Below are 57,340 nucleotides of genomic sequence, written 5' to 3'. Positions count from 1 at the left end.
GCGCCGGTCCCCTTCCCCGGCCCGTACCAGCCCGACGATCAGGAACAGCACGGCGAAGAGCGCGGGGGTGAGCTTGACCGCGGCGGCCAGGCCGGTGCCCGCGCCCGCCCAGCGGTGTCCGTCGCGGCGGGTCAGGTCCCACATCACCGCCACCGCGAGCAGCAGATTGATCTGCCCGTAGCGCAGGGTCGTCCAGACCGGCTCGCACCAGACGGCCGCCGCGGCCACCCAGAGCGCGGTGACCCATGGCCGGGGGAGCCGGTCAGGGGGAAACGTCAGCCGCAGGGAGAGCTGCGCGAACACGACCAGGAGCAGCAGATTCCCGGCCGTGGCGAGCGTACGCAGCCCGGGGACGTCCGGCAGCGTGAGCGGGGTGAACAGCAGCGCGGCGAACGGCGGGTAGGTCGCCGGGAGTTGAACGGAGGTCGCGCGCATCGCGTACAGATCCCGGCCGTCCAGCACCGCCCGGCCCTCGGCGCGATAGACCATCAGGTCGATCATGGAGACCCCGGCCGCGCGCTGCGCCGCCCAGAAGGCGGCGAAGGACAGCAGGCAGACCGGGACGGCGAGCAGGAGGGAGCGCCGGTGGGAGGGGTTTGAGGAAGTGTTCCGCAGGAGCGTGGCGACAGTCACGAGCGCCGACAGTACCGGGCGTATCGGTCTTATCCGTTCAGACCGGAAACGATTTGGTGGTGAGCCGGAGGGACCGTGTAATGTTGGCGATGCCGCCGAGGGGAGAGCCCGGAGGGCGGCGCACAGCAAGGGGCTATAGCTCAGTTGGTAGAGCGCCTGCATGGCATGCAGGAGGTCAGGAGTTCAATTCTCCTTAGCTCCACATCTTCAGTACGAGAAGCGGGCCACCCGGATCGGGTGGCCCGCTTCTTGTGTCATGGCTTCTTGTGTCATGAGTGCCTGCGGGTCTTGTGCCATGGGTGCCCGCGGGCCGGTGGGCGCCCGCGGTGGACGCTCGCCGGCCCGGATGTCTCAACCGCGCCCGGGGCCCAGGGCCTTGCGGCCACCGCTGGGCGGCAGCGCGGCGCGTGGGGACCGTTCGGGGCGCGCCGGCGCGGGCTGCTCGATACGGAGCGCGAGCGCGGGGCAGCGGCGCACCGCGCGCTGCGCACGCCCGCGCAGATGCATCGGAACCGACGCGTCCGCGAGCGCCGGATAGCCGTCGGGCCCCATCCGGATCAGCTCGGGGACGATGTCCGCGCACAGACCGTGGCCCTGGCACAGCGTCCAGTCCACGGCGAGCTTCTCCCCGCTCGGAATGGACTCCTCCGCCTCCTGGTAGCCGGGTCCCGGCAGCGGCAGCACACCCGTCGTCTCGCGCCCGCAGCCGCCGTCCAGCACATGCGCGGCGAGGTCGTCGGTGAACGCCGACAGGGTGGAGGCGAAGAACCGCGCGGAGCCGTCGGGGTGCTTGCAGGCCCCCCGGCCCTTGACCGCCTGGGTCACCGCGCGCAGCGCCTCCAGCGCGGCCTGGCCGCCGCCGTTGATGACATCGGAGAGGCCGCCCGCCGCCGCGGGCAGCCCGAGCTTGCAGGGGCCGCACTGCCCCGCCGTCTCGGCCGCGAGCCAGTTGGCGACCCGTAGCGCCTCACCCAGCGGGCAGGTCTCGGGGCCGATCGGCAGGATCGCGCCCGCGCCCAGCGCGCCGCCGAAGGAGGCGAAGGACTCCTTGGAGATGACGGCCTCGTGCGCGGCCATCGCGTCGATCCAGTTGCCGTGGTAGCCACCGGTCAGCACACCCTGGGGCATCGGCGGGGCGCCGGCCATCTGGAGGATGTACCGCAGCGGCACCCCCGACGGCGCCTCGACCACCATGGGACGGGCGACCGCGCCGGAGATGGTGAGCAGGACCGTGCCCGGCTCGCTGTCGAGCCCGGTGTGGCCGTACCGGCGGGCGCCGATACGCGCGGCGACGGCCAGCTGGGCGAAGGTCTCGGCGTTGGACAGCAGTGTCGGGAGACCGGCCACCCCGGACTCGGCGGCGCGTTCACGGCGGCCCGGCGGCAGGGCGGGTCCGCCGCCGATGGCGCGGATCACGGACGACGCCTCGCCCGAGACCATGCGCTCGGGGGTACGGATCACCCGGGCGCGCAGCGCCTGGCCGCGCCGGTCGGACAGGCCGCGTTCGGCGAGGGCGGCGCGGATCGAGACCTCGGTGGAGTTGCGGGTGACGGCGACGACCAGGGTGCGGGCGCCGAGCGCCTCGGCGGCCAGCAGCGCGCCGTCGAGTATGAGGTGCGGGGCGCGGTTGATCAGGACGGTGTCCTTGCGGCACGGGGGCTCGCCCTCGCTGCCGTTGATCACGACGACCGGTCGTACGCCGCGGCGGATCGCGGCCTTGGCGACCGCCCGCAGCTTCTTGCCGAAGGGGAAGCCGGCGCCGCCGCGGCCGGTCAGGGAGATGTTCTCGGCGAGCTGCGCCAGCCGCTCGCCGGTCATCGGCTCCAGCGGGCCGTGCACCTTGAGATGCATGGGCAGGTCCAGGCGCTCGACCAGGTCGAATCCCTGGGTCAGCTGGGGGAGGCCGACGACGCGGACTTCGGGGACGTCGGGGAGCGGGGTGTTCACGGTCGGTCTCCTGCGGGTGCGTGCCAGGGTTCCCCGGCCGGGGGCGGATAGAGAGGGCCGGGCGGGGGATCGACGGGATCGGGCGTGGCCCGTGGCGGCGCGGCCTGCCCCGGGGATGCCGGGCCGGGCGCGGCCGTACCGGGAAAGGCCGGGCCGGAGAAGGCCGACGCCTGCGCTTCGTACGACCTGCCTTCATACGACCCGCCCTCGTAGGACCTGTTCTCGTGGGCGGGGGTGGAGCCCGTGTCGTACGGGGGGACGGCGCCCGTCCCGTACGCGGGGACGGATCCGGTGTCGTAGGCGCCGGTGCCGTACGGGGACGTTCCCGTCGGACCGTAGGCCGAGGCGGGGCCCGCGTCGTACGGGGGCGGCGTATCCGGGGCGTACCGCGGCGAGGAACCCGCGCCGCTCGCGTACGCGCCGCTCGCGTACGCGCCGCTCGCGTACGCGCCGCTCGCGTACGCGCCGCTCTCGTACGCGGGGATCGCGCCGGAGTCGTAGGGGGTCGACGTGGGCGGGGCGGAGGCCTGCCCCGGCCGGGGCGGGGACGGGGCGGGCCAGCCGCCCTGCCTGCCCGTGGGCTCTTCGGGGATGACCGGGATCTCCTCGGTCATCGGTATGCGCTCGGCGAGCGGTATCCCGCCCGGGGGCGGCCCGGGGGGCGGGGGCGGCATCGGCATCCGGGTGGTGGCCTCGGTACCGAGCGAGACCGCGCGGTAGCCGGCGGAGAGGCCCGTACCGGTGTCCGCCAGCGGGTCGGCGCCGAGGCCCTGGTACGCGTCGGCGCGGGGGGCGATGAAGGTGTCGGCCAGCGGGTCGACGGCCGGGGCGGGATCGGCCGACGGCCGGGGCGCCTCGTACAGCGGAGGGGAAGGGGCGGCGAGCCGCGGCGGCGAACGGGGCGGGTCGAGCGGCGATCCCAGCGACGGGCCGGGCATGGCGGGCTCGCGCTGGAGGCGCCCCGCGTACCGGGGCTGCGGCGGAACGCCGATGGCGCCCGGGAGCGGGTCCGAGGCGAGATCGCGCCGGGACGGCTCGCTCTCCGCCGTCTCGCGGGCGGCTCCGGCCGCGCCGTTCGTTCCGTTCGTCCCGTCAGCGCCGGTCAGCGTCACGATCTTGTCGGCGATCCGGCGCTTGAGCGGGCGGGGGAAGAGCCGTACGGACACGGCGGCGGCCACTCCGGCCAGGGTCAGGCAGTACAGCGTGGTGACGTACGTGGCCGCGGGACGGCCCGCGAAGAGGCCGTGCACGAGAGCGAAGCACCAGGCCGGATAGGCCAGCATGTGCACCGCCCGCCAGCGCCCCGCGAACCGGCCGGGGAGGGCGAAGGCGCTGCGCATCGCACCGGTCGTGGCGGCGACGATCATCAGCAGTCCGGCGAGCGAACCGAAGCCGATGAGGCCGTTGGCGCCGTCGATCCCCAGGCCGAACGGCACCAGGGCGCCGATCAGCGCCACATGGCCGAGCGAGACCTTGACGGTGACGTGCAGCAGCAGAAAGCCGAGCGAGGCCACCGCCGTCGCCCGGTGGACGCCTTGAGCCAGCAGTCGGTGCCGCGGGGACAGCAGCAACCGGTCGGTGGCTATCAGGCCCCAGACGACGGCCCCGGACAGGGACAGCAGCGACAGCACGCCCGCGCCGAAATCGAGGAAGGCACGGAAATCGTCGCCTCCCGCGACGGCGAGGAGCGGTACCAGCACCAGCGCGGCGACGGATACTCCGCCCTGTATCTGCCGGCTCTTGGCGGGATCCAGGCTGAGCGACGAACTGGTCTTGCGTTGAGGGTTCATGGGGGGCAACTCCGAATGGCTCGGGAAAGCGGTCCCGTTGCCGCATGCTAGGTGGCGCCATACCGGGCAGTACCCGGTTTGCAGGTTTAGCCGGGGCAAGGTGAGTTATCCGACTCCGCGGTTGCCCGGATAGGGGCTGATACGCGGAGTAAGGCGGGTGCGGTGCTTCCTTCGGAGCTCCCCCGGGGGCCTCCGACACGCCCAATGCCGCCTCCCTGTCAAGCTCTTCTGTCAACCTTTTCGCTCGCTCTCACCCATTCCTGTGCGTACTCTCCCCGAGGCCTCCCGGTCTCCTCCTCGCCGTCTCCCCGGACTCTCCTCTTCCGGGCGACCCTCGGGCGTGACCGAGGGTGTGGCCTCGGGGGTGGCCTCGGGTGTGATTACGGGCGGGTTCACGGGCGTGTTCACGCACGGGACGAAGGATGTGATCTCGGGCGATGCCGCACCGCGTGATACGCCGGTGCGGGCCCTCCGGGCGCTGCGGTACCCTGGCGCCATGCGTGCCGTACGCCTTCTGCTTAGCGGGCCGCGCTGATCAGTCCCGACGGAGACGGATGACAGAGATCCGGTCGGAATCGGCGCGGCGTCCCCTCCTGTGTGAGGGGCCTTTTTCGTTCACCGGCCGGCGCCGCCATTCGTCGAATGGCACGGCCGAATCCGCTGGCAGAGACGATCGATGGAGCTTCAGAGAATCATGAGCGAGACGAATTCCGCTGCTGCCGAGCCGGTGGCGCCGCACCGCTACACGGCGGCCCTGGCCGCCGACATCGAGGCACGCTGGCAGGACTTCTGGGACGCCGAGGGCACGTACGAGGCACCGAACCCCACGGGCGATCTGGCCGGCGACCCGGAGCTGGCCGCGAAGCCCAAGAAGTTCATCATGGACATGTTCCCGTACCCGTCGGGCACGGGTCTGCATGTGGGCCATCCCCTGGGCTATATCGCCACCGATGTGTTCGCCCGCCACCAGCGCATGACCGGGCACAACGTGCTGCACACGCTGGGCTTCGACGCCTTCGGCCTGCCGGCCGAGCAGCACGCGGTCGCCACCGGTACACACCCCCGGGTGTCGACCGAGGCCGCCATGGACAACATGAAGGTCCAGCTGCGCCGGCTGGGACTGGGCCACGACAAGCGCCGGTCCATCGCGACGATCGACCCGGACTACTACAAGTGGACCCAGTGGATCTTCGTACAGATCTTCAACTCCTGGTACGACAAGGACGCGGACAAGGCACGTCCGATCGAGACGCTGGTGGCGCAGTTCGAGAGCGGGGAGCGCGCGACGCCCGACGGGCGCCCGTGGAGTGCGCTGAACGCCGCCGAGCGCGCCGACGTCCTGGGTGAGTACCGGCTGGCGTACGCCTCCGACGCGCCCGTCAACTGGGCTCCCGGTCTGGGTACCGTCCTGGCCAACGAGGAAGTCACCGCGGACGGCCGCTCCGAGCGCGGCAACTTCCCCGTGTTCAAGGCGAAGCTGCGCCAGTGGAACATGCGGATCACCGCCTACGCGGACCGGCTGCTGAGCGATCTGGACGAGCTGGACTGGCCCGAGGCCATCAAGCTCCAGCAGCGCAACTGGATCGGGCGCAGCGAGGGCGCGCGCGTCGACTTCCCGGTCCATGTCGGTGACGACGGTCACGCGGACGCCATCACCGTCTTCACCACGCGTCAGGACACGCTGTTCGGCGCCACGTACATGGTGCTGGCGCCGGAGCACGACCTGGTCGAGAAGATCGTCCCGGCCGCCTGGCCCGAGGGCACGCACGACGTGTGGACGGGCGGCCACACGTCCCCCGTCGAGGCCGTCGACGCGTACCGCAAGCAGGCCGCGTCGAAGTCCGACGTCGAGCGGCAGGCCGAGGCGAAGGACAAGACCGGTGTCTTCACCGGCGCGTACGCCACCAACCCGGTCAGCGGCGACCGCGTACCCGTCTTCATCGCCGACTATGTGCTGATGGGCTACGGCACGGGCGCGATCATGGCCGTACCGGCGCACGACAGCCGTGACTTCGCGTTCGCGCGCGCCTTCGAGCTGCCGATGCGCTGTGTGGTCGAGCCCTCGGACGGCCGCTCCACCGACCCCGCGGAGTGGGACGACGCGTTCGCCTCGTACGACGCGCGTCTCGTCAACTCGGCCGGCGAGGACATCTCGCTGGACGGCCTGGGTGTCACCGAGGCCAAGGCGCGGATCACGGAGTGGCTGGCCGCGCGCGGTATCGGTGAGGGGACGGTCAACTTCCGGCTGCGGGACTGGCTGTTCAGCCGTCAGCGGTACTGGGGCGAGCCGTTCCCGATCGTCTACGACGAGGACGGCACGGCACACGCGCTGCCCGAGTCGATGCTGCCGCTGGAGCTGCCGGAGGTCGACGACTACTCGCCACGCACGTTCGACCCGGACGACGCGGACACGCAGCCGGAGACGCCCCTGTCACGGAACGCGGACTGGGTCGATGTCGAGCTGGACCTGGGCGACGGCGAGGGCGTCAAGCGCTACCGCCGGGAGACCAACACCATGCCGAACTGGGCCGGTTCGTGCTGGTACGAGCTGCGCTACCTGGACCCGCACAACAGCGAGAAGCTGGTCGACCCGGCCGTCGAGCAGTACTGGATGGGCCCCCGCGAGGGGCAGCCGCACGGCGGTGTCGATCTGTACGTCGGTGGCGCCGAGCACGCCGTACTGCACCTGCTGTACGCGCGTTTCTGGTCGAAGGTGCTGTTCGACCTGGGGCACATCTCCTCGGCCGAGCCGTTCCACAAGCTGTACAACCAGGGCATGATCCAGGCGTTCGTCTACCGGGACAGCCGCGGCATCGCGGTGCCGGCCGTCGAGGTCGAGGAGCGGGACGGCGCCTACTGGTACGAGGGCGCGAAGGTCAGCCGCGTCCTGGGCAAGATGGGCAAGTCCCTGAAGAACGCCATCACTCCGGACGAGATCTGCGCCGAGTACGGCGCGGACACGCTGCGGCTGTACGAGATGGCCATGGGCCCGCTGGACGTCTCGCGGCCGTGGGACACCCGCGCGGTCGTCGGCCAGTACCGGCTGCTGCAGCGGCTGTGGCGCAATGTGGTGGACGAGGCGACCGGTGAGGTCACCGTCGTGGACACCGAGCCCGACGTGGACACGCTGCGCGCGCTGCACAAGGCGATCGACGGGGTCACGCAGGACATGGCGGGGCTGCGGTTCAACACGGCCATCGCGAAGGTGACCGAGCTGAACAACCAGCTGACGAAGACGGGCGGCCCCGTCTCGCGGTCGGTCGCCGAGCGGCTGGTGCTGCTGGTCGCGCCGCTGGCCCCGCATATCGCCGAAGAACTGTGGCGTCGGCTGGGCCACTCCGACTCGGTCGTGCACCAGGACTTCCCGGTCGCGGACCCGGCGTATGTGGTCGACGAGGCCGTGACCTGCGTGGTGCAGATCAAGGGCAAGGTCAAGGCGCGGCTGGAGGTCTCCCCGTCGATCTCGGACGAGGAACTGGAGGCACTGGCGCTGGGTGACGCGGCGGTGGTCGCGGCGCTGGGCGGCGGGGGCATCCGGAAGGTGATCGTGCGGGCGCCGAAGCTGGTGAACATCGTTCCCGCGTAGTACCGCGTCGCGTAGTACCGCGCCGCACGGGACCGTGCTGTGTGGTACCGCGCCGTGTAGTACCGCCTGGCGTAGTACTCGCGTGGTGTCGTACCGCCGGGCTGTGGTGCGGCCCCGTGTGGTGCTCGCACGGTGTGGTGCGGACCTGTGTGGCACCCGCACGGTGTAGTAGCGCGTCGCGTGGTGCCCACCCGGTGCGGCACCGCGTCGCGAAGCACAGGGCTTTCCCCTACGGGCAGGTTGGGGGTTCCTGAGGAACCCTCGGCCTGCCTGTTCCGTTTAACGTGGAAGAAGCGGTGAGCGGGAAGCCGCTCCCGAACACGGCCGAATACGAAGGGGCGCCCATGGACGTCGTGATTGTCGTGGCGCTGCTTGTCGCCGCCTTCGTTGCCTTCGTCGCGCTGGGGGTGTTTGTGAGCGTGAAGGCGGTGCGCGCGGCCAAGCGGGGCGTCGACCGTACGATCTCGCAGGCCCGCCGGACCGTCGAGGACACCACGCTGCGCGCCAAGAGCATCGGGCAGACGGGTGCGGCGGGAGAGCTGGCACAGCTGCGGCTGAGGCTGCGGACCTCGATGCGGGCCACGCAGGACGCGCTCCAGGCCGGTGCGGCGGAGGACGCCTCGCTGGCGGAGTCGGTGCAGCTCTTCCAGCGGCTGAGCGCCCACGGCCTTGAGCTGGACGACGAACTGCGGCAGCTGGAGCGGGACCCGGACCGCACGAGAGTCGTGGAACGGCTCCAGGATGTGCGTGAGCGTACGGAACGGATCACGCACGCGGCGGACTCACTGCGCTGGGCGGCGCGGGACCGGGCGCAGAAGTTCGCGGAGGACGATCTGTCGTCGTTGAGCGCGCAGATCGACATGGAGGCCGGGGCGCTGCGCCACTGGTCGTCGGCGGAGGGACAGCCGGAGCGGGAGCCGTCCGTATGGCCGGAGCCGGAGGGTTCCGGGGCCGGGGCCGCCGGTGCGGACCACGCGGGTCCCGCGGGCGGTGACCAGGGCAGGCCCGAGGCGATCGAGCCCCCGGATCCGCGGCGGCAGCAGACGTACCCCTGGCAGAAGGCGCCGGGGAAGACCAGGCCCGAGACCACGACTTGACGGTCGTTCCCGGGCCGCGGCTTCACGGCTCCACCGCCCCGCGGCTTTACGGCTTTACGGCTTTGACGGTTCGGGACCACGATCCGACGGGGGATCGCGGCGTGCGCGAGGGCGGAAACGATCACTGACGCGGGGGCGGGCTGCCGACCGGGGGCGACGACGGGTAACCTCCCGCTCATGTCCCGCCATGTCGCGATCGTCACCGATTCCACGGCCTACCTGCCGCCGCAGACGATGGAGCGCCACGGCATCACCGCGGTGCCGCTGACCGTCGTCCTCGGTGACCGCGCGCTGGAGGAGGGGACGGAGATCTCGGCCCGTTCGCTCGCCCTGGCGCTTCAGAAGCGACGCTCCGTGACCACGTCACGGCCGAGTCCGGACGTCTTCGCCGCCGCGTACCGGAAGGCTGCCGAGGCCGGTGCGACCGGGATCGTCTCCCTGCATCTGTCGGCCGAGTTCTCCGGGACGTACGACGCCGCCGTGCTCGCGGCGAAGGACGCGGCCGTGCCGGTACGGGTGGTGGACACCGGGATGGTGGCGATGGCGCTCGGGTTCTGCGCGCTGGCGGCGGCCGAGGCGGCGGGAGGGGGCGGCACGCTCGACGAGGCGGTGGCCGCCGCCGAGAAGCGGGCCGCCGGGACCTCCGCGTACTTCTACGTGGACACGCTGGACTATCTGCGCCGGGGCGGCCGTATCGGCGCCGCACAGGCGCTGCTGGGCTCCGCGCTCGCGGTGAAGCCCCTGCTCCAGCTCGACGGCGGGCGTATCGAGCTGCTGGAGAAGGTGCGTACGGCGTCGAAGGCGATCGCGCGGCTGGAGGAGATCGTCACCGAACGGGCGGGCACGAGCGAGGTGGACATCGCCGTGCACCATCTGGCCGCGCCCGAACGGGCCGTGACGCTGGCCGAGCGCCTGCGTGAGCGGGTGCCGGGGCTGGTGGATCTGCATGTCAGCGAGGTGGGCGCGGTGATCGGGGCGCATACGGGGCCGGGGCTGCTGGGGGCTGTGATCTCACCGCGCTGACCGGCTGATCGGGTGATCGCGCTGACCGGCTGATCGGTTGACCGCGCTGACCGGCTGGGGCGGGCCACTCGTAAGGGTGACCGAGTTGTCCACAACTCGCTTGTTGTCCACGGGAATTCGGCCTGCTCAGCGGGGTCGGGCAGATGTGCCTACCGTCTTGTGGCATGGCTCTCCGAACACGCTCCGTAATCTCCGTCACCAGTGGCCCCGGCCGTGCCCCGGGCTCCGACGGCCGGGCCCGGCATGGGCGTCATGGCCGTCCCGGCCGCCCGCGAACCCGCCCGCGTACGGCGCTGTCGCGCGTGGGCGACGCGGACGGTACGACTCTGCCTCCGATCACCCCCCACCCTCCGATCACCCCCCAGCCTCCGGTCACCGACCCGTCCCCGATCAGCGCGCCGCCTTCGATCACCGCTCCGCCCACCGTCCGGACGGATGTGCGCCGCCGCGCGGAAGCGCTCTTCGGCGATGTGGTGCCGGGGATGGGCGGGAGCGGCACCGCGCCGCGCGTGGCGGACGCGGTCATGGCGCCGCACACGACTCGGGCGGGGCGCGTGCGCGCGTGGGCGGGGTCCGCTCTGCTTGAGCGGCTGCCCCTGTGGGTGCAGCTCAGATGCGGACTGGAGCCGCGGACACTCGCGGCGCTCGCGGTGGTCCTGGTGGTGGGCGTGATCCTGGCGGGACACCACTTCTGGAGTGGCCGGCCGGGGATCGTCAGGGCTCCGGAGAATGTGGGCGCGGCTGCCGTCCTCCCCGAGGCGTCGCCGGGGACCTTGTCCGCGCCCGCGTCCTCGCCGTCGCCCTCCGCCCGTGTCGTCGTCGATGTGAGCGGGAAGGTGCGGCGGCCCGGAGTCCTGCGGCTGGCGGCCGGGTCACGGGTCGCCGACGCGCTGCGCGCCGCCGGGGGAGCGAAGCCCGGTGCGGACCTGACCGGGCTCAACCGCGCGCGGGTGCTGATGGACGGCGAACAGGTGCTGGTGGGCGGCCCCGCTCCACCGGCGTCGGGCGCCGGCGCCGGTGCGGCCGCCGGCGCCGGGGCCGCTGTGGGGCCGGTGAGTCTCAACGCCGCCACGCCGGAACAGCTCGACACGCTTCCCGGGGTCGGTCCGGTGCTCGCCCAGCACATCATCGACTACCGCGGCAGGCACGGCGGTTTCCGGTCCGTCGACGAACTGCGCGAGGTCAACGGCATCGGGGAGCGCAGGTTCGCGGACCTCCAGTCCCTTGTACGGCCATGACGCGCACGGTGGTTCACGCGACGGCCGGCCACCGCCTGGGGTCCGCCAACCCCCGTCAGGAGGCCCCGGCCGACCTCCGGCTGGTCCCGCTCGCCCTCGCGGCGTGGGGCGCGGCGGCCCTGGCGCTGGGAATCCCGGGGCACTGGACCGCTGTTGGCGTGCTCGCCTGTCTGTCGGCCGCCGCTCTGCTACTGGTGTGGTCGGGTGGCGGGCCGGAGCGGCGGCCCCGACGACGGCCCAGGCAGTGGCGCGCGCGACCGCTCGGGCCGCGGATCAGGCGGCGGCTCAATGGTGTGGCCGTCGCGGGGATGCTGCTGTGCGCCGCCGCCGGGGCGGCGTCGGCCGGGCTGCACGGCGCCGATGCGCGGCGGGGTCCCGTACCGGGCCTGGCGGAGCGATATGCCCGCGTCACGGCGGAGTTGACGGTCACCTCCGACCCCCGGCCCGCACGTCCCAGGGTCCGCGGGGACCGGATCGCGGGTGGCGGGTTCGTCCTGGACGCCGACCTCGTCCGGCTGACGACACCCAGGGGCGGGACCACCACCGGCCGGACGCCCGTCCTGGTGATCGTCGCGCCCGGTGAACACTCCGGCCGGTGGCAGCGGCTGCTGCCCTCCACGGGGCTGCGGCTGACCGGGAAGCTCGCGCCTCCCCTGCGTGAGGACGACCGCTACGCCGCGGCGTTACGGGTGGAGGGGACGGGCCCGCCGCTGGTCACCGGAGCGCCGACCCGCGTCCAGCGCATGGCCGGAGAGCTGCGTGCCGGGTTGCGTGAGGCGGCCGACGGGCTGCCGCCCGATGCCCGTGCCCTGCTGCCGGGGCTGGTCGTCGGTGACACCACACGTGTTCCTCCCGAGCTGCACGACGCCTTCGCGGCGACCGATCTGCTGCATCTGATGGCGGTCTCCGGAAGCAATCTGACGATTGTGCTCGCTCTGCTGATCGGGCCGGCCGGGCTGGCCATCAGGGCCGAACGGCGCGGGCTCGCCGCGCGGCTGGGGATCTCACTGCGATGGACGGCGCTGCTCGGCGGGGCGCTCACGCTCGCCTTCGTGATCGTCTGCCGTCCGGAGCCGAGCGTGCTGCGGGCCGCCGCCTGCGGGGCGATCACTCTCCTCGCCATCGGCACGGGCCGCCGCAGAACCCTGCTTCCGGCGCTGGCCGCCGCCGTACTGCTGCTGGTGCTCTACGACCCCTGGCTGGCCCGGAGTTACGGCTTCCTCCTCTCCGTACTGGCCACCGGCGCCCTGCTCACCATCGGGCCGCGGTGGAGCGCGGCGCTGGTGCGGCGCGGGGTGCCGCCACGGTTTGCCGAGGTGCTGGCCGCGGCCGGTGCGGCGCAGGCGGTGTGCGCGCCCGTGGTGGCCGTGTTCGCGGCCAGGGTCGGGCTGGTGGCGATCCCCTGCAACCTCTTCGCCGAACTGGCGGTGGCCCCGGCCACGGTCCTCGGCTTCGCCGCGCTCGCCGTGGCGCCCGTGGCGATGCCCGTGGCCGAGGTGCTCGCCCGCTGCGCTGGTTGGCCGGCGGGGTGGATCGCGTCCGTCGCCCGCGCCGGCGCGTCCCTGCCGGGCGCGGAGGCCGCCTGGCCCGGCGGCTGGCGGGGCGGGCTGCTGCTCGTCGGCGTGACGGCCCTCGTCCTGCTCGCCCTGCGCCGTGTCCCGCGCCATCCCTGGACGGCCGCCGTCTGCGCCGTACTGCTGCTGCTCGCGGTCCTGCGGCCGCCGCCGCTCACCCGGATCGTCACCGGATGGCCGCCACCGAGATGGACGTTCGCGATGTGCGACGTCGGTCAGGGCGACGCGGCCGTGCTCGCGGCGGGCGACTCCACGGCCGTGGTCGTGGACGCGGGACCCGACCCCGTGCCCGCCGACCGCTGTCTGCGGGACCTCGGTGTCACACGCGTCCCGCTGCTGGTGCTCACCCACTTCCACGCCGATCACGTCGCGGGGCTGCCCGGTGTCCTGCGGGGCCGGGCGATCGGTGCGATCCAGACAACGGCCTCCGAAGTCCCCCCGGAGCAGGCCGCGTTCGTACGGAGAACGGCGGCAGCCGCGCGGGTGCCCGTCGTCCGCGCGCGGCCCGGCGAGCAGCGCCGGACCGGACCGCTGACATGGCGGGTGCTGTGGCCGCGGGCCGGGACGGCCACGGCGGCCGGGGAGCCGAACGACTCCAGCGTCACGCTGTTCGTACGGGTCGCCCGGGGCCCGGCGCTGCTGCTCCTCGGCGATCTCGAACCCCCCGCCCAGCGCGGCCTCCTGCGTGACCATCCGGCGCTGCCACCGGCGGATGTCCTCAAGGTGGCCCACCACGGCTCGCCTTTCCAGCACCCGGGCCTCCTGCGCGGTGTCCGCCCCCGGCTGGCCCTCATCTCGGTGGGCCGGGACAACCCGTACGGACACCCCTCGCCCCGTACCGTCGACGCGCTCCGCGCCGGTGGAGCGGCGGTGCTCCGTACGGACACGGACGGAGCGATCGCGGTGGTCGGAGCGGGGGCCGGGCTACGGGCCGTGCCCCGGGGGCGGGCCTCGCCCCTGGCACGGTGATGCGGGAGCGACGGTTTAACAGCGGATGACAATCGACTCCACGACGTCCTGTACCAGTCGGTACGTTTGCCTCGAACAACGCAAGAGTGATCGAATGCCTATTCGTCATGGGCCGCCGCCCTCGACGATGACGTCTCCCGTGTGCGGCCCCGCAGAAGCCCGAAAGCACAGGGGTACGTGTACACCATGATCAGTCGCCTTCTCGGCCGACGGTCGGCCGCTCATCAGCGAAGCAACCCGCTCGCCGGGCTCTCCGTGCCCTCCGGCGCGGGGCTGCTCACCTGCCGGGTCCTCGACCCCGTCAACGAGCCCGTCGGGCAGGCCGAGTTCACGGTGAGCGACAGCGGCGGCCGCAAGGTCGTGAGTGGTGAGACCGACCCCTTCGGGATGATCGTGACGATGGTGCCCTTCGGGGAGTACCGGCTCGCCATCTCGGCCGAGAGCTTCTCCCCGTACCGGGGCAACGTGTCGATCGCCGACGGCGCGGAGCCCAGCGGTCTCGGGGACATCACGCTCCAGGTGGCCCCGTCGCTCCCGCTGCCCGTTCCCGGCGACTGGGAGATCGAACCGGCCCATTCCCGGATCGGGTTCATCGCCCGTCATATCGGACTCGCCCGTGTCCACGGCCGCTTCGACAACTTCGCCGGGGCGATCAGGATCGGCGAGACGATGGACCGGTCGGCGATGCATGTCGTCATCGGCGCCGCGTCGATCGACACCAGTGTGCGGATGCGCGACGACCATCTGCGCTCCGCCGACTTCCTCGACGTGGAGAACTTCCCGACGCTGGAGTTCTACAGCGACCGCTTCGTCCACCGGGGTGGCAACAACTGGGGGATCACCGGAGCGCTCACGCTCCACGGCGTCACGCGCACGGTCACACTCGACGCCCAGTACCTCGGCATCGGCAACGGCATGGAGGGCGAGACCCGCGCCGCCGTCCGCGCCACCACCGAACTGCACCGCGAGGACTACACCGTCAACTGGCAGTCGATGCTGGCGCGCGGCATCGCGGTCGTCGGCTCCAGCATCAAGATCGAGATGGATATCCAGATCATCCCCAAGAGCTGACGACCGGCCCCGCCCCTCCCGGGGGCGGGCTGGAAGAATGTGGCCGTGAGCGATGTGAGACATGTGCTGGTGCTGCCCGACCGCGACGCCGCGGAGGAGGTGGCGCTGGCGCTCGGCGAACGGTTCGGCGTGGCCGAGGAGCCCCGGCTGGTACGGGACGCCCTGGCCGGCGAGGACGACGCCGAGGACGCCCAGTGGCTGGTCGTCGTGGAGGACCCCGAGGCCCGGCTGGGCGCCGAGGCCCTGGACGCGTTCGTGGCGGACTGGGACGGCTGGCGGGAAGCCCCGTAGAACGCCCCGTAGATCCTGTCCCTGTCCGGCACATGGCGTCGACCGCATGACGTCCGCGCGCTGTCACCGGCCGCCCCGGCTGTCAGTGGCCCATGCGATGCTGGACCGCGATGGCCACCAGAAAGACTTCTTCCGACGATCCGCTCGCCCCGCTCACGCTCGCCGTGGGCCAGGAGGACCTGCTGCTCGACCGCGCCGTGCAGCAGGTGGTGGCGGCGGCCCGCGCCTCCGACGCCGACACGGACGTACGCGACCTCACCTCCGACCAGCTCCAGCCCGGCACCCTCGCCGAGCTGACCAGCCCGTCGCTCTTCGCCGAGCGCAAGGTCGTCGTCGTACGGAACGCGCAGGACCTCTCCGCCGACACGATCAAGGACGTCAAGGCGTATCTCGACGCCCCGGCCGAGGAGATCACGCTCGTCCTGCTGCACGCGGGAGGCGCCAAGGGCAAGGGCCTGCTGGACGCCGCCCGCAAGGCGGGGGCCCGTGAGGTCGCCTGCCCCAGGACGACCAAGCCCGCGGAGCGGCTCACCTTCGTACGTTCGGAGTTCCGCGCGCTGGGCCGCTCGGCCACGCCCGAAGCCTGCCAGGCGCTGGTCGACTCGATCGGCAGCGATCTGCGCGAGCTGGCGTCCGCCGTCTCGCAGCTCGCGGCGGATGTCGAGGGCACGATCGATGACGCGGTCGTCGGCCGCTACTACACGGGCCGCGCCGAGGCGTCCAGCTTCAATGTCGCCGACCGCGCCGTGGAGGGCAGGACCGCCGAGGCCCTCGAAGCCCTGCGCTGGTCGCTGTCGACCGGTGTGGCGCCCGTGCTGATCACCAGCGCCCTCGCCCAGGGGGTACGGGCCATCGGCAAGCTCTCCTCCGCGCGCGGCGGCCGGCCCGCCGATCTCGCGCGGGAGCTGGGGATGCCGCCGTGGAAGATCGACCGGGTGCGCCAGCAGATGCGCGGCTGGACCCCCGACGGTGTGGCGACGGCGCTGCGGGCGGTCGCCACCGCCGACGCGGGCGTCAAGGGCGGCGGTGACGACCCGGAGTACGCGCTGGAGAAGGCGGTCGTCGCGATCGCCCGCGCCGCCCGCTCCAACCGTTAGCCGCTGCCGCTGCCGCTGCCGCTGCCGCTGCCGCTGCCGCTGCCGCGAGAGCGGGTACGGCGAAGGCCCCGGTGACCCGTCCTGGGGAGGACGGGGCCGGGGCCTCGACGTCAAACCTGGTGAACTCGCACCCGCGTGGCGAACGCAGTCGCGTGCGAGTTCGGGGACGCCGGTCAGGAGCGGTAGAGAGGGCCCGCTGAGTCCCGTCCGGCGGTCAAATCAAGAGAGCGCTCAGCCCTGGAGGGAGGCAACCTTGGCAGCCAGCGCCGACTTCTTGTTGGCGGCGGCGTTCTTGTGGATGACACCCTTCGAGGCAGCCTTGTCGAGCTTGCGGGACGCCTCACGAGCGGCCAGCGAGGCCTTCTCGACGTCGCCCGCGGCAGCGGCCTCACGGGCCTTGCGGATCGCGGTCTTGAGCGACGACTTGACAGCCTTGTTGCGCAGGCGTGCCTTCTCGTTGGTCTTGTTCCGCTTGATCTGGGACTTGATGTTCGCCACGAAAGAGCCTTTTCAGGTTCGGTGAATCTTGACTGAGCCGTCCCGCGCCGAGACGGCACGAGACACAGCTGTTCAGGCTACCAGTCACCCTCCGACCGGCCCAAACCGGGCGCAGTCCCGTACCCGTGGGACGATGGAGCCTACGTATCGATCCGAGTCGACCCGAGACGAGACGCCGCGCGTCTCAAGAATCAGGACCCTGCGTGCCCGCGACCCCTCTCCACGTGCCCGAGCCGAGCCGTACGGACCCGGCGCTGCTCCGCAACTTCTGCATCATCGCGCACATCGACCACGGCAAGTCGACGCTCGCCGACCGGATGCTCCAGCTGACCGGAGTGGTCGACCAGCGGCAGATGCGCGCTCAGTACCTCGACCGCATGGACATCGAGCGCGAGCGCGGCATCACGATCAAGTCCCAGGCGGTCCGGCTGCCCTGGGCTCCTCGTACGGGTGAGGGCGAGGGCACGACGCATGTCCTCAATATGATCGACACGCCGGGCCACGTGGACTTCACCTATGAGGTGTCCCGTTCGCTGGCGGCCTGTGAGGGCACGGTCCTCCTGGTGGACGCCGCCCAGGGCATCGAGGCGCAGACCCTCGCCAACCTCTATCTGGCGATGGAGAACGACCTCACCATCGTCCCGGTGCTCAACAAGATCGATCTGCCGGCCGCCCAGCCGGAGAAGTTCTCCGAGGAGCTGGCGAATCTCATCGGCTGCCAGCCGGAGGACGTGCTCAAGGTCTCGGCGAAGACCGGCGTCGGGGTGGACGTGCTGCTCGACCGCGTGGTCAAGGACGTCCCGCCGCCGGTCGGCGTCGCGGACGCGCCCGCCCGCGCGATGATCTTCGACTCCGTCTATGACTCCTACCGCGGTGTCGTCACGTACGTACGTGTCATCGACGGCCAGCTCAACAAGCGTGAGCGGATCCGGATGATGTCCACCGGCGCCACCCACGAGCTGCTGGAGATCGGGGTCTCCTCGCCGGAGATGACCCCGGCCGACGGCCTGGGCGTCGGTGAGGTGGGCTACATCATCACCGGCGTGAAGGACGTACGGCAGTCCAAGGTCGGTGACACGATCACCACCCTCAACAAGGGGGCGACCGAGGCGCTCGGCGGCTACAAGGACCCCAAGCCGATGGTGTTCTCCGGCCTCTATCCGCTGGACGGCTCGGACTACCCCGAGCTCCGCGACGCCCTCGACAAGCTCCAGCTCAACGACGCGGCCCTGGTCTACGAGCCGGAGACCTCCGCGGCCCTCGGCTTCGGCTTCCGCGTCGGCTTCCTGGGGCTGCTGCACCTCGATGTGATCCGGGAGCGGCTGGAGCGCGAGTTCGGCCTCGACCTGATCGCCACCGCCCCCAACGTGGTCTACCGCGTGCTGATGGAGGACGGCAAGGAGCACACGGTCACCAACCCGAGCGAGTTCCCCGAGGGCAAGATCGACTCGGTGCACGAGCCGGTCGTACGGGCCACGATCCTCGCCCCGAGCGAGTTCATCGGCTCGATCATGGAGCTGTGCCAGGCCCGTCGCGGCACCCTGCTCGGCATGGACTACCTCTCCGAGGACCGCGTCGAGATCCGCTACACGCTGCCCCTCGCCGAGATCGTCTTCGACTTCTTCGACCAGCTGAAGTCCAAGACCCGGGGCTACGCCTCACTCGACTACGAGCCCACCGGCGAGCAGACCGCCCAGCTCGTCAAGGTCGACATCCTGCTCCACGGCGACAAGGTGGACGCCTTCTCCGCCATCACCCACCGGGACCAGGCGTACGCGTACGGCGTGCGGCTGGTCGCCAAGCTGCGCGAGCTGATCCCGCGGCAGGCCTTCGAGGTGCCCATCCAGGCGGCCATCGGCTCCAGGGTCATCGCCCGCGAGACGATCCGCGCCATCCGCAAGGACGTGCTCGCCAAGTGCTACGGCGGTGACATCTCCCGGAAGCGCAAGCTGCTGGAGAAGCAGAAGGAGGGCAAGAAGCGGATGAAGATGGTCGGCAGTGTGGAGGTCCCGCAGGAGGCCTTCATCGCGGTGCTCTCCAGCGACGAGTCCGGCGGCAAGGCGAAGAAGTAGCAGAGAAGAAGTAGCAGATGCGGCAGAAGCGGCAGCGGAAGCAGTAGAAGCAAGCAGATGCGGCAGAAGTGGCCGAGCGTGATCCACGGATGAGACCGATCCGTGGACAGGACGGGCCCCCGCGCCGTGGCGCAGGGGCCCGTTCGCGTCGCCCGCGCCCCCTGGGGCGGGCTCGTTTTGAAGCGGCGCCCCGTTGCCCCTTACGTACCGGGCGGGTGGCCTCTAGTCTGATCACTGATCCTAGTTACTCGTCGGTTAGTTACTCGCCAGTCACACAATCAGGTCAGTCACGCAGCGCTGCCGCGGGCCCGGAGGATGTCGTGAGCGACACACAGAACTTGATCGAGAACCGGCCGCCCTCCGTGGCGACCCTCTTCATTGAGCGCGTGAGCGCCACGCCGGACGCGGAGGCCTACCGCTTCCCCGTACCCGCGCCGGCCGGCCAGGGCCCCGACGAGTGGCGCTCCCTGAGCTGGAGCGAGGCCGCGGAGCGGGTGTACGCCATCGCCGCCGGTCTGATCGCGCTGGGCGTACGGCCCGAGGAGCGCGTCGCGCTCGCCTCGTCCACCCGCGTCGAGTGGATCCTCGCCGACCTCGGAGTGATGTGCGCGGGCGCCGCGACCACCACGATCTACCCCTCGACCAACACCGAGGAGTCCGGGTACATCCTCGCGGACTCCGAGAGCCGGGTGCTGATCGCCGAGGACGCCGCCCAGCTCGCCAAGGCGCGCGAACGCCGCTCCGAGCTGCCGCGTCTCGCGCATGTCGTCGTGATCGACGCCGCCGACGCGCTCCCCGCCGAGGGCGATCCGGACGGCTGGGTGCTCTCCCTGGCCGATCTGGAGGCGCGCGGCACGGAGTATCTGGTCACCCGTCCGGAGGCGGTCAAGGAGCGCGTCGGTGCCATCACGGCCACCCAGCTCGCCACGCTGATCTACACCTCGGGCACCACCGGCCGGCCCAAGGGTGTCCGGCTGCCGCACGACAACTGGTCGTACATGGCCAAGGCCACCGCCGGCACCGGGCTGATCACCAAGGACGACGTCCAGTACCTGTGGCTGCCGCTCGCCCATGTCTTCGGCAAGGTGCTGACCTCCGGACAGATCGAGGTCGGGCATGTCACCGCCGTGGACGGACGCGTCGACAAGATCATCGAGAATCTGCCGGTGGTCCAGCCGACGTATATGGCGGCCGTGCCGCGGATCTTCGAGAAGGTCTACAACGGGGTGGCGGCCAAGGCACGGGCCGGCGGCGCCGCCAAGTACAAGATCTTCCAGTGGGCGGCCGGGGTCGCCCGCGAGTACGCCAAGGTCTCCCAGGACAACTTCCGGCGTACGGGCACGGCCTCCGTACCGTTCGCGCTCGGCGCCAAGCACAAGGCCGCGGACGCGCTCGTCTACGCCAAGCTGCGCGAGGCGTTCGGCGGCCGGCTGCGCGCCGCGGTCTCCGGCTCCGCCGCGCTCGCGCCCGACATCGGGTACTTCTTCTCCGGCGCCGGGATCCACATCCTGGAGGGCTACGGACTGACCGAGTCCAGCGCCGCCAGCTTCGTCAACCCGGGGGAGGCGTACCGCACCGGCACGGTCGGCAAGCCGCTGCCCGGCACCGAGGTACGGATCGCCGACGACGGCGAGATCCTGCTGCGCGGCCCGGGGATCATGGCCGGATATCACGGGCTGCCGGAGAAGACCGCGGAGGTACTGGAGCCCGACGGCTGGTTCCACACCGGCGATATCGGCGAGCTGTCCCCCGACGGCTATCTGCGGATCACCGACCGCAAGAAGGACCTCATCAAGACGTCGGGCGGCAAGTACATCGCCCCCGCCGAGGTCGAGGGCCAGTTCAAGGCGGTGTGCCCGTTCGTCTCCAACATCCTGGTGCACGGCGCGGACCGTAACTTCTGTACGGCGCTGATCGCGCTCGACGAGCCGACCATCCTCGGCTGGGCCGCCGAGAACGGCCTGGCGGGCAGGACATACGCCGAGGTGGTCGCCTCCCCGGCGGTCGAGCGGCTCATCGCCGGCTATGTGAAGCGGCTCAACGAGGGCCTCCAGCGCTGGCAGACCATCAAGAAGTTCCGGCTGCTGCCGCGCGATCTGGACATCGAGCACGGTGAGCTGACTCCGAGCCTCAAGCTCAAGAGGCCGGTGGTGGAGCGGACGTACAAGGACCTGATCGAGGAGATGTACCAGGGCTCCCGGGAATCCTGAGGACGGCCGTCCGGCCGGGGTCCACCGGGTCTACCGGCCCCGTCCGGCCGGTCCACCGGGTCTACCGGCCCCGGCCGCGCCGCAGTTCGTCCAGCGTCTCCCCGATACGGGCCAGCTGCTTCCCCACCGAGTGGAGGACGGCCGGGGCGCACCCGCGCAACTCGTCCTCGATCGAGGCCAGCCGGTCCGTGATCTCCCCCAGATGCTCCTGCTCACGGGCCAGCAGCCGTTCCAACTGGCGGTTCTTGCGGTACAGATCGAGGAACACGCTGACCTTGGCGCGGAGCATCCACGGGTCGAAGGGCTTGGTCAGGAAGTCCGCCGCCCCCGTGGCGTAGCCCCGGAAGGCATAACCGCTGTCGGACTCCGGACCGTTCAGGAAGATGATCGGGACGTCCTTGGCCCGGTCGAGCCGCTTGATCCGGTAGGCGGTCTCGAAGCCGTCCATGCCGGGCATCCGGACATCCAGCAGGATCACCGCGAACGGCTCCCGCAGCAGCGCCTGTACGGCCTCCTCGCCCGAACGGGCCCGTACGAGCGGCTCGTCCAGCGAGGCGAGGACCGCTTCCAGCGCGACGAGGTTGTCCTCCAGGTCGTCGACGAGAAGGATGCTCGCGCGGTCCGTGGTGGCTGTTGCCCTGCTCATCCCGCTCCCCTTGTCCGGCCCCCCGTGTTCCGGCCAGGGAGGCAAGAATGCTCTGCGCGAAGCGTTTTGGCACGTCGTTTCGGCGGTTTGGCCTCGTGTCGCCCCACAGCCGGCCGTGTTCCCGCCGTACCACCGCACATATGGCGGGCGCGCTTCCGGTTCATGGTCAAATCTTGTCCACTTCCATGACTCGGCGCGTATGACCGGGCTCCGTCTGTCACTCTGTCGGGATCGTAAGCGGCACAACGCCAGAACCGGATCAGGAGCCGCAGTGGGGCGCATTCCGATCCCGCGCGAGACCCTTCATCTCCCGGCACCCCAGGTGCCGTTACGGAGGGACACGCGGTCGACATCACGTACCAGCCTGCCGGGCAACCCGCTCGCCCCGTCCGCCGCACGCCGCTTCACCCGCGCGGCGCTCGCGGACTGGACCAGCCTCGGGCTGCTCACCACCTGTACCTTCTGCCAGGGGGACGAGGGCTGTTCCCCGGGGGAACACAGCACCGATCTGCTCGCGGACGACGCGGTGCTGATCGTCGACGAACTCGTCACCAACGCGGTGGTGCACGCGGGCACCACCGTCGAGCTGCTCTGCCGGCTGGAGGACCCCGGCGAAGACGTCTCGGGGACCCCGGCGGGAGAGGGCGAGGAACCCGCGGCGCTGGTCCTCGAAATCTCCGACCACCACCCCGCGCGCGCCATACAGAGCGAACCGGCGGGGCAGGGACCGGCCGGCACCCCCGAATACGGACGCGGGCTCCAGCTGGTCGCCTCGCTCGCCGAACGCTGGGGCATCACCTATCGCTCCGGGCTCAAGACCGTCTGGGCCCGCCTCCCGCTCGCGGGCCGGGACCCGGAACAGGACCAGGGGACCGAGCCCGCCCTGCGGCGCGGGCTGCGCGCCGCCGAGATCCTCGCGCCGGCGACCCGTCGCACGGCGCGCGACGACCCCGAGTGGACCGGCCGGGGCGCCCTCTCGTTCCTCGCCGAGGCGTCCGAACTGCTCGCCGGGCAGCTGGACGAGGATCTCGTCGCGGCGCTCGCCGGACAGCTGCTCGTGCCACGGCTCGCGGAGTGGTGCGCGGTCTGGCTGGACGGCGAGGGCGGGCAGCAGGGCGCGGCGCCCCGGCTCGCGCGGGTCTGGCACGCGGACGAGGCCGGGATCGAGCCGCTGCGCCGGATCCTGGAGAAGGAGCCGCCACGGCTGCCGGTCTCGCCGAGGGGCGGCCCGGTGCGGATGCCCTGGCCGGGCGAGGGTTCCGGGGCGGGGACCGGTTCCGGTTCCGGCGCCGGTTCCGGCGCGGTGCTCGCCTGCCGGCTGGTCGCGAACGGGCGCGCGCTCGGCACGCTGGTGCTCGGCAGGCCGGGACAGGACGCGGTCCCCGACGAAGTGACCGCGCTCATCGAGGACTTCGCGCGCCGCGTCGGCCTCGCGATCGGCGCGGCCCGCCGCTACACCCGTCAGGTCACCATCAGCCGGGTCCTGCAACGCGGTCTGCTGCCCACCCAGGTGGCGCGCATCCCGGGCATCGCCAGCTCGCTGGTGTACGAGCCGAGCGACGACGGTCTGGCGGGCGGCGACTTCTACGACGTCTTCCCATGCCCGCCGGGCGACCGCTGGTGCTTCATGCTCGGCGACGTCCAGGGCAGCGGTCCCGAAGCCGCCGTCGTCACCGGCCTGGCGCGCCCCTGGCTGCGGCTGCTCGCCCGCGAGGGCTACCGCGTCGGCGCGGTCCTCGACCGGCTGAACCGGCTGCTCCTGGACGACGCGACGGAGGCGGCCGAGTCCGCGTCCCTGAGGGTCGCCGCGTCCTCTCCGTCCTCGCCGCCTGCGGTGTCCCCGGCGTCCGCGGCGTCCTCCCCGTCCGCGACGCCGTCGTCACCGTCCGAGGGCGGTCAGGCCCGCTTCCTGTCCCTGCTGTACGGCGAACTGATGCCGCTCCCGGGCGCGGGCGGCGCCGTACGGTGCACCCTCGCCAGCGCCGGGCATCCACTGCCGCTGCTCCTGCGGCCGGACGGGACGGTACGCGCGGCGGCGGAACCGCAGCTGCTGCTCGGGGTCGTGGAGAAGGTCGCGTACGAGAGCAGCACCTTCGACCTGGAGCCGGGCGACACCCTGCTCTGCGTCACCGACGGCGTCACGGAGCGCCGCTCCGGCCGGCGGATGCTCGACGACGGCGACGGCCTCGCGCGGGCCCTCGCGGGGTGCGTGGGGCTGACGGCGCAGGGCGTCGCGGAGCGGATACGGCAGACCGTGCACGACTTCGACGAGACACCGCCGGAGGACGACGTGGCGCTGCTGGTGCTCCAGGCGACCTGAGCCGGACGCGTCCCGTACGCGTCCCGACGCGACCTGGCCGTACGCGACCGGGACCCGGGTGGACCGGCGCCGGCCGGTCCACCCGTCGCGTACGGGACACTGGGGGTATGCCTTCCGCACTGCCCGACGGTGACCCCATGCCCGAGACCGGCGCGCTGCCCCCGCACGCCCTCGCGGGCGCGGCGGACCGGCCCCTCGGCTTCTACCTGCACGTTCCGTACTGCGCGACCCGCTGCGGCTACTGCGACTTCAACACGTACACGGCGACCGAGCTGCGCGGCTCGGGCGGTGTCCTGGCCTCCCGCGACAACTACGCGGAGACGCTCGCCGACGAGGTCCGGCTGGCCAGGAAGGTGCTGGGCGACGATCCGAGGCAGGTCCGTACGGTGTTCGTCGGCGGCGGTACGCCGACCCTGCTCGCGGCGGCCGATCTCGTACGGATGCTGGGGGTGATCCGCGACGAGTTCGGGCTCGCGGACGACGCCGAGATCACCACCGAGGCGAATCCGGAATCCGTGGATCCGGCGTATCTGGCGGCCCTGCGGGAGGGCGGCTTCAACCGTGTCTCCTTCGGGATGCAGAGCGCGAAGCAGCACGTACTGAAGGTCCTGGACCGTACGCACACCCCCGGACGGCCCGAGGCGTGCGTCGCGGAGGCGCGCGCGGCGGGCTTCGAGCATGTGAACCTCGATCTGATCTACGGCACGCCGGGGGAGACCGACGACGACTGGCGCGCGTCGCTCGCGGCGGCGGTGGGGGCCGGGCCCGACCACGTCTCCGCGTACGCGCTGATCGTGGAGGAGGGCACCCAGCTGGCCCGGCGCATCCGGCGCGGCGAGGTCCCGATGACGGACGACGACGAGCACGCGGACCGGTATCTGATCGCGGACGAGACGCTGGCGGAGGCGGGCTTCTCCTGGTACGAGGTGTCCAACTGGGCGACCTCGGAAGCGGCCCGCTGTCTGCACAACGAGCTGTACTGGCGCGGCGCGGACTGGTGGGGCGCGGGTCCGGGCGCCCACAGCCACGTCGGGGGCGTGCGCTGGTGGAACGTGAAGCACCCGGGCGCGTACGCGGCGGCGCTGGCGTCGGGACGGTCGCCGGGCGCGGGGCGGGAGATCCTGGCGGCGGAGGACCGCAGGGTGGAGCGCATCCTCCTGGAGCTGCGGCTGTCCGACGGCTGCGATCTGTCTCTGCTGGCGCCGGCGGGACTGGCGGCGGCGGAGCGTGCGGTGGGGGACGGGCTGCTGCGGCGGGGGCCGTACGAGGAGGGGCGGGCGGTGCTGACGCTGCGGGGGCGGTTGCTGGCGGACGCGGTGGTCAGGGACCTGGTGGACTGACGGCGGCGCGCGCGGCGCGGGGTCCGGTCCACGGCACCGGACCCCGCTCCCTGATCCGCCCTGATCCCTACGAAAGACCCCAGGACGAGCACGCCCCCGTCACACGTCACCGCCGGCGGTGACGAAGTCGATCAGTTCCTCCACCCGGCCCAGCAGCGCCGGCTCCAGGTCTCTGTACGTCCGTACCCGCGAGAGGATGTGCTGCCACGCCGCCCCCGTGTTCTCCGGCCAGCCCAGCGCGCGGCACACGCCCGTCTTCCAGTCCTCCCCCCGCGGCACCGTCGGCCACGCCGCGATCCCCACGGACGAGGGCTTCACCGCCTCCCAGACGTCGATATAGGGGTGTCCCACCACCAGGACGTCCGCGCCGGTCACCGCGGACGCGATACGGGACTCCTTCGAGCCCGGTACCAGATGGTCGACCAGGACGCCGAGCCGCGCGTCCGGGGCCGGGGCGAACTCGGTGACGATGGCGGGCAGATCGTCGATGCCGCCCAGGTACTCGACGACCACGCCCTCGACGCGCAGATCGTCGCCCCACACCTTCTCGACCAGCTCGGCGTCATGCCTGCCCTCCACGTAGATGCGGCCCGCCCTGGCCACGCGTGCGCGGACCCCGGGGACGGCCACCGAGCCGGAGGCGGTGCGGGCCGGGCGGGACGGGGCCGCCGTCGCCGGGCGGACCAGGGTGACCGGCCGGCCCTCCAGGAGGAAGCCGGCGGGCAGCAGCGGGAAGACCCGGTGCTTGCCGAAGCGGTCCTCCAGGGTGACCGTCGGCCCCTCGGCGGTCTTCTCGCAGCGGATCACCGCGCCGCAGAAGCCCGTCGACACCTCCTCGACCACCAGATCCGGCTCGGCGGGCACCTCGGGGGCGGGTGCGGACTTCTTCCACGGGGGCGTCAGATCAGGGCTGTAGCTGCGCATTCGCAAGACGATAGGCCGGGCGCGGCACGGGCGCTACGACTCCTTGGCGCGCACGGCCAGCGCGTTCCGCTGCGCCCGGACGAACGCCGCGTCCACCACCGCTCCGTGCCCCGGCACATACAGCGCGTCCTCGCCGCCCAGTGCCAGCAGCCGGTCCAGGGCCGCCGGCCAGCGCGCGGGGAGCGCGTCGGGGCCCGCCTGCGGCTCGCCGGACTCCTCCACCAGGTCGCCGCAGAACACCACCGGAGGGGAGCCCGGCACCAGCATCGCGAGATCGTGGGCGGTGTGACCGGGCCCGGCGTTCACGAGAAGGACCCTGAGGCCGCCCAGGTCCAGCGTCACTTCCCCGGAGACCGCGTGCCGGGGCGCCACCAGGAGACCGACCGCCTCGGCGGCTTCCCCGGCGGCGACCCCGTGGCGCACGGCGTCCTCGTACAGGCCCGTCGTGCCGCCGGTCAGCAGCTCCGCCACGCCCGCGGCCCCGTACACCTCGGTCCCGGCGAACGCGGCCGTCCCGAGCACATGGTCGAAGTGCGGGTGGCTCAGCGCGATATGGGTCACACGCCGGCCGCCCAGTGGCATCCGGGCCCGGATCCCGGCGCCCTCGCGGAGCGTGGAGCCCGTGTCGTACAGCAGTGCCGCGTCGGTGCCGACGGCCAGTCCGGCCGTCGCGTCCCACCCCGGCAGCCGCAGCCGCCCCACCCCCGGGGCGAGACGTTCCCATCCGGACTCTTCCCAGGGGATGTTCGTGGGCACGTTCATACCGGGACGCTACGGGACGCTATCGGCAACGACCAGCGCGATGCCGGGGTAGCGTGGTCGGCTGCTCTTGCTAGCGGTGTACCCCACGGCCGTACACTGGCTGGGGGAGTGCTGGCACTCCTCCAGAGCGAGTGCCAAAGCCGGAACGACGGACGAGAGCTGGAGGTGTGCGCGATGCTCAGCGAACGCAGGCTGGAGGTGCTGCGCGCCATCGTCCAGGACTATGTCGGGACGGAGGAGCCGGTCGGCTCCAAGGCGCTCACCGAGCGGCACAGGCTCGGTGTCTCCCCGGCGACCGTCCGCAACGACATGGCGGTGCTGGAGGACGAGGGCTTCATCGCCCAGCCGCACACCAGCGCGGGCCGTATCCCGACGGACAAGGGATACCGGCTCTTCGTCGACAAGCTGGCGGGGGTCAAGCCCCTTTCCTCGCCGGAGCGCCGCGCCATCCAGAACTTCCTGGACGGAGCCGTCGACCTCGACGATGTCGTGGGCCGTACGGTACGGCTGCTGGCGCAGCTCACCCGGCAGGTCGCCGTCGTCCAGTACCCCTCGCTGACCCGTTCGACGGTGCGGCATGTGGAGCTGCTGGCGCTGGCGCCCGCCCGGCTGATGCTCGTCCTGATCACGGACACCGGACGGGTCGAGCAGCGCATGATCGACTGTCCCGCGCCCTTCGGCGAGACCTCGCTCGCGGACCTGAGGGCCCGGCTCAACAGCCGGGTCGTCGGGCGTCGCTTCGCGGATGTCCCGCAGCTGGTGCAGGACCTGCCCGATTCCTTCGAGCAGGAGGACCGGGGGACCGTCACCACGGTGCTCGCGACCCTGCTCGAAACCCTGGTCGAGGAGACCGAGGAGCGGCTGATGATCGGCGGTACCGCCAACATCACCCGCTTCGGACACGATTTCCCTTTGACCATCCGGCCGGTGCTGGAGGCGCTGGAGGAGCATGTGGTGCTCCTCAAGCTGCTCGGCGAGGCCAAGGACCCGGGCATGACCGTACGTATCGGGCACGAGAACGCCCATGAGGGACTCAACTCCACGTCCGTCGTCGCGGTCGGCTACGGTTCGGGCGACGAGGCAGTCGCCAAACTCGGCGTGGTCGGACCGACCCGCATGGACTACCCCGGAACGATGGGAGCGGTACGCGCAGTGGCACGTTACGTCGGACAGATCCTGGCGGAGTCGTAAGTGGCCACGGACTATTACGCCGTACTCGGCGTGCGCCGCGACGCATCTCAGGACGAGATCAAGAAGGCATTCCGCAGACTCGCCCGCGAGCTGCATCCGGATGTCAATCCCGATCCCAAGACGCAAGAGCGCTTCAAGGAGATCAACGCCGCCTACGAGGTGTTGTCGGACCCGCAGAAGAAGCAGGTCTACGACCTCGGCGGCGACCCCCTCTCGCAGAGCGGAGGCGGGGGCGCGGGCGGGTTCGGAGCCGGTGGCTTCGGCAACTTCTCCGACATCATGGACGCGTTCTTCGGTACGGCGTCGCAGCGCGGCCCGCGGTCGCGGACGCGGCGCGGCCAGGACGCGATGATCCGGCTGGAGATCGACCTCAACGAGTCGGCCTTCGGTACGACCAAGGACATCCAGGTCGACACGGCCGTGGTCTGTACGACCTGTTCGGGCGAGGGCGCGGCGCCGGGCACCTCGGCGCAGACCTGTGACATGTGCCGCGGCCGCGGTGAGGTCTCGCAGGTCACCCGGTCCTTCCTGGGCCAGGTCATGACCTCGCGGCCGTGCCCGCAGTGCCAGGGCTTCGGTACGGTCGTGCCGACGCCGTGCCCCGAGTGCGCGGGCGACGGCCGGATCCGGTCCCGCCGTACGCTCACCGTCAAGATCCCGGCCGGGGTCGACAACGGCACGCGTATCCAGCTCGCGGGCGAGGGCGAGGTCGGGCCCGGCGGCGGTCCCGCCGGTGATCTGTACGTCGAGATCCATGAGCTGCCGCACGCGGTGTTCCAGCGGCGCGGCGACGATCTGCACTGCACGGTCACGATCCCGATGACCGCGGCGTCGCTGGGCACGAAGTGCCCGCTGGAGACGCTGGACGGCCTGGAGGAGATCGACGTACGTCCTGGCACGCAGTCGGGCCAGTCGATCCCGCTCCACGGCCGGGGCATCACGCACCTGCGGGGCGGCGGCCGGGGCGATCTGATCGTGCACGTCGAGGTGATGACCCCGTCGAAGCTGGATCCGGAGCAGGAGCGCCTGCTGCGGGAGCTGGCGAAGCTGCGCGGCGAGGAGCGGCCCACCGGCCAGTTCCAGCCCGGACAGCAGGGACTGTTCTCGCGGCTGAAGGACGCCTTCAACGGCCGTTGACGGTACGGGTTTCGGTGAATGGCCCGGGGACCGCTCCCCGGGCCATTCGCGTTGTCCCCCGGCGTGACACCCGTGATCCGCCGCGCATTCCTCTGTCACATGCCCGACGCGGCACCGATTCGTAGCTGTCATACAAGGCATGGCACGATGCCTGCATGTCCTCCGCACTGACCGATCTCTGCCGGTATCCGATCGTGCAGGCCCCCATGGCGGGCGGCGCCTCCTGTCCGCAGCTGGCCGCGGCCGTCTCCGAGGCCGGCGGTCTCGGGTTCCTCGCCGCCGGGTACAAAACGGCGGACGGCATGTACGAAGAGGTCAAACAGCTGCGTGGGCTGACCGCCCGGCCCTTCGGCATCAATCTCTTCATGCCGCAGCCCCGCTACGCCGACCACGCGGCCGTCGAGGTGTACCGCAACCAGCTCGCCGGTGAGGCGACCTGGTACGAGACACCGCTCGGCGACCCCGACGCCGGACGGGACGACGGCTACGAGGCGAAGCTGGCGATACTGCTCGACGACCCGGTACCCGTCGTGTCGTTCACCTTCGGCTGCCCGACCAGGACGACACTCGACGCCCTCGCCCAGGCCGGGACGTACACCGTGGTCACGGTGACCACCCCCGAGGAGGCCCAGACCGCGCAGTGGTCCGGCGCCGACGCCGTCTGCGTCCAGGGTGTCGAGGCCGGCGGCCACCAGGGCACGCACCGCGACGATCCGGCCACCGACGCCGCGGGCATCGGGCTGCTCTCGCTGGTGACCCAGGTCAGGGAGGCCGTACAGCTGCCGGTCATCGCCGCCGGCGGGCTGATGCGCGGGGGCCAGATCGCGGGGGTGCTCGCGGCGGGCGCGGACGCGGCGCAGCTCGGCACGGCGTTCCTGGTGTGCCCGGAGTCCGGCGCGCACGCGCTGCACAAGCAGGCCATGACCAATCCGCTGTTCGTACGGACCGAGCTGACCCGGGCGTTCTCCGGGCGCCCCGCGCGCGGCCTCGTGAACCGCTTCATGCGCGAGCACGGCCCCTACGCCCCGCCCGCCTATCCCGAGGTCCACCACCTCACCTCCGGGCTGCGCAAGGCCGCCGCCAAGGTGGGCGACCCGCAGGGCATGGCGCTCTGGGCGGGACAGGGCCACCGCATGGCCCGCGAGCTGCCCGCAGGACAGCTGGTCGAGGTGCTGAAGGGTGAACTCGAAGCGACCCGCGCCTCGTTGATGCCGGGTCTGGGCAACGTCTCGTGACCGCCCCTGTGTTCGTCACCGAGAGCGGCGGACTGCGGGTCGGTACGGTCACCCTGGACGGCCCGGAAGGGCGGCACGCCGTCTCCGTACGGCGGCTGCGCGTCGGCGAGGAGATCGTGCTGACGGACGGCGAGGGCACCGGCGCGTACGGGACGGTCGCGGCGGTCGAGGGCAAGGACCGGCTGGACGTCGCCGTCACCGGGGTACGGACCGAGCCGGAGCCCACGCCCCGCATCACCGTCGTCCAGGCGCTGCCCAAGGGCGACCGCGGGGAACTGGCCGTCGAGACGATGACCGAGACCGGCGTCGACGCGATCGTGCCGTGGCAGGCGGCGCGCTGCATCACGCAGTGGAAGGGCGACCGGGGCGCCAAGGCGCTCGCCAAGTGGCGGGCCACGGCGCGCGAGGCGGGCAAGCAGTCGCGCAGGCTCCGCTTCCCCGAGGTCACGGACGCGCTGTCGGCCAGGCAGGTCGCGGCGCTGCTCGCGGACGCGGACTTCGCCGCCGTACTGCACGAGGAGGGCAGTGAGCCGCTGGCCACCGCGCCGCTGCCCGCCGAGGGCCGGATCGTGCTGGTCGTGGGGCCCGAAGGGGGCGTGTCCCCACAGGAGTTGACGGCTTTCGCGGAGGCGGGCGCGCGGCCGTACCGGCTCGGCCGCAGCGTGCTGCGCACCTCCACCGCGGGGACGGCGGCCGCGGCGCTCCTGCTCGGCCGGACCGGCCGCTGGTCCTGACGGGCAGCCGGTCCCGGCGGGCCGCCGGGCCATCGTCCGGGACGGCGCCGGGACTGCCTCCGTACGTCTACAGGCGGCCACGCGCCCCTACCGCAGCGGATACCATGCCGACGTACTCAACTGATCACCAGTGGTGCCGAGGAGGCCCGGACCATGGCGGGAGAACCGCAGGCGGACTGCCTGTTCTGCAAGATCGTCGCGGGGGAGGTGCCGGCCACCGTCGTCCGCGAGACGGAGACCACCCTCGCCTTCCGTGACATAAACCCGCAGGCCCCGACCCATGTCCTGGTCATCCCGCGGGCGCACTACCCGGACGCGGGCACCCTCGCCGCGGCCGAACCCGCCATCGCCGCCGATGTGCTGCGCGAGGCCGCCGCGGTCGCCGCCGACGACAAGACCGATGGCAGCGGCTACCGGATCGTCTTCAACACGGGCGCGGGCGCGGGCCAGACCGTCTTCCACGCGCACGCCCATGTCCTGGGCGGACGCGGCTTCAACTGGCCCCCCGGGTAGGCGTCTTGTCCGTACGGGAACTGGTCGTGCTGGGCACCGCGAGCCAGGTGCCCACCCGCCATCGCAACCACAACGGCTATCTGCTGCGCTGGGACGGCGAGGGCCTGCTCTTCGACCCGGGCGAGGGCACCCAGCGCCAGATGCTGCGCGCCGGGGTCGCCGCGCACGACATCAACCGCATCTGTGTCACGCACTTCCACGGCGATCACTCGCTCGGACTGGCCGGGGTCATCCAGCGGATCAACCTCGACCAGGTGCCGCACGAGATCACCGCGCACTATCCGGCGAGCGGGCAGCGCTTCTTCGAGCGGCTGCGGTACGCCACGGCCTACCGCGAGTCCGTCGAGCTGACCGAAGCGCCGGTCACCGCCGACGGCGTGCTCGCGCGTACCCCCGCGTACACCCTGGAGGCGCGGAAGCTCTCCCATCCCGTCGAGTCGTACGGCTACCGCCTCACCGAGCCCGACGGGCGCCGCATGGACCCGGCGCGGCTGGCCGCGCACGGCATCGCGGGCCCGGACGTCGGCCGCCTCCAGCGCGAGGGCGTGCTGAACGGCGTCACGCTGGAGGATGTCAGCGAGACGCGCCGGGGACAGCGGTTCGCCTTCGTCATGGACACCCGGCTCTGCGACGGCGTGCACGCGCTGGCCGAGGGGTGCGATCTGCTGGTCATCGAGTCGACGTTCCTCGACGGGGACGAGCGACTGGCCACCGACCACGGCCATCTCACCGCGGGCCAGGCCGGGCGGGCGGCCCGGGACGCGGGCGTGGGGCATCTGGTGCTCACGCACTTCTCGCAGCGCTACAGCGACCCGGACGAGTTCGAACGGCAGGCGCGCGCGGCGGGCTTCGAAGGCGAACTGACGGTCGCCGCCGACCTCGTACGGGTACCGCTGCCCAAGCGTTCCCGCTGAGATCCGCTCCGGCGCGGCCGGACCGTCTTCCCGCGCCCGGCGGATCGGGCAGACTGTCCGGATCCGCACGCGACCGGGAGCCCGCCGTGATCACATCCAACGGAGACCCGCAGGAACACTCCGCCCATGTCGACCCGCTGCGCGCCCTGCGCGCCCCGGACGATCCCGACTGCGATGTGTATCTGACGGGCACGGTCTTCCTCGACATCATCTTCACCGGGCTGGACAGCGCACCCGTACGCGGCACGGAGTCCTGGGCACGGGGGATGGGGTCGAGCCCCGGCGGGATCGCCAACATGGCCACCGCCCTCGCCCGCCTCGGACTGCACACCTCGCTCGCGGCGGCCTTCGGCGACGACCACTACGGCGAGTACTGCTGGGACGCGCTGGAGCAGGGCGAGGGCATCGACCTGTCCCGGTCACGGACGGTCCCCGGCTGGCACTCGCCGGTCACCGTCTCCATGGCGTACGAGGACGAGCGCACGATGATCTCGCACGGCCACGAGGCCCCGCCGCCCGAGGGGGCCCTCCCCGAGTGCCCGCCGCGCGCCCGCGCCGCCGTCGCCGCGCTCACCCCCGGCCGCCGCGACGAGTGGATCGCCCGCGCCGCCCGCCACGGGGCGCGGATCTTCGCCGATGTCGGCTGGGACGACACCGGCCGCTGGGATCTGAAGGGACTGGCCGATCTGGAGCACTGCGAGGCGTTCCTGCCCAACGCCGAGGAGGCGATGCGCTACACCCGCACCGACTGCCCCAGGACCGCCGCGCGGGTGCTCGCCGAGCGGGTGCCGGTGGCCGTCGTCACGCTGGGCGGGGACGGCGCGTACGCGGTGGACGGCGCCACCGGCGAGACCGCCGAGGTCCCGGCGATCGCGGTGGAGGCCCTCGACCCGACGGGCGCGGGCGATGTCTTCGTGGCCGGATTCGTCACGGGCACGCTCGCCGGCTGGCCGCTCGCGGACCGGCTGGCCTTCGCGGGGCTGACCGCCGCGCTCTCGGTCCAGGAGTTCGGCGGCTCGCTCTCCGCGCCCGGCTGGTCGGAGGTGGCGACCTGGTGGCAGTACGTACGGACCTCCCCGGACCAGGACCCGGCGGCGCTGCGGCGCTACGCCTTCCTGGAGGAGCTGCTGCCCGCGCCGAGCAGGCCGTGGCCGCTGCGCAGGGCCGTACCGACCATCGGCTTCGGCCGCTCGGCCTGAGGACGGGAAGGCACGCGGACGACGGATCTCGCCCGGCCGGCGGCACCGGGGTGGAGTTCGCCCGCGGCGCCGGGTGGAGTCCGCCCGCGGCAGCCGGTGGGGTTTGCCGACGATACATGGAAAAGCCCTAGGGCCTTGTCCGTGCGGGGTCGTACGCTGGTACCCCAGAGGTTGTCGAGCAGCGAGAACCCTGCAACGGGAGGTATGTGCAGGCCACAGCGCCGGCCCATGACTCAGACACCTACAGTCCAGACCCCCGCGTCGGGGCAGGCACGTGCCCAGTGGACCGTCCCCGCCAAGCACCCCATGGTGACGGTCCTGGGCTCCGGAGACACCCTCCTGCGGGTGATCGAGAAGGCGTTCCCGGCCGCAGACATCCATGTCCGGGGAAACGAGATCAGCGCGACCGGCAACGCGGCGGATGTCGCGATGATCCAGCGCCTGTTCGACGAAATGATGCTGGTGCTCCGCACCGGTCAGCCGATGACGGAGGACGCAGTGGAACGTTCGATCGCCATGCTCAGGGCGAGCGAGAACGGCGGAGCGGACGGTCCCGAGACGCCCGCCGAGGTGCTCACCCAGAACATCCTGTCCAGCCGCGGCCGGACGATCCGCCCCAAGACGCTCAACCAGAAGCGCTATGTCGACGCGATCGACAAGCACACGATCGTCTTCGGCATCGGCCCCGCCGGTACGGGCAAGACGTATCTCGCCATGGCCAAGGCGGTCCAGGCCCTGCTGTCCAAGCAGGTCACGCGGATCATCCTGACCAGGCCCGCCGTCGAGGCGGGCGAGCGGCTCGGCTTCCTGCCCGGCACGCTCTACGAGAAGATCGACCCGTACCTGCGGCCGCTCTACGACGCGCTGCACGACATGCTCGACCCCGACTCGATCCCGCGTCTGATGGCGGCGGGCACGATCGAGGTGGCGCCGCTGGCCTACATGCGCGGCCGCACGCTCAATGACGCGTTCATCATCCTCGACGAGGCGCAGAACACGAGCACCGAGCAGATGAAGATGTTCCTGACGCGGCTCGGCTTCGACTCGAAGATCGTCATCACCGGCGACATCACCCAGGTCGACCTGCCGGGCGGCACGAAGAGCGGTCTGCGCCAGGTGCAGGACATCCTGGACGGCGTCGACGACATCCACTTCTCCCGGCTCACGTCCCAGGATGTCGTACGGCACAAGCTCGTCGGCCGTATCGTCGACGCGTACGAACAGTACGACAGCCAAAACGGGAAGTAGAGCGACCGCGCACCATGTCGATCGACGTCAACAACGAGTCAGGCACCGAGGTCGACGAGCAGGCGATCCTCGACGTCGCCCGCTACGCGCTCACGAGGATGCGCATCCACCCGCTCTCCGAACTGTCGGTGATCGTGGTGGACGAGGCCGCCATGGAACAGCTGCACATCCAGTGGATGGATCTGCCGGGGCCGACGGATGTCATGTCCTTCCCGATGGACGAGCTGCGTCCGCCGGTCAAGGACGACGAGGAGCCCCCGCAGGGCCTCCTCGGTGACATCGTGCTCTGCCCCGAGGTGGCGAAGAAGCAGGGCGAGGAAGCCCCGACGCGGCACACCATGGACGAGGAGCTCCAGCTGCTCACCGTCCACGGTGTGCTGCATCTCCTCGGGTACGACCACGAAGTGCCGGACGAGCGGGCCGAGATGTTCGGCCTCCAGGCGGCCATCGTCGACGGCTGGCGGTCCGAGCAGGGGCTCACCGGTCCGTCGCCCGCGCCGACGGTCTCATGACCGCGCAACTGATCGTCGGAGCGGTCGCCCTGGTCGTCGTGGCCTGGCTGGCGGCCTCGGCCGAGGCGGGCCTCGCCCGGGTCTCCAGCTTCCGGGCGGCCGAGGCCGTCCGGTCGGGGCGGCGGGGCGCGGCCAAGCTGGCCCAGGTCGCCTCCGACCCGACGCGCTATCTGAACGTGGCCCTGCTGGTCCGGGTCGCCTGTGAGATGGCGGCCGGGGTACTCGTCACGTACGTCTGCCTGAAGGAGTTCGAGGAGACCTGGGCGGCGCTGGTCGTCGCCATCGGCGTGATGGTGCTCGTCTCGTACGTCGCGGTGGGTGTCTCGCCCCGTACGATCGGCCGCCAGCATCCGCTGAACACGGCGACGGCCTCGGCGTATGTCCTGCTGCCGCTCGCCAGGATCATGGGCCCGGTCCCGCAGCTGCTGATCCTGCTGGGCAACGCGCTCACCCCCGGCAAGGGCTTCCGCAAGGGACCGTTCGCCAGCGAGGCCGAGCTGCGGGCGATGGTCGACCTCGCCGAGTCGGAGTCCCTCATCGAGGACGACGAGCGCCGGATGGTGCACTCCGTCTTCGAGCTGGGCGACACGCTCGTACGGGAGGTCATGGTCCCGCGCACGGACCTGGTGTGCATCGAGCGGTACAAGACGATCCGTCAGGCGCTCACGCTGGCGCTGCGCTCCGGCTTCTCCCGTATCCCGGTGACGGGGGAGAACGAGGACGACATCGTCGGCATCGTGTACCTCAAGGACCTGGTCAGGAAGACGCATATCAACCGGGACTCCGAAGCCGACCTGGTCTCCACGGCGATGCGGCCCGCCGCGTTCGTGCCCGACACGAAGAACGCGGGCGATCTGCTGCGTGAGATGCAGCAGGAGCGCAGCCATGTCGCGGTGGTGATCGACGAGTACGGCGGCACGGCCGGCATCGTCACGATCGAGGACATCCTGGAGGAGATCGTCGGCGAGATCACCGACGAGTACGACCGCGAACTGCCGCCGGTCGAGGAGCTGGGCGACGGCTCGTACCGTGTCACGGCGCGGCTGGACATCGGTGACCTCGGGGAGCTGTTCGGGCTCGACGAGTACGACGACGAGGACGTGGAGACCGTCGGCGGCCTCCTGGCGAAGGCCCTGGGCCGCGTCCCGATCGCCGGCGCCACCGCCGACGTCGACCTGCCGGACGGCCGCACGCTCCGGCTGACGGCCGAATCCCCGGCCGGCCGCCGGAACAAGATCGTCACCGTCCTCGCGGAACCGGTCCGCGAGGAAGCCCCGGCCCCGTGACTCCGGCGGAACTGACGGCGTGCTGCCTGGCCCTGAACGGAACGTCCTCGGACGTTCCGTTCCCGCGCAGCCCGGACATCACGGTCTTCAGGGTCGCCACGAAGATCTTCGCGATCTGCGCCCTGGAGGACCGCCCGCTGAAGGTCTCCCTCAAGTGCGCCCCGGAGGAAGCGATCCGCCTCCGCGAGACCCACCCGGAAATCGTCCCGGGCTGGCACCTCAACAAGCGCCACTGGAACACGGTGACGGTCGGCCCCCTGCCCGCCAGGATGGTGCGGGAGCTGATCGAGGACTCGTACGACCTGGTGGTGGCGGGCCTCCCGAAACAGGAACGCCTGAGACTGGACAGACCCTGAGCCGGGCGGCGCGGGGTGCCTGCGGCCGGCTCACAGGCCGGTGACGGTGAATTCACGCAGCCGCATGATGAGCTGTCCGGCCCGGACCCAGCGGATGCGCGGATCGTCGAAAGCCACTCCCACCGCGCCCAATGGGACAGGGGACGGATTCCCCGGAGCGTAGAGCGCTCCCCGCACCCCGGCCAGGCCGAAGGAACGGACACGAAGGGCTACAGACCGGGTACGGAGATGCGGGCATACCCGCATGGACCTCACGGCGCACGGTCGGCAGAGCGGTGGATGGGCCGTGATGAGATCACGCGGCCAGGAGCCCGGGTCGGCCGGATCCTCGCCCAGCAGCCAGAGCACCCCATCCGCATCGCGGTCGGCGGGCCGGGCACAGATCTGGCAGAGGAGTTGCGCCATCGCGCGCCGCTGTCGCAGGGCGTGGACCTTGCCGAACTGGGGCCATCCCCTGCCGGGCAGCGAGCGGACACGGGTCCACAGCACGCCGTCCGTGTCACGGTCGTACGGCCGCTCGTCCGCGTACCCGATGCCCCGGCCCTTCGTGACGACGCGCGGGCCGGGGGCCCGCTCCGCGCTCCACTCGGCGATGTACGGCACAGGATCCGAATGATGCGGTCCGCTTACCCCAGCTGCACTTTGACGCCCCATCGGCGCACCTCGCCCTTTCGGTCCGGCGACATCTCTAGACATCTTGAGTGAAGCGAACATCTCTAGAGATGTCAATCGGGTTCGGGGGGCGCGCCATCGGCGGGTGCGGGCATGCGGCCCGAAGTGCGCTGGTACACGCGTGCCCTAGGGTGTCTAGAGAAGAGGGAGGACGTTCACGTATGGCCACAAGCGGCGGCGCCCGTCAGCCGAAGTACCAGCGCATCGCCGACGCGCTACGGGAGGCGATTCGGGCGGGCGAGTACGGGCCGGGCGCGCGGCTGCCGGGTGAGAACGACCTCATGGCCGCCCACGGCGTCGCCCGTATGACCGCGCGGCAGGCGCTGGGCGTTCTGCAGAGTGAGGGGATCGCCGAGTCCCGCAAGGGCGCGGGCGTGTTCGTACGGTCGTTCCGGCCGCTGCGCCGGCATGGTGTTCAGCGGCTGGCCGGTGAGCGGTGGGGTGCCGGGCGGTCGGTCTGGTCGGCGGACATCGAGGACCGGACGCTCGTCGTGGACCAGGTCGGTGTGGCTGAGGAGCCCGCCCGGGAACGGATCGCACACGTCCTGGACATCGCCCCGGACGACGCCGTCTGCGTACGGCAGCGGCGCTACGTCCTGGAGGGCAAGCCGGTTCTGCTGGCCACCAGCTTCCTGCCCGCCGCCCTCGTCGCGGGTTCGGCCATCACGCGGGAGGACACCGGTCCCGGCGGGATCTACGCACGACTCGACGAACTCGGCCTCAGGCCCGTGCACTTCAGGGAAGAGGTCCGCTCCCGCATGCCGTCCCAGGACGAGGCGCACCGGCTGAGCCTCTCCGCGGGCACGCCCGTCATGCTCATCTGCCGTACGGCGTTCACCGCGGAGCGGCGGCCGGTCGAGGTCAACGAGATGGTTCTCGACTCCGCGTCGTACGTGCTCGAGTACGACTTCGACGCGTAGGGCCCGTCCGGCCCGGCGGGCGAGAGACCGTCCGGGTGCGGCCCGTTGGTGGGCGTGGTGGGCGTGGTGCCTATGCTCGGCATATGACTGAGAGCACCGACCCCGGCACCGGCGTCTCCCCCGAGGACCGCAAGATCATCACGCTCGCCCGCAGCGCCCGCGCGCGTAATGGCGTACCGGAGGGCGCGGCGGTGCGGGACGAGACCGGGCGTACGTATGTCGCCGGCACCGTGGGGCTGGACTCGCTCAAGCTCAGCGCGCTGCGTACGGCTGTCGCGATGGCCGTGGCCAGCGGTGCGACCTCGCTGGAGGCGGCGGCCGTCGTCACGGCCGAGGAGACCGTGCCGGACGAGGACCGCGCGGCCGTGCGCGACCTCGGCGGGCCCGCGACCCCGGTGCTGGTGGCAGGACCTGACGGCACGCTCCGGGTGACCGTCACGGCGGGCTGACCGGGCCCGATCCGTGCGCGGAACGTGGCGGCGCGGCGCCCGTGCGGGGCTGTCTGGTCGGCGCAGGGTAAACGATCGGGGACAATGGGCGCCATGAGCGCTCGTACCTCTTCGCCCGAGACTTCACCCGAGGCAACCGAAGCCCCCCACCGGGCCGGCTTCGCCTGCTTCGTCGGCCGCCCCAACGCGGGCAAGTCCACCCTCACGAACGCTCTGGTCGGTCAGAAGGTGGCCATCACCTCCAATCGGCCGCAGACCACCCGGCACACCGTGCGCGGCATCGTGCACCGCCCCGAGGCGCAGCTGATCCTGGTCGACACCCCCGGCCTCCACAAGCCGCGCACGCTGCTCGGTGAGCGCCTCAACGATGTCGTACGGACGACCTGGGCCGAGGTCGACGTGATCGGCTTCTGTCTGCCCGCCGACCAGAAGCTCGGCCCCGGCGACCGGTTCATCGCCAAGGAACTGGCCGCGATCAAGAAGACCCCGAAGGTCGCCGTCGTCACCAAGACGGACCTCGTCGACTCCAAGACGCTCGCCGAACAGCTCATCGCGATCGACCAGCTCGGCAAGGAACTCGGCCTGGAGTGGGCGGAGATCGTCCCGGTCTCGGCGGTCGGCGACCAGCAGGTCGGTCTGCTGGCCGATCTGCTCGTCCCGCTTCTCCCGGAGAGCCCGCCGCTCTACCCGGAGGGCGACCTCACCGACGAGCCCGAGCAGGTCATGGTCGCCGAGCTGATCCGCGAGGCCGCGCTGGAAGGCGTACGGGACGAGCTGCCGCACTCGATCGCGGTCGTCGTCGAGGAGATGCTGCCGCGCGAGGACCGCCCGGCGGACAAGCCGCTGCTGGACATCCACGCGAACGTCTACATCGAGCGCCCCAGCCAGAAGGGCATCATCATCGGCCCGAAGGGCAAGCGGCTCAAGGAGGTCGGGACGAAGTCCCGCAAGCACATCGAGGCGCTGCTCGGCACCCCGGTCTTCCTCGATCTGCACGTCAAGGTCGCCAAGGACTGGCAGCGCGACCCGAAGCAGCTGCGCAAGCTCGGGTTCTGACCGGGCGGGGCGGGACGAAGGCCCTAGGCGCCCTCCTTGAGGACGCGCGAGATCAGCGCGCGCTGGTCGTCGGTCAGCCCCGGGTCCGCGCAGTGGACCGCGCGGTCGTCGATGGTGATCACATAGTGGTAGCCGTCCGGTACGCCGGCGGGCGGCGTCTCCGCGCCGTCCGCCATCGCCCGCTGGGCCAGTTCCCGCCAGTCACCGGCATCGCGCAGGCCCGAGGTCTCGATCTCGGCCCTGCGCTCGATGCCCGCGAAGCCGCCTGTGCGCCGTACTTGGATACGCATGGGTCCTGTCTAGTACGTGACGGGCGGCGACGGTAGCCGCCGCTCCCGCCGCCCCCGGCGCTTCACGCCGTGGGGACGCCGACCTGGGACCACGCCTTGGTCACCGCCTCCAGCTCCGCGCCGTCCCCGAAGCGGGCCCGCGCCGCCGCGACGGTCAGCCGGGCGAAGTCCGCGAACTGCGCGTCGGCGGCCAGCTCGCCGCCGGTCAGCACGTCGAACCAGATCTGTCCCGCGCGCTCCCACGCCTTTCCGCCGAGGGCCACGGCCAGTAGATAGAACGCGTGGTTGGGGATCCCGGAGTTGATGTGGACCCCGCCGTTGTCCTGGGTCGTCCGTACGAAGCCGTCCATGGTGCCGGGCTGCGGGTCCTTGCCGAGGACATCGTCGTCGTACGCGGTGCCCGGCGCCTTCATGGAGCGCAGCGCCTCCCCGGTGACCCCGGGCGCGAGCAGGCCCGCGCCGATCAGCCAGTCGGCCCGGTCGGCGGTCTGCTCCAGGGAGTACTGCTTGACCAGCGAGCCGAAGACGTCCGAGACGGACTCGTTGAGGGCGCCCGACTGACCCTGGTAGTCGAGGTTGGCGGTGTACTGGGTGAGGCCGTGGGCCAGCTCGTGGCCGATCACGTCGACGGGCAGCGTGAAGTCGAGGAAGACCTCGCCGTCACCGTCGCCGAAGACCATCTGCTCGCCGTCCCAGAAGGCGTTCGCGTACCCCTCGTCGTAGTGGACGCTGGCCACCAGCGGCAGCCCGGCGCCGTCGAGCGAGTCACGTCCGTACGCCGACAGCAGCAGCTCGAACGTGGCGCCGAGACCGCTGTACGCGCGGTTGACGGTGGCGTCGCGGCCGGGCTCGTCCCCCTCGCCGCGCACCTTCCTGCCCGGCAGCGTGGTGCCGTGCCCGCAGTCGTGGACCGTGCGGTGCGGGTTTCCGGTGGCGGCGGCGGTGGGGGCGGTGAGGGCGCGCAGGCCGGTGATCCGGCGCCGGGTGCGATGGGCGGAGTCCACCTCCAGGGTGCGGCGGGCGGGCCCGGAGAGCCGGGGGTCCTCGGCCTGGGCGAGCTTGTCGAGGAGGTGGGGCGGCACGATGGCGCAGAAGACGGGCGCGATGTCGTTCATACGAGAACGGTGGCAGCGTGTCATCGCGCTGTCACTCATCGCGACAGGAATTGCTGAGATGGAGTGATTCCCGGAGGCCGGGTCTTTACATCGCCCCGGGCGCGCCCGCTGTATCGTCCGAGGCGCTCCCGCTGTATCGCCCGGGGCGCGCCCGCTGTCTCCGCCGTCCCGGCGACCGTCCCCGCCCGTCTCGCGGGACGCTCCTCGTATCCCGCATTCTGATACGGACCCGCGCACCCGGCCCGGCTCGGCTAGGCTGCCTGACATCATGCGTTTCGGGCTGCTTCTCCTTAGCTGCCGCGGCGAGGGTCTGTAGTCGTAGGCCGACCCCCTCCCCGCGGAGTCCGGTGTTGCGGTGTTCACGCCCGTCGGCCGTCCCAGCGGACACACGAGGAGCCCTGCGCAATGTCTGATTCTTCCGTCGGCCGTGCCACGCCCATCACCAACGCGACCCACACCCAGCGGTCGTCCGGGATGCCGATCCACAAGTACGGCCGCTACGAGGCGGTGGAGATCCCCGACCGCACCTGGCCGGACAACCGGATCACCGTCGCCCCCCGCTGGCTCTCCACCGATCTGCGCGACGGCAACCAGGCGCTGATCGACCCGATGTCACCGGCCCGCAAGCGCGAGATGTTCGATCTGCTGGTCCGCATGGGCTACAAGGAGATCGAGGTCGGCTTCCCGTCCTCCGGTGAGACCGACTTCGCGTTCGTGCGGTCGATCATCGAAGAGGGCGCGATCCCCGAGGACGTGACGATCTCCGTCCTGACCCAGTCCCGCGAGGAACTGATCGAGCGCACCGTCGAGGCGCTGCGCGGCGCCCACCGCGCGACCGTCCATCTGTACAACGCCACCGCCCCCACGTTCCGCCGGGTCGTCTTCCGCGGGACGAAGGAGCAGGTCAAGCAGATCGCCGTGGACGGCACCCGGCTGGTGATGGAGTACGCGGAGAAGATCCTGGGCCCCGAGACGACCTTCGGCTACCAGTACAGCCCGGAGATCTTCACCGACACCGAGCTGGACTTCGCGCTGGAGGTCTGCGAAGGAGTCATGGACGTCTGGCAGCCCGAGGCCGGCCGCGAGATCATCCTCAACCTGCCCGCCACGGTGGAGCGTTCGACCCCGTCCACGCACGCGGACCGCTTCGAGTGGATGTCGCGCCATCTCTCCCGCCGCGAGAACGTGTGCCTGTCCGTGCATCCGCACAACGACCGCGGTACGGCCGTCGCCGCCGCCGAACTGGCGCTCATGGCCGGGGCCGACCGTATCGAGGGCTGTCTGTTCGGGCAGGGCGAGCGCACCGGCAATGTCGACCTGGTGACGCTCGGCATGAACCTCTTCTCCCAGGGCGTCGACCCGCAGATCGACTTCTCGCAGATCGACGAGATCCGTCGCACCAGCGAGTACTGCAACCAGATGGAGATCCACCCGCGCCACCCCTACGCGGGCGACCTGGTCTACACGTCCTTCTCCGGCTCCCACCAGGACGCCATCAAGAAGGGCTTCGACGCGCGTGAGGCCGACGCCGCCGCGCAGGGCAAGCCGGTCGACGAGATCGAGTGGGCCGTGCCGTATCTGCCGATCGACCCGAAGGACGTGGGCCGTTCGTACGAGGCGGTCATCCGGGTCAACTCGCAGTCCGGCAAGGGCGGGATCGCGTACGTACTGAAGAACGACCACAAGCTGGACCTGCCGCGCCGGATGCAGATCGAGTTCTCCCGGATCATCCAGGCCAAGACCGACGCCGAGGGCGGCGAGGTCACGCCCGGCCAGATCTGGTCGGTCTTCCAGGACGAGTACCTGCCCAACCCGGAGAACGCGTGGGGCCGGCTCCAGCTCCGCTCAGGCCAGACCACGACCGACACCGACGGCAAGGACACACTGACCGTCCAGGCCGTCGTGGACGGTACGGAGACCGTGCTGACCGGTACCGGCAACGGTCCGATTTCGGCCTTCTTCGAGGCGCTGGCGGCGGTCGGGGTGGACGCCCGGCTGCTGGACTACCAGGAGCACACCCTGAGTGAGGGCGCGAGCGCGCAGGCCGCCTCGTACATCGAGTGCGCGATCGACGGAAAGGTGCTGTGGGGCATCGGGATCGACGCGAACACCACCCGCGCTTCACTCAAGGCGGTCATTTCCGCGGTGAACCGCGCGACCCGCTGATCCGGCCGCCGACCCCGGCCCCGACTCCGCCCGACCCGGCCTGACCTGAGCGTTTCGCGGACCCCGATCACCAGCCACGGTGGTCGGGGTTCAGCCATGTCGTGGCGATCTCACGCCGCGGTACTGACGGGGCCCACGTGATGTGGCTAACATCACGTCAACGCGGCGGCTCCGCGTCCGGATTCCCCCAGGGCGCAGAGGCGAAGTGGAGTGCAACGCAACGAAGCGTTGCCGGAGTGTCACGGAGGTGCGCGACGTGCTGCCAGCTCAGAGACCCGGTGGGCGAAAAGTGCGTTTCTGCGGTATTCGCACCTCCTGGAACACGGTCGGGGACGGGGAGTTCTTCTGTCCCGACTGCGGAGGCGACCGCAACTTCCGCCGCCGTACCGGCCGTCGCCGTTTCACGGTGCTCGGGGTCCCGCTGCTTCCGCGCGGCTGCGCCGGGCCGGTCGTCGAATGCGCCGCCTGCCACGCCCACTTCGGGACGGACGTACTCGACCACCCCACCACCGTCCGCTTCTCCGCGATGCTGCGCGACGCCGTGCACACGGTCGCGCTGGCGGTCCTCGCGGCGGGGGGCACGTCCTCGCGCACGGTCAGGGAGACCGCGGTCCTCACCGTCCGGGCGGCCGGGTTCGAGGACTGCACGGAGGACCGGCTGACGGATCTGGTCGACGCGCTCGCCGCGGACACCGGCCGGTTCCTCGCCGAGCCGGGACCGTGCGGCGCGGCGCTCGCCATCGAGCTGCACGAGGCGCTGGAGCCACTGGCCCCACATCTCGCCCCGGCGGGACGGGAGTCGATCGTGCTCCAGGGCGCGCGGATCGCGGTGGCGGACGGACCGTACAGCCTGCCGGAGCGCGAGGTGCTGAGCATCGTCGGCGGCGCGCTCCAGCTCTGCTCGGACGATACGGAGCGGCTGCTGCTGGCGGCGTCCGGCACGCCCTCCTGAACCCGGCCCCTCGGGACGCTCACCGGACGAGGGGAGCGCGGCGGCCGGGGGAGAGCGGAGGGGCCGCCCGCGGCGGGCGAAGGGCCGCCCGCAGATGCGGGAGAATGGGCCCCATGAGTCTGTTCCGGGACGACGGCGTTGTGCTGCGCACCCAGAAGCTCGGTGAGGCCGACCGCATCATCACGCTTCTGACCCGCGGCCACGGCCGCGTCCGCGCCGTCGCCCGGGGGGTGCGGCGGACCAAATCGAAGTTCGGGGCGCGGCTGGAGCCGTTCTCGCATGTCGATGTGCAGTTCTTCGCGCGCGGCAGCGACCTCGTCGGACGCGGACTGCCGCTGTGCACCCAGAGCGAGACCATCGCTCCGTACGGTGGCGGCATCGTCACCGACTACGCCCGCTACACCGCGGGCACCGCCATGCTGGAGACCGCCGAGCGGTTCACCGACCACGAGGGGGAGCCGGCCGTCCAGCAGTATCTGCTCCTGGTCGGCGGGCTGCGCACGCTCGCGCGCGGGGAGCACGCGCCCCATCTGATCCTGGACGCCTTCCTGCTGCGCTCCCTCGCAGTCAATGGCTACGCGCCGAGCTTCGACGACTGCGCGAAGTGCGGACTCCACGGACCGAATCGTTTCTTTTCGGTCGCGGCGGGGGGAGTCATCTGCGGCGACTGCCGGGTGCCCGGCAGCGTCGTACCCTCGGCTGAGGCCGTCGGACTGCTCAGCGCGCTGCTGACCGGCGACTGGGACACGGCGGACGCGTGCGAGGCGCGGCACGTCAGGGAGGGCAGCGGACTGGTGTCGGCCTATCTGCACTGGCACCTGGAGCGCGGGCTGCGCTCGCTCAGATACGTAGAGAAGAACTAGGAAACCAGGAGACGAGAGCGCATGGCACGACGCGGAATCATGGGGCGTTCCCGCCGCGAGTACAAGACGCCGGAACCGCACCCCTCCGGTGCGCGTCCGCCGAAGATCCCCGGCGAGCTGGTCCCGAAGCATGTGGCCTGCGTCATGGACGGCAACGGCCGCTGGGCCAAGGAGCGCGGTCTGCCGCGCACCGAGGGCCACAAGGTCGGCGAGGGCGTCGTACTCGATGTACTCAAGGGCTGTCTGGAGATGGGCGTCAAGAACCTCTCCCTGTACGCCTTCTCCACCGAGAACTGGAAGCGCACCCCCGACGAGGTGCGCTTCCTGATGAACTTCAACCGCGATGTCATCCGGCGCCGCCGCGACGAGATGGACGAGCTGGGGATCCGGATCCGCTGGGTGGGCCGGATGCCCAAGATGTGGAAGTCGGTCGTCCAGGAGCTCCAGGTCGCCCAGGAGCAGACGAAGGACAACGACGCCATGACGCTCTACTTCTGCGTCAACTACGGTGGCCGCGCGGAGATCGCGGACGCCGCGCAGGCGCTCGCCGCCGATGTCGCGTCCGGCAAGCTCGACCCGTCCAAGGTCAACGAGAAGACGTTCGCCAAGTACCTGTACTACCCGGACATGCCGGACGTGGATCTCTTCCTCCGTCCCAGCGGGGAGCAGCGAACGTCGAACTATCTGATCTGGCAGAGCAGTTACGCCGAGATGGTCTTCCAGGACGTGCTGTGGCCGGACTTCGACCGCCGTGATCTGTGGCGGGCCTGTCTTGAGTACGCGTCCAGGGACCGGCGCTTCGGCGGAGCGCTCCCCAACGAGGACCAGCCGGAGCAGACGGAACAGCCCGAGTAGGCGGGGCAGCGGGGCCGAAACGCGCTCGGTCGCCGTACGGGCTGGACGATGAGCCCGTACGGCGACCCGAGGCGCTTGATACAGAAGGCGCTTGATACAGAAGCTAGTTCTTCGCGACCGCCGCCGCGCACTCCGCACACGTACCGAAGATCTCCACCGTGTGCGCCACGGCCACATAGCCGTGCTGCGCGGCGATCATCTCGGCCCACTGCTCCACCGCGGGCCCCTCGACCTCCACGGCCTTTCCGCAGACCCGGCAGACGAGATGGTGGTGGTGGTCGCCGGTCGAGCAGCGCCGGTAGACCGACTCGCCGTCGTTCGTGCGCAGTACATCGACCTCGCCCGCGTCGGCGAGGGACTGCAGGGTGCGATAGACCGTGGTCAGACCGACCGAGTCACCACGGTGTTTGAGCATGTCGTGGAGCTCCTGCGCGCTTCGGAACTCGTCCACCTCGTCGAGCGCCGCCGCCACCGCGGCACGCTGGCGGGTCGATCGGCCGCGCACGGGGGCCGCGCTTGATCCACCGCTGGGCGCAGTCGTCACAGGTGCCTCCTTGCCTCTGCCCGTATCCCTCGGGCGTTGCCCGCTTCCCACGGGCCATTGTGCCAGTTCGTGACCGCCCGGCAGTCAGACCGTGACATCGCCCGCGGTCCGGCGTGCGGCGGGCACGTCCATGTCCGGCGCCTCCACGTCCGGTACGGCCGCGGCCTCGGCGGCCCGCAGCGCGCGGGCCCGGCGTCTGGCGAGGGGGGTGGCGAGCGCGGTCAGCACCACGAAGACACCGATCGCGATCAGCACGATCGTCGCGCCGGGCGGCACGTCCTGGTAGTACGAGGTGACCGTGCCGGCCAGTGTCACCGCCGTACCGATCACGACGGAGAGGACGAAGGTGACCACGAAGGACCGGGTGATCTGCTGGGCCGCCGCGACCGGCACCACCATCAGCGCGCTGACCAGCAGCAGCCCCACCACCCGCATGGCGACGGTGACCGTGATCGCGGCCGTGACCGCGATCAGCAGGTTCAGCGCGCGCACCGGCAGTCCGGTGACACGGGCGAACTCCTCGTCCTGGCTGACCGCGAAGAGCTGCCGGCGCAGCCCCACGGTGACCAGCACCACGAAGGCGGCGAGGAGCGAGATCGCGGTCACGTCCGCAGGCGAGACCGTCGACAGGGAGCCGAACAGATACGTACTGAGGCTGCCGTTGGAGCCGTTCGGCGCGAGGTTGATCAGCAGGACGCCGCCCGACATGCCGCCGTAGAAGAGCATCGCCAGCGCGATGTCGCCGCGTGTGCGGCCGTACGCGCGGATCAGCTCCATCGTGACGGCGCCCGCGACGGCCACGAGCGTCGCCATCCACACCGGGCTGGTGGAGAGCAGGAAACCGAGGCCGACCCCGGTCATGGCGACATGGCCGATGCCGTCGCCCATCAGGGCCTGGCGGCGCTGTACGAGGTAGATGCCGACGGCGGGGGCCGTGATGCCGACGAGTACGGCCGCGATCAGCGCGCGCTGCATAAAGGCGGTCTGGAGGATTTCCATGGTCAGGTCAGCAGTCCTGTGCGGAGCGGCTCGCCGGCCGCGTGCGGATGGCAGCCCGGATTGGTCAGAGGATCGGGGTCATGGCCGGGTACGGCGTGCCGGCCGGCCGCCCGGGGCGGCGGTCCGTCGTGGACCACACAGCCGTCGCGCAGGACCACGGAGCGGTCGATCAGCGGCTCCAGCGGACCCAGTTCATGCAGGACGAGCAGCACGGTCGTACCGGCCGAGACCTGTTCGCGCAGCGTCGCCGCGAGGATGTCCTGGCTGGCCAGGTCGACGCCCGCCATCGGTTCGTCCATGATCAGCAGTTCGGGCCCGGCGGCGAGCGCCCTGGCTATCAGCACGCGCTGGTGCTGGCCGCCGGAGAGCGCGTCCACGGAGTCCTTGGCGCGGTCGGTGAGCCCGACCAGGTCGATGGCCCGCTCGACGGCGGCCCGGTCGCCCTTGCCGGGCAGGCCGAACCTCGTACGGGACAGCCGGCCGGAGGCCACGACCTCGCGGACGGTCGCGGGCACCCCGCTCGCGGCGGTGGTGCGCTGCGGTACGTAACCGACGCGCGCCCAGTCGCGGAAGCGGCGCAGCGGGGTCGAGAAGAGTGTGATCTCGCCATCGGTCAGCGGTACCTGTCCGATCACCGACCGTACGGCGGTGGACTTGCCGGAGCCGTTGGCGCCGAGCAGGGCGACGACCTCGCCGCTGTGCACGGTGAGATCGATACCGCGCAGCACCGGCCGCGAACCGAGTGTGGCCCTGGCGCCGCGGACGGTCACGACCGGGGCCGAGCCCCTCTCCGGCGTCCGCCGCGCCGCCTCTGCGGTCTGACCGCTCTCCATCGTCGCCATGTCGGGCGCCTCCGATACCGCTGCCGGCTGTTTCACTTCGCGCCGAGTGCTGTCCGCAACGCGGCGAGGTTCGACTGCATGACCTCGATGTAGTCATCGCCCTTGGACTTGTCCGTAATTCCCTCCAGCGGGTCCAGGACGCCGGTCTTCAGTCCGGAGTCCGCTGCGAGGGTCTTGGCGGTCTTGTCGCTGGCGAGCGTCTCGAAGAATACGGTGCTGACCTTGTCGTGCTCCGCGATGGTCCGCAGTTCCTTCACCCGGGCGGGGCTGGGCTCCGACTCGGGGTCGATGCCCGCGATGGCCTCCTGCGTCAGACCGTAGCGCTCGGCGAGATAGCCGAAGGCGGCGTGGGTGGTGATGAAGGTCTTGGTGGCGGTGCCGGTGAGGCCCTGCTTGAACGCCGTGTCCAGGCCGCCGAGCTCCTTCAAGAGGGCGTCGGTGTTCTTCCGGTACGCGGCGGAGTTGTCCGGGTCTGCCTTCTCCAGGGAGGCGCCGACACCCTTGGCGACCTCGGCGTACTTCACCGGGTCCAGCCAGATGTGCGGGTCCTTGCCGGCCAGGGCGTCCTCTTCGCCGGCGGAGTGGCCCTCCTCGTGGCCCTCCTCGCCCGCGTGGCCGTCCTCGTGGCCGTCGTCGTGGGAGTGGCCGACCTCGGTGCCGTGCTTCTCCAGCGTGGTGAGGGAGGTCGCGTCGACGGTGTTCTTCACACCGGACTGCGTGATGGCCTCGTCCACGGCGGGCTGGACGCCCTTGAGATAGAGGATGACATCGGCCTCGCCGAGCTGGGCGACCTGCCGGGGGGCGAGTTCCAGGTCGTGCGGCTCCACGCCGGGCTTGGTGAGCGTGGTGACGGAGACGTGGTCGCCGCCTATTCGCTCGGCCAGGAACTGCATGGGGTAGAACGACGCGGTCACCGCGAGCCGGTCGCCGCTCTTCTTGTCGGCGGCGTCGGAGGGGGAGCAGGCGGACAGCGCGACCAGGCCGAGGGTGACTGCTCCGGCGAGAGTGGCGGTGGGTATCAGGCGTCGTGCGTTCATGACTGTCATTTTCAACAAAAGTGGAAACGATTGTCAACAAGGGTCGCAGCCGCCTCTTACCCCGCACCGATTTGATCGAAGGGGTGCGGCCGCCGCTAATCTGAAGCATTCGCCGTTCGTCGTCGTCGTAATGAAGAGAGCACCGTGGCCGCCGACAAGATCGACAGCATCGTCAACCTGAGCAAGCGCCGTGGCTTCGTCTACCCGTGCAGTGAGATCTACGGTGGTCAGCGCGCCGCCTGGGACTACGGGCCGCTCGGAGTCGAGCTGAAGGAAAACCTCAAGCGTCAGTGGTGGCGTTACATGGTCACCTCGCGCGAGGACGTTGTCGGTATCGACTCCTCGGTGATCCTCGCCACGGAGGTCTGGGAGGCGTCCGGCCACGTCGCGACCTTCAGTGACCCGCTCACCGAGTGCACCTCCTGTCACAAGCGGTTCCGCGCCGACCACCTGGAGGAGGCGTACGAGGCGAAGCACGGCAAGGCGCCGGAGAACGGCCTCGCCGACATCAACTGCCCGAACTGCGGCAACAAGGGCACGTTCACCGACCCCAAGCAGTTCTCCGGCCTGCTCTCCACCCACCTCGGCCCGACGCAGGACTCCGGCTCCGTCGCCTATCTGCGGCCCGAGACCGCGCAGGGCATCTTCACCAACTTCGCCCAGGTGCAGCAGACGTCGCGCAAGAAGCCGCCGTTCGGCATCGCGCAGATGGGCAAGTCCTTCCGGAACGAGATCACTCCGGGCAACTTCATCTTCCGCACGCGCGAGTTCGAGCAGATGGAGATGGAGTTCTTCGTCAAGCCGGGCGAGGACGAGCAGTGGCAGGAATACTGGATGGAGCAGCGCTGGAACTGGTACACCGACCTGGGTCTCCGTGAGGAGAACATGCGGTGGTACGAGCACCCGGCCGAGAAGCTCTCGCACTACTCCAAGCGCACGGCCGACATCGAGTACCGCTTCCAGTTCGGCGGCAGCGAGTGGGGCGAGCTGGAGGGCGTCGCCAACCGCACCGACTACGACCTCTCCGCGCACTCCAAGGCGTCCGGCCACGACCTGTCGTACTTCGACCAGGAGGCCGGCGAGCGCTGGACCCCGTATGTCATCGAGCCCGCCGCCGGTGTCGGCCGCTCGATGCTCGCCTTCCTCCTCGACGCGTACAACGAGGACGAGGCGCCGAACGCCAAGGGCGTGCTGGAGAAGCGCACCGTGATGCGTCTCGACCCGCGCCTCGCGCCGGTCAAGGTGGCCGTGCTGCCGCTCTCCCGCAACCCGCAGCTCTCGCCGAAGGCCAAGGGCCTCGCGACGGACCTGCGGCGCAACTGGAACATCGAGTTCGATGACGCGGGCGCCATCGGCCGCCGTTACCGCCGCCAGGACGAGATCGGCACGCCGTTCTGTGTGACCGTCGACTTCGACACCCTGGACGACAACGCGGTGACGGTGCGCGAGCGCGACACGATGCAGCAGGAGCGCGTGTCGCTCGACCAGATCCAGAGCTACCTCGGCGCCCGGCTCCTCGGCTGCTGACGATCGCTGACGACACCTGACAACGGCCCACAGTGAACGGCGGGTTACGTTCACAGCTCGAAGCCCCCGGTTCCCTCACGGAACCGGGGGCTTCGTTGCAGACTGGGCGCTGACCTACCAGGGAGGCACGGATCATGCCGGCCACGACGACCAGCACGGTCAGGAGATGGGATCAGCATGGGCGCGAGCATGTCGTACGCGTCCAGAAGGCGGGTGTGCAGCGGTCGTTGATCTGCGACACCTGCGGCTGGCGCAAGGGGGCGCAGTTCCTGCCCTGGCTCAAGGCCGAGGAACATCTCACCGAGGCCCACCAGGCGACGGTGGACCCGGCGGCGGACTGAACGGGCGCGACAGGGCCGGCCAGGCGGGACTTCCGCCACACGCCCTGGGCCGGCCCAGGGCCCGTATCAGGCCCGCAGGCCGCGCAGCAGCAGATCGCAGACGGCGGTGAACTCGGCGTCGATCGTGGGCTTCCGCCACTCCGGCGCGTACGCCGGGTCATGGAAGCGGGCCGTGGCGGCGAAGACCGCCCCGGCCGTGCTCGCCGGGTCCGCCGCCATGAACTCGCCCTCGCGCACGCCCTCTTCGACGATCCGGGTGAGCTGGTGGGCCAGCTCCGTCAGATGCGCGTCGACCACATCGCTGCTCTCGTCGATGAGGACGGAGAACGTGGCGAACAGCTCCGGGTCGTCCCCGGCCTTGTGCCGCTTGGTGTCGAACAGTGCCAGCAGCCAGCCGCGGAGCTTCTCCGGGCCCGGGTCCGCCTCCCCGTCCATGATCGCGGCCAGCGCGGTCTCCGTACGGCTCAGCCAGCGCGAGGTGACCGCCTCCCGGAGCGCCGCCTTCGTGCTGAAGTGCCGGTAGACACTGCCATGGCTGACGCCGAGCACCCGTGCCACATCGACCACCGTGGCCTTCGCCGGGCCGTAGCGGCGCAGCACCTCCTCGGTGGCTTCGAGGATGCGCTCGGCGGTCAGGGGCTCGGTGGCCATGGGGGCGCCCGGCCTTTCATGGTTCGTACAGCGGATGCGACAGATGACATTACCTGTCAGGCCCGGCGGCCCGACAGGACGGCCGACGGGGACGGTCCCTTCCCTCGTGTCCTCCGCGCCGGTCAGCGCTCGCTGTCGAGATGCTCCATCTGCCCGGCCGGATACCGGTCCCCGGCGGCGGCACCGGACGGTACGGCGCTCTCGATGGCGGCCAGATCACCGGCGTCCAGCGTGACGTCCAGCGCGCCGAGGGCCTCGGTCAGCCGGTCACGGCGGCGGGCGCCGACGAGCGGCACGATGTCCTCGCCCTGGGAGAGCACCCACGCGATGGCGATCTGGGCGACCGAGACACCCTTCTGTCCGGCGATCTTCCGCAGCGACTCGACCAGCCCGAGGTTGTGCCGGAGGTTGTCGCCCTGGAACCGGGGGCTCACGGCGCGGAAGTCGGTGGAGGCCAGCTCGCGGTCATGGGTGAAGTGGCCGCTGATCAGTCCGCGTGAGAGCACCCCGTACGCCGTGACGCCGATGCCCAGCTCGCGGACGGCCGGCAGGATCTCGTCCTCGATGCCGCGCGAGATCAGGGAGTACTCGATCTGGAGGTCCGCGACGGGGGTGACGGCCGCCGCCCGGCGGATGGTCTCGGCGCCGACCTCGGAGAGTCCGACGTGGCGCACATGTCCGGCCCGGATCAGCTCGGCGATGGCGCCGACCGTCTCCTCGATCGGGACGTCCGGGTCGATTCTGGCGATCCGGTAGATGTCGATGTGGTCGGTGCCGAGGCGCTGGAGGGAGTACGCGGCGAAGTTCTTCACGGCGGCAGGGCGTCCGTCGTAACCGCTCCACCCGTTGTCCGGGTCGCGCAGGGCGCCGAACTTGACGCTGGTGAGGGCCCGCTCGCGGGCGGCGGCGGGAGCGGTGCGCAGGGCTTCGCCGATCAGCAGCTCGTTGTGGCCCATGCCGTAGAAGTCGCCCGTGTCGAGCAGGGTGACGCCCGCGTCCAGCGCGGCGTGGATGGTGGCGATGGACTCCGCGCGGTCCACATCTCCTCCGTACAGGGCGGACATGCCCATGCAGCCGAGGCCGAGCGCGGAGGTGCGGGGGCCCGAGGCGCCGAGAGAGCGGGTGGGGATGGCGTTCATGAGGGTTCCTCCATGCGGATCGCCGAGTGACAGAACAACCAGTGACAGAACAACCATGACATGAGCGATGACAGATTTCAATATCTGTCATCGCTCATGTCGTCACGTGTCCGGTGTCCGTCAAAAACGCGTTACGTCCGGGCCCCGCCCGGTGGTAGCGTCACGGGCATGTTCTTCCAGATCTACGAGTGAGAGCGCGGCGGCGACGACCCGCCCCCCACCGACGAATCCGCAGATCACTTCTCATCGCTTCGGGAGAACCCCATGGCAAAGAGCCGCAACAACCTTCTCGGTGTCGGCGGACAGCGCAAGAAGCTGTCCCGCACCGACCCGCAGGCCAGCGCCCCCGCGCGCGACGCCAACCGCAAGGCCTCCGCCGACCACAAGCAGGAGCTGCTGCGCAAGATGCGTGAGCGCGCCGCGGGACAGGGCGAGGGCGACGGCGCCCAGGGCGACGGCGCGCAGCGGAGCGACGCGACGGACAGCACCGCCTCGCAGGACTGAGTACTCCAGCCGTACGCGACAAGCCATACGTCACACGTCACGCGTCATACGCCGTGGGCCCGGATCACCGAGGTGATCCGGGCCCACGGCGTATGACCGCGTCCGCGCCGCTCAGCCGATCCTCCGCGGCAGCCGTAGACTCAGCAGCCCCGTCAGGACGACCAGCCCCAGCTGCGCCAGCAGTGTGACGACCAGGGCGTCCCGCATCCCCGCCGTGGTGGCGAGGGTCAGGAAGAGCGAGCCCAGCGTCGCCACCCCCAGCGCCAGCGCGGACTGCTGCGCCGTGACCATCACACCGCTGCCCACCCCGGACCGCTCGGCCGGTATGTCGGAGAGCACGATGCGGATGATGACGGGCAGTTGGAGGCCCTGGCCGAGACCGGCGAGCGCGACACCCGGCAGCAGATCCAGCCCGCCGACCGAGGGCCAGCCGCCCCATACGGCGAGCGCCAGCAACGCCACCCCGGCGGTCTGGATCACAGCGCCGGCCGTGACCACCAGGCTGCCGTACCGCCGTATCAGCCGCGGACCCGCAAGTGACGCCCCGAAGAACGCCACCGCCATGGGTACCAGCGTCAGTCCGGCGTCGACCGCGCCCATCCGCAGCCCCTGCTGAAGAGCGACGGCGATCACGAACATGAAGCCGCCGAAGCCGATTCCGAACGGCACGATCAGCGCCAGCCCCCGCCGGAGCGTGACCAGCGCGAGCAGGCTCGGCGGCACCAGCGGGGTCCTGCCCTGCCGGTCGGCCCGCCGTTCCACCCGTACGAAGGCGTAGGACACGACCGGGAAGGCCGCGAGCGAGACCCACGTCCACCAGGGCCATCCGGCGGCCCGGCCCTCCGTGAGGGGCGCCAGGAGCGTCACCAGCGCGGCGGCCAGCAGGATCGTCCCCGGTGTGTCGATGGGCGCCGGCCGCTGCGAGCGGGTCTCCGGCACCGAGCGGACCGCGAAGAGCAGTCCCACCAGCGCCACCGGCACGTTCACCAGGAAGATCGCCCGCCAGCCGCTTCCCGCGATATCGGCCGCGACCAGCACCCCGCCCAGGATCTGGCCCGCCACCATCGCGAGCCCGGCCGTCGCGCCGTACAGGCTCAGCGCCTTCGCGCGCCGCTGTCCGCCGGTCGCGGAGTGGATGGTGGCCAGCACCTGCGGCAGCATCAGCGCCGCCGCGGCGCCCTGCGCGACCCGCGCGCCGACCAGCGTCCAGGCGTTCGGCGCGAGGCCGCAGACGAGTGAGGTGATGCCGAAGGCCGCCATGCCGAGGAGGAAGAGCCGCCTCCGGCCGAACATGTCCCCGAGCCGCCCGCCGAGAACGAGCAGCACGGCGTACGACAGCCCGTACCCGGCCACCACCAGCTCCAGCAGGGCGGGGCCCGCGGCCAGATCGTGATCGATGGTGGGCAGGGCTACATTGACGATGAAGAAGTCGATCAGAGGGAGCGCCGCACCGAGGAGCACGGTGAACAGGCCGAGAGTGCCGAGCACGGACCCGTGGTCATGGATGACGGACGGTCCGCCGGATGGGGCCCTGGCGGTGGATGTCTTCTGTAGGGACGCGAATGCTCTACTCACTCCATCGACGATCGCCCATCCCTCACCCTGGTACCAGAGTGTCTTTATCCTGGTACACGGACTACCCGGCAATGGGCTGCCGTGCGACACCCTCCTTCACCGAGGGCGACCGGGTCCGCCGCTTCGTACACTCTCGGTTACGTCGAGTGACATTGGAGTGATGATGAAAGCAAACAAGGGCGACCGTCTGGTGATGCACGGCCGGGTGGTCGGCAAGCACGACCGGATCGTGGAAGTCGTGGAGGTGCTGGGGCCGAACGGCTCGCCTCCGTTCAAGGTACGTGCCGAGAACGGTCACGAATCGATCGTGTCGCCGGGCCCGGACACCGCCGTGGAGCCGCACTCGAAGAGCGAGTGAAGCGCGGGTAGCACCGTGTGATGCCTGGTAGCGGGAGGCTCTTATCCCGTTACCAGGACTGCCTGGCAACGGCCTGGGACATGCGGCACCCTTGAATCATGACCTTCACCAGCGCGCGGGCCGGGCACACGACGGGGGCCGGGCACACGACGCGGGACGGGCAGGCGAGCGATATCCGCCGCCATGAGCTGGCGGGGTTCCTGCGCAGTCGCCGTGAGCGGATCACGCCCGAGCAGGTCGGGCTCGACCGGGGGAGCCGCCGGCGCACCCCCGGACTGCGGCGCGAGGAGGTCGCCCAGCTCTCCGCCGTCGGTGTCACCTGGTACACCTGGTTGGAGCAGGCGCGGGCCATTCAGGTCTCCGCGCAGGTCCTCGACGCGCTCGCCCGCGCCCTTCTCCTCGACCCCAGCGAACGCGCGCATCTCTTCGCGCTGGCCGGGGCGCTGGATCCCGCGCCCGGGACACCGTGCCCCACCATCACGCCCGCGATCCGGCAGATGCTGGAGCGGCTGGAGCCGTTCCCTGCGTGTGTGCAGAACAGCCGGTACGACATCCTCGCGTACAACCGCACGTACGGCGTGATGATGTGCGACCTGGACGCGCTGCCGCCGCAGGACCTCAACTGCCTCTGGCTCGCCTTCACCAACAAGGACTTCCGCGCCGCCCTCGGCAACCGCGAGGAGACGACCCGGATCATGGCGGCCAAGTTCCGGTCCGCCATGGCGGAGCATCTCTCGGAGCCTCCCTGGAAGACGCTTCTCGGACGGCTGCGGGCGGCCTCGCCCGAGTTCCGCGAGATCTGGGAGCGGCACGAAGTGGTCGCTCCGGTCGGGGACAGGACCAAGAGGTTCGTCAACGCCGAGGTGGGACAGCTGAATCTGGAGCACACCAACCTCTGGCTCGGGCCGTCCGCGGGGCCCCGGCTGGTCAGCTATGTCCCGGTGGACGACGAGACCAGGCTCCGGCTGGAGAAGCTCCAGGCGTCCGCTCGGGCGTCCGCGCTGGTCCCCGCCGCTCACTGAGGCCGATTGCTCACCGGCGGCCGGTGACCGGCTCGCATACCGAGGGCCGG

Annotated in this window: 52 protein-coding genes and 1 tRNA gene (1 of these 53 only partly in view); 36 read left to right on the top strand and 17 right to left on the bottom strand. The window is 71.1% G+C overall.

The features are described 5' to 3' along the window. Positions 1-633: the 5' portion of a glycosyltransferase 87 family protein gene (locus CU044_RS25480; protein ID WP_240045835.1), read on the bottom strand. It extends 597 nt beyond the left edge of the window; only the first 633 of its 1,230 coding nucleotides appear in the window; its start codon is at positions 631-633; the stop codon falls past the left edge of the window. 129 nt (positions 634-762) lie between these two features. On the opposite strand from CU044_RS25480, the gene CU044_RS25475 reads away from it, so the two are divergent. Beyond that, positions 763-835: transfer RNA gene (locus tag CU044_RS25475), tRNA-Ala, on the top strand. Between the two features lie 149 nt (positions 836-984). On the opposite strand, the gene CU044_RS25470 is transcribed toward CU044_RS25475, so the two are convergent. Together CU044_RS25470 and CU044_RS25465 are read right to left on the bottom strand one after the other, a co-directional pair. After that, complete coding sequence (locus CU044_RS25470; protein WP_129771082.1) at positions 985-2,580, bottom strand: NADH-quinone oxidoreductase subunit NuoF family protein; 1,596 nt, start codon at positions 2,578-2,580, stop codon at positions 985-987. Beyond that, positions 2,577-4,370, bottom strand: a complete 1,794-nt coding sequence (locus tag CU044_RS25465) for a ferric reductase-like transmembrane domain-containing protein (RefSeq protein WP_129771081.1) — start codon at positions 4,368-4,370, stop codon at positions 2,577-2,579. The genes CU044_RS25470 and CU044_RS25465 overlap by 4 nt, the downstream gene beginning before the upstream one ends. 694 nt (positions 4,371-5,064) lie before the next feature. On the opposite strand from CU044_RS25465, the gene leuS reads away from it, so the two are divergent. From leuS to holA, 8 genes are all read left to right on the top strand, one after another. Continuing rightward, positions 5,065-7,956, top strand: a complete 2,892-nt coding sequence (gene leuS, locus CU044_RS25460) for a leucine--tRNA ligase (protein WP_129771080.1) — start codon at positions 5,065-5,067, stop codon at positions 7,954-7,956. A gap of 344 nt (positions 7,957-8,300) precedes the next feature. Further along, the gene (locus tag CU044_RS25455) at positions 8,301-9,053 is read left to right on the top strand and encodes a hypothetical protein (protein ID WP_129771079.1); all 753 of its coding nucleotides are present in this window, start codon (positions 8,301-8,303) and stop codon (positions 9,051-9,053) included. A 177-nt stretch (positions 9,054-9,230) separates the two neighbouring features. Beyond that, complete coding sequence (locus tag CU044_RS25450; protein WP_129771078.1) at positions 9,231-10,076, top strand: DegV family protein; 846 nt, start codon at positions 9,231-9,233, stop codon at positions 10,074-10,076. A gap of 302 nt (positions 10,077-10,378) precedes the next feature. Beyond that, the gene (locus CU044_RS25445; protein WP_345790153.1) at positions 10,379-11,314 is read left to right on the top strand and encodes a helix-hairpin-helix domain-containing protein; all 936 of its coding nucleotides are present in this window, start codon (positions 10,379-10,381) and stop codon (positions 11,312-11,314) included. Continuing rightward, positions 11,311-13,857 carry a ComEC/Rec2 family competence protein gene (locus CU044_RS25440; protein WP_129771076.1) on the top strand — a complete coding sequence of 849 codons (2,547 nt, stop codon included), beginning with the start codon at positions 11,311-11,313 and terminating at the stop codon, positions 13,855-13,857. Before CU044_RS25445 ends, CU044_RS25440 begins: the two co-directional genes overlap by 4 nt. Before the next feature lie 186 nt (positions 13,858-14,043). After that, the gene (locus CU044_RS25435; RefSeq protein WP_129771075.1) at positions 14,044-14,928 is read left to right on the top strand and encodes a YceI family protein; all 885 of its coding nucleotides are present in this window, start codon (positions 14,044-14,046) and stop codon (positions 14,926-14,928) included. Positions 14,929-14,973: 45 nt separating this feature from the next. After that, positions 14,974-15,219 (top strand): hypothetical protein, encoded by a 246-nt coding sequence (locus CU044_RS25430; protein WP_129771074.1) that lies wholly within the window; start codon positions 14,974-14,976, stop codon positions 15,217-15,219. Between the two features lie 110 nt (positions 15,220-15,329). Further along, on the top strand, positions 15,330-16,316 hold the full coding sequence (holA, locus tag CU044_RS25425) for a DNA polymerase III subunit delta (RefSeq protein WP_129771073.1): 987 nt from the start codon (positions 15,330-15,332) through the stop codon (positions 16,314-16,316). Positions 16,317-16,547: 231 nt separating this feature from the next. Here the strand turns inward: holA and rpsT are convergent, their stop codons facing one another. Further along, on the bottom strand, positions 16,548-16,814 hold the full coding sequence (rpsT, locus tag CU044_RS25420) for a 30S ribosomal protein S20 (protein ID WP_030352331.1): 267 nt from the start codon (positions 16,812-16,814) through the stop codon (positions 16,548-16,550). 203 nt (positions 16,815-17,017) lie between these two features. On the opposite strand from rpsT, the gene lepA reads away from it, so the two are divergent. Further along, the gene (gene lepA / locus CU044_RS25415; RefSeq protein ID WP_129771072.1) at positions 17,018-18,886 is read left to right on the top strand and encodes a translation elongation factor 4; all 1,869 of its coding nucleotides are present in this window, start codon (positions 17,018-17,020) and stop codon (positions 18,884-18,886) included. Between the two features lie 320 nt (positions 18,887-19,206). Then, entirely contained in the window at positions 19,207-21,096 is a 1,890-nt protein-coding gene (locus CU044_RS25410) for an AMP-dependent synthetase/ligase (protein WP_129771071.1), read from the top strand. A gap of 61 nt (positions 21,097-21,157) precedes the next feature. On the opposite strand, the gene CU044_RS25405 is transcribed toward CU044_RS25410, so the two are convergent. Continuing rightward, a complete protein-coding gene (locus CU044_RS25405; RefSeq protein WP_129771070.1) occupies positions 21,158-21,742 on the bottom strand; it encodes a response regulator in 585 nt (194 codons plus the stop codon). Between the two features lie 271 nt (positions 21,743-22,013). Between CU044_RS25405 and CU044_RS25400 the strand changes: the two genes are divergently transcribed. Both CU044_RS25400 and hemW read left to right on the top strand, forming a co-directional pair. Further along, positions 22,014-24,062, top strand: a complete 2,049-nt coding sequence (locus CU044_RS25400) for a SpoIIE family protein phosphatase (protein ID WP_240045834.1) — start codon at positions 22,014-22,016, stop codon at positions 24,060-24,062. Between the two features lie 107 nt (positions 24,063-24,169). Further along, on the top strand, positions 24,170-25,402 hold the full coding sequence (gene hemW / locus CU044_RS25395; protein WP_129771068.1) for a radical SAM family heme chaperone HemW: 1,233 nt from the start codon (positions 24,170-24,172) through the stop codon (positions 25,400-25,402). Positions 25,403-25,501: 99 nt separating this feature from the next. Here the strand turns inward: hemW and CU044_RS25390 are convergent, their stop codons facing one another. Beyond that, complete coding sequence (locus tag CU044_RS25390) at positions 25,502-26,326, bottom strand: DUF3097 domain-containing protein (protein WP_129771067.1); 825 nt, start codon at positions 26,324-26,326, stop codon at positions 25,502-25,504. Positions 26,327-26,359: 33 nt separating this feature from the next. Next, positions 26,360-27,088: an MBL fold metallo-hydrolase gene (locus tag CU044_RS25385; RefSeq protein ID WP_129771066.1), complete on the bottom strand. Its 729-nt coding sequence runs from the start codon at positions 27,086-27,088 to the stop codon at positions 26,360-26,362. A gap of 174 nt (positions 27,089-27,262) precedes the next feature. Between CU044_RS25385 and hrcA the strand changes: the two genes are divergently transcribed. The 11 genes from hrcA to CU044_RS25330 all read left to right on the top strand — a co-directional run bounded on the left by hrcA (position 27,263) and on the right by CU044_RS25330 (position 37,413). Further along, the gene (hrcA, locus tag CU044_RS25380) at positions 27,263-28,279 is read left to right on the top strand and encodes a heat-inducible transcriptional repressor HrcA (protein ID WP_129771065.1); all 1,017 of its coding nucleotides are present in this window, start codon (positions 27,263-27,265) and stop codon (positions 28,277-28,279) included. Further along, entirely contained in the window at positions 28,280-29,416 is a 1,137-nt protein-coding gene (dnaJ, locus tag CU044_RS25375) for a molecular chaperone DnaJ (protein ID WP_030354199.1), read from the top strand. It begins immediately after the preceding gene. Between the two features lie 155 nt (positions 29,417-29,571). Further along, positions 29,572-30,651 (top strand): nitronate monooxygenase, encoded by a 1,080-nt coding sequence (locus CU044_RS25370; RefSeq protein WP_129771064.1) that lies wholly within the window; start codon positions 29,572-29,574, stop codon positions 30,649-30,651. Beyond that, positions 30,648-31,385 (top strand): 16S rRNA (uracil(1498)-N(3))-methyltransferase, encoded by a 738-nt coding sequence (locus CU044_RS25365; protein ID WP_129771063.1) that lies wholly within the window; start codon positions 30,648-30,650, stop codon positions 31,383-31,385. Before CU044_RS25370 ends, CU044_RS25365 begins: the two co-directional genes overlap by 4 nt. Before the next feature lie 153 nt (positions 31,386-31,538). Beyond that, complete coding sequence (locus tag CU044_RS25360; protein WP_129771062.1) at positions 31,539-31,898, top strand: histidine triad nucleotide-binding protein; 360 nt, start codon at positions 31,539-31,541, stop codon at positions 31,896-31,898. 5 nt (positions 31,899-31,903) lie between these two features. Next, positions 31,904-32,812 (top strand): ribonuclease Z, encoded by a 909-nt coding sequence (locus CU044_RS25355; protein ID WP_129771061.1) that lies wholly within the window; start codon positions 31,904-31,906, stop codon positions 32,810-32,812. Between the two features lie 86 nt (positions 32,813-32,898). Further along, the gene (locus tag CU044_RS25350) at positions 32,899-34,011 is read left to right on the top strand and encodes a PfkB family carbohydrate kinase (RefSeq protein WP_193564070.1); all 1,113 of its coding nucleotides are present in this window, start codon (positions 32,899-32,901) and stop codon (positions 34,009-34,011) included. Positions 34,012-34,239: 228 nt separating this feature from the next. Beyond that, on the top strand, positions 34,240-35,259 hold the full coding sequence (locus tag CU044_RS25345) for a PhoH family protein (protein ID WP_129771060.1): 1,020 nt from the start codon (positions 34,240-34,242) through the stop codon (positions 35,257-35,259). A gap of 14 nt (positions 35,260-35,273) precedes the next feature. Then, positions 35,274-35,771 carry an rRNA maturation RNase YbeY gene (ybeY, locus tag CU044_RS25340; RefSeq protein WP_129771059.1) on the top strand — a complete coding sequence of 166 codons (498 nt, stop codon included), beginning with the start codon at positions 35,274-35,276 and terminating at the stop codon, positions 35,769-35,771. Further along, a complete protein-coding gene (locus CU044_RS25335) occupies positions 35,768-37,057 on the top strand; it encodes a hemolysin family protein (RefSeq protein WP_129771058.1) in 1,290 nt (429 codons plus the stop codon). The genes ybeY and CU044_RS25335 overlap by 4 nt, the downstream gene beginning before the upstream one ends. Continuing rightward, on the top strand, positions 37,054-37,413 hold the full coding sequence (locus tag CU044_RS25330) for an MmcQ/YjbR family DNA-binding protein (RefSeq protein ID WP_129771057.1): 360 nt from the start codon (positions 37,054-37,056) through the stop codon (positions 37,411-37,413). Before CU044_RS25335 ends, CU044_RS25330 begins: the two co-directional genes overlap by 4 nt. 30 nt (positions 37,414-37,443) lie before the next feature. Here the strand turns inward: CU044_RS25330 and CU044_RS25325 are convergent, their stop codons facing one another. Beyond that, positions 37,444-38,016: a hypothetical protein gene (locus tag CU044_RS25325; protein WP_240045833.1), complete on the bottom strand. Its 573-nt coding sequence runs from the start codon at positions 38,014-38,016 to the stop codon at positions 37,444-37,446. A 230-nt stretch (positions 38,017-38,246) separates the two neighbouring features. Here CU044_RS25325 and CU044_RS25320 point away from each other — a divergent pair, with 230 nt between their 5' ends. The 3 genes from CU044_RS25320 to era all read left to right on the top strand — a co-directional run bounded on the left by CU044_RS25320 (position 38,247) and on the right by era (position 40,510). Continuing rightward, positions 38,247-39,005 (top strand): GntR family transcriptional regulator, encoded by a 759-nt coding sequence (locus CU044_RS25320; protein ID WP_129771055.1) that lies wholly within the window; start codon positions 38,247-38,249, stop codon positions 39,003-39,005. A gap of 83 nt (positions 39,006-39,088) precedes the next feature. After that, on the top strand, positions 39,089-39,454 hold the full coding sequence (locus CU044_RS25315; RefSeq protein ID WP_129771054.1) for a cytidine deaminase: 366 nt from the start codon (positions 39,089-39,091) through the stop codon (positions 39,452-39,454). Positions 39,455-39,538: 84 nt separating this feature from the next. After that, a complete protein-coding gene (gene era, locus CU044_RS25310) occupies positions 39,539-40,510 on the top strand; it encodes a GTPase Era (RefSeq protein ID WP_129771053.1) in 972 nt (323 codons plus the stop codon). A gap of 23 nt (positions 40,511-40,533) precedes the next feature. Here the strand turns inward: era and CU044_RS25305 are convergent, their stop codons facing one another. Next, complete coding sequence (locus tag CU044_RS25305; protein ID WP_129771052.1) at positions 40,534-40,800, bottom strand: protealysin inhibitor emfourin; 267 nt, start codon at positions 40,798-40,800, stop codon at positions 40,534-40,536. Between the two features lie 62 nt (positions 40,801-40,862). Further along, on the bottom strand, positions 40,863-41,915 hold the full coding sequence (locus CU044_RS25300; RefSeq protein ID WP_129771051.1) for a M4 family metallopeptidase: 1,053 nt from the start codon (positions 41,913-41,915) through the stop codon (positions 40,863-40,865). 405 nt (positions 41,916-42,320) lie between these two features. On the opposite strand from CU044_RS25300, the gene leuA reads away from it, so the two are divergent. The 4 genes from leuA to CU044_RS25280 all read left to right on the top strand — a co-directional run bounded on the left by leuA (position 42,321) and on the right by CU044_RS25280 (position 46,751). Further along, on the top strand, positions 42,321-44,081 hold the full coding sequence (gene leuA / locus CU044_RS25295; RefSeq protein ID WP_129771050.1) for a 2-isopropylmalate synthase: 1,761 nt from the start codon (positions 42,321-42,323) through the stop codon (positions 44,079-44,081). A 256-nt stretch (positions 44,082-44,337) separates the two neighbouring features. Then, a complete protein-coding gene (locus CU044_RS25290; protein ID WP_193564069.1) occupies positions 44,338-45,033 on the top strand; it encodes a TerB family tellurite resistance protein in 696 nt (231 codons plus the stop codon). A 113-nt stretch (positions 45,034-45,146) separates the two neighbouring features. Further along, entirely contained in the window at positions 45,147-45,896 is a 750-nt protein-coding gene (gene recO, locus CU044_RS25285; RefSeq protein WP_129771048.1) for a DNA repair protein RecO, read from the top strand. A gap of 21 nt (positions 45,897-45,917) precedes the next feature. Further along, complete coding sequence (locus CU044_RS25280) at positions 45,918-46,751, top strand: isoprenyl transferase (RefSeq protein WP_129771047.1); 834 nt, start codon at positions 45,918-45,920, stop codon at positions 46,749-46,751. Between the two features lie 103 nt (positions 46,752-46,854). Here the strand turns inward: CU044_RS25280 and CU044_RS25275 are convergent, their stop codons facing one another. The 4 genes from CU044_RS25275 to CU044_RS25260 form a co-directional block, all read right to left on the bottom strand. Further along, positions 46,855-47,295 carry a transcriptional repressor gene (locus tag CU044_RS25275; protein WP_129771046.1) on the bottom strand — a complete coding sequence of 147 codons (441 nt, stop codon included), beginning with the start codon at positions 47,293-47,295 and terminating at the stop codon, positions 46,855-46,857. A gap of 84 nt (positions 47,296-47,379) precedes the next feature. Next, positions 47,380-48,294 carry a metal ABC transporter permease gene (locus tag CU044_RS25270; protein ID WP_129771045.1) on the bottom strand — a complete coding sequence of 305 codons (915 nt, stop codon included), beginning with the start codon at positions 48,292-48,294 and terminating at the stop codon, positions 47,380-47,382. Between the two features lie 2 nt (positions 48,295-48,296). Further along, positions 48,297-49,127 carry a metal ABC transporter ATP-binding protein gene (locus CU044_RS25265; RefSeq protein ID WP_129771173.1) on the bottom strand — a complete coding sequence of 277 codons (831 nt, stop codon included), beginning with the start codon at positions 49,125-49,127 and terminating at the stop codon, positions 48,297-48,299. A gap of 41 nt (positions 49,128-49,168) precedes the next feature. Then, positions 49,169-50,173 carry a zinc ABC transporter substrate-binding protein gene (locus tag CU044_RS25260; protein ID WP_129771044.1) on the bottom strand — a complete coding sequence of 335 codons (1,005 nt, stop codon included), beginning with the start codon at positions 50,171-50,173 and terminating at the stop codon, positions 49,169-49,171. 144 nt (positions 50,174-50,317) lie between these two features. Between CU044_RS25260 and CU044_RS25255 the strand changes: the two genes are divergently transcribed. Together CU044_RS25255 and CU044_RS25250 are read left to right on the top strand one after the other, a co-directional pair. Then, a complete protein-coding gene (locus CU044_RS25255) occupies positions 50,318-51,700 on the top strand; it encodes a glycine--tRNA ligase (protein ID WP_129771043.1) in 1,383 nt (460 codons plus the stop codon). A gap of 134 nt (positions 51,701-51,834) precedes the next feature. Continuing rightward, positions 51,835-52,041 carry a hypothetical protein gene (locus CU044_RS25250; RefSeq protein ID WP_129771042.1) on the top strand — a complete coding sequence of 69 codons (207 nt, stop codon included), beginning with the start codon at positions 51,835-51,837 and terminating at the stop codon, positions 52,039-52,041. A gap of 66 nt (positions 52,042-52,107) precedes the next feature. On the opposite strand, the gene CU044_RS25245 is transcribed toward CU044_RS25250, so the two are convergent. Next, positions 52,108-52,692 (bottom strand): TetR family transcriptional regulator, encoded by a 585-nt coding sequence (locus tag CU044_RS25245; protein ID WP_129771041.1) that lies wholly within the window; start codon positions 52,690-52,692, stop codon positions 52,108-52,110. Positions 52,693-52,814: 122 nt separating this feature from the next. Next, positions 52,815-53,831, bottom strand: coding sequence for an aldo/keto reductase (locus tag CU044_RS25240; RefSeq protein WP_193564068.1), 1,017 nt, complete (start codon positions 53,829-53,831; stop codon positions 52,815-52,817). A gap of 264 nt (positions 53,832-54,095) precedes the next feature. Between CU044_RS25240 and CU044_RS25235 the strand changes: the two genes are divergently transcribed. Then, complete coding sequence (locus CU044_RS25235; protein ID WP_129771040.1) at positions 54,096-54,335, top strand: DUF6243 family protein; 240 nt, start codon at positions 54,096-54,098, stop codon at positions 54,333-54,335. 111 nt (positions 54,336-54,446) lie between these two features. On the opposite strand, the gene CU044_RS25230 is transcribed toward CU044_RS25235, so the two are convergent. Further along, entirely contained in the window at positions 54,447-55,823 is a 1,377-nt protein-coding gene (locus tag CU044_RS25230) for an MFS transporter (protein WP_240045832.1), read from the bottom strand. 250 nt (positions 55,824-56,073) lie between these two features. On the opposite strand from CU044_RS25230, the gene CU044_RS25225 reads away from it, so the two are divergent. Both CU044_RS25225 and CU044_RS25220 read left to right on the top strand, forming a co-directional pair. Beyond that, positions 56,074-56,268, top strand: a complete 195-nt coding sequence (locus CU044_RS25225) for a DUF1918 domain-containing protein (protein WP_129771170.1) — start codon at positions 56,074-56,076, stop codon at positions 56,266-56,268. Between the two features lie 98 nt (positions 56,269-56,366). Continuing rightward, positions 56,367-57,290, top strand: coding sequence for a helix-turn-helix transcriptional regulator (locus CU044_RS25220; protein WP_129771039.1), 924 nt, complete (start codon positions 56,367-56,369; stop codon positions 57,288-57,290). The last annotated feature ends 50 nt before the right edge of the window (positions 57,291-57,340 follow it).

This window comes from Streptomyces sp. L-9-10 (assembly GCF_004151105.1).
Taxonomy (GTDB): Bacteria; Actinomycetota; Actinomycetes; order Streptomycetales; family Streptomycetaceae; genus Streptomyces.
Note: the sequence above shows the minus strand (reverse complement) of the source record. Positions and strands in the feature narration are given on the sequence as shown.

Excerpts from the sequence above, each read along its gene's own strand:
- CU044_RS25465 (WP_129771081.1), bottom strand. The coding sequence starts at position 4,370 with ATGAACCCTCAACGCAAGACCAGTTCGTCGCTCAGCCTGGATCCCGCC.
- leuS (WP_129771080.1), top strand. The coding sequence starts at position 5,065 with ATGAGCGAGACGAATTCCGCTGCTGCCGAGCCGGTGGCGCCGCACCGC.
- CU044_RS25455 (WP_129771079.1), top strand. The coding sequence starts at position 8,301 with ATGGACGTCGTGATTGTCGTGGCGCTGCTTGTCGCCGCCTTCGTTGCC.
- CU044_RS25450 (WP_129771078.1), top strand. The coding sequence starts at position 9,231 with ATGTCCCGCCATGTCGCGATCGTCACCGATTCCACGGCCTACCTGCCG.
- CU044_RS25440 (WP_129771076.1), top strand. The coding sequence starts at position 11,311 with ATGACGCGCACGGTGGTTCACGCGACGGCCGGCCACCGCCTGGGGTCC.
- CU044_RS25435 (WP_129771075.1), top strand. The coding sequence starts at position 14,044 with ATGATCAGTCGCCTTCTCGGCCGACGGTCGGCCGCTCATCAGCGAAGC.
- holA (WP_129771073.1), top strand. The coding sequence starts at position 15,330 with ATGGCCACCAGAAAGACTTCTTCCGACGATCCGCTCGCCCCGCTCACG.
- CU044_RS25405 (WP_129771070.1), bottom strand. The coding sequence starts at position 21,742 with ATGAGCAGGGCAACAGCCACCACGGACCGCGCGAGCATCCTTCTCGTC.
- hemW (WP_129771068.1), top strand. The coding sequence starts at position 24,170 with ATGCCTTCCGCACTGCCCGACGGTGACCCCATGCCCGAGACCGGCGCG.
- CU044_RS25390 (WP_129771067.1), bottom strand. The coding sequence starts at position 26,326 with ATGCGCAGCTACAGCCCTGATCTGACGCCCCCGTGGAAGAAGTCCGCA.
- CU044_RS25385 (WP_129771066.1), bottom strand. The coding sequence starts at position 27,088 with ATGAACGTGCCCACGAACATCCCCTGGGAAGAGTCCGGATGGGAACGT.
- hrcA (WP_129771065.1), top strand. The coding sequence starts at position 27,263 with ATGCTCAGCGAACGCAGGCTGGAGGTGCTGCGCGCCATCGTCCAGGAC.
- CU044_RS25370 (WP_129771064.1), top strand. The coding sequence starts at position 29,572 with ATGTCCTCCGCACTGACCGATCTCTGCCGGTATCCGATCGTGCAGGCC.
- CU044_RS25360 (WP_129771062.1), top strand. The coding sequence starts at position 31,539 with ATGGCGGGAGAACCGCAGGCGGACTGCCTGTTCTGCAAGATCGTCGCG.
- CU044_RS25345 (WP_129771060.1), top strand. The coding sequence starts at position 34,240 with ATGACTCAGACACCTACAGTCCAGACCCCCGCGTCGGGGCAGGCACGT.
- ybeY (WP_129771059.1), top strand. The coding sequence starts at position 35,274 with ATGTCGATCGACGTCAACAACGAGTCAGGCACCGAGGTCGACGAGCAG.
- CU044_RS25335 (WP_129771058.1), top strand. The coding sequence starts at position 35,768 with ATGACCGCGCAACTGATCGTCGGAGCGGTCGCCCTGGTCGTCGTGGCC.
- CU044_RS25320 (WP_129771055.1), top strand. The coding sequence starts at position 38,247 with ATGGCCACAAGCGGCGGCGCCCGTCAGCCGAAGTACCAGCGCATCGCC.
- CU044_RS25315 (WP_129771054.1), top strand. The coding sequence starts at position 39,089 with ATGACTGAGAGCACCGACCCCGGCACCGGCGTCTCCCCCGAGGACCGC.
- era (WP_129771053.1), top strand. The coding sequence starts at position 39,539 with ATGGGCGCCATGAGCGCTCGTACCTCTTCGCCCGAGACTTCACCCGAG.
- CU044_RS25305 (WP_129771052.1), bottom strand. The coding sequence starts at position 40,800 with ATGCGTATCCAAGTACGGCGCACAGGCGGCTTCGCGGGCATCGAGCGC.
- CU044_RS25300 (WP_129771051.1), bottom strand. The coding sequence starts at position 41,915 with ATGAACGACATCGCGCCCGTCTTCTGCGCCATCGTGCCGCCCCACCTC.
- leuA (WP_129771050.1), top strand. The coding sequence starts at position 42,321 with ATGTCTGATTCTTCCGTCGGCCGTGCCACGCCCATCACCAACGCGACC.
- recO (WP_129771048.1), top strand. The coding sequence starts at position 45,147 with ATGAGTCTGTTCCGGGACGACGGCGTTGTGCTGCGCACCCAGAAGCTC.
- CU044_RS25280 (WP_129771047.1), top strand. The coding sequence starts at position 45,918 with ATGGCACGACGCGGAATCATGGGGCGTTCCCGCCGCGAGTACAAGACG.
- CU044_RS25270 (WP_129771045.1), bottom strand. The coding sequence starts at position 48,294 with ATGGAAATCCTCCAGACCGCCTTTATGCAGCGCGCGCTGATCGCGGCC.
- CU044_RS25265 (WP_129771173.1), bottom strand. The coding sequence starts at position 49,127 with ATGGAGAGCGGTCAGACCGCAGAGGCGGCGCGGCGGACGCCGGAGAGG.
- CU044_RS25260 (WP_129771044.1), bottom strand. The coding sequence starts at position 50,173 with ATGAACGCACGACGCCTGATACCCACCGCCACTCTCGCCGGAGCAGTC.
- CU044_RS25250 (WP_129771042.1), top strand. The coding sequence starts at position 51,835 with ATGCCGGCCACGACGACCAGCACGGTCAGGAGATGGGATCAGCATGGG.
- CU044_RS25245 (WP_129771041.1), bottom strand. The coding sequence starts at position 52,692 with ATGGCCACCGAGCCCCTGACCGCCGAGCGCATCCTCGAAGCCACCGAG.
- CU044_RS25240 (WP_193564068.1), bottom strand. The coding sequence starts at position 53,831 with ATGAACGCCATCCCCACCCGCTCTCTCGGCGCCTCGGGCCCCCGCACC.
- CU044_RS25235 (WP_129771040.1), top strand. The coding sequence starts at position 54,096 with ATGGCAAAGAGCCGCAACAACCTTCTCGGTGTCGGCGGACAGCGCAAG.
- CU044_RS25225 (WP_129771170.1), top strand. The coding sequence starts at position 56,074 with ATGAAAGCAAACAAGGGCGACCGTCTGGTGATGCACGGCCGGGTGGTC.
- CU044_RS25220 (WP_129771039.1), top strand. The coding sequence starts at position 56,367 with ATGACCTTCACCAGCGCGCGGGCCGGGCACACGACGGGGGCCGGGCAC.